This is a genomic window from Rathayibacter sp. AY1C7 (assembly GCF_002931865.1).
GTDB lineage: Bacteria > Actinomycetota > Actinomycetes > Actinomycetales > Microbacteriaceae > Rathayibacter.
On record NZ_PSWB01000018.1, the window covers coordinates 1 to 54,346 of the forward strand.

Sequence of the window (54,346 nt, forward strand, 5' to 3'; positions counted from 1 at the left end):
GCCGATGGTACTGCAGGGGGGACCCTGTGGGAGAGTAGGACACCGCCGGACACCATTCACGATGGCCACCCAGAAATGGGTGGCCATCGCTGTTTAACCACCACCTCGGATCCCCGCTGCTCACTGGAGCGCGGTGCGGGTTAGGGTGGTGCGACGGCTGCGGCCGTCCTCCCCGCCCTCGGGCGGGTCAACTCCACAGAGCATCACCACGACAGGCGAGGAACGCATGGACGACTCAGGATCCGACCGCAACGACCGGGACTCCGGACGTCGTGACGAGCGGCCGCCTCGCGCCGGCGGCCCCGGCCGCTCCTCGAACGATCGCGGCGGCTCGGGCGGTTCCCGCCCCCGCCGCGACGGTGATGCTCGTCCTCCCTATCGTGGCGGTGGCGACTCCCGTCCGCAGCGTGATGGTGACTCGCGTCCTCCGTACCGCGGTGGTGGCGATTCCCGTCCGCAGCGGGATGGTGACTCCCGTCCTCCGTACCGGGGTAGTGGTGAATCCCGTCCGCAGCGTGATGGGGACTCCCGTCCGCAGCGTGAGGGGGACTCCCGTCCTCCTTACCGTGGCGGTGGGGATTCGCGTCCGCAGCGTGATGGTGACTCGCGTCCTCCTTACCGCGGTGGTGGGGATTCGCGTCCGCAGCGTGATGGTGACTCTCGTCCTCCTTACCGTGGTGGTGGGGATTCCCGTCCACAGCGCGATGGTGAGTCTCGTTCTCCTTATCGCGGTGGCGACTCTCGTCCCCAGCGAGACGGTGACTCTCGTCCTCCTTACCGTGGTGGTGGGGATTCCCGTCCACAGGGCGATGGTGAGTCTCGTTCTCCTTATCGCGGTGGCGGCGACTCGCGTCCGCAGCGTGATGGTGACTCGCGTCCTCCGTACCGCGGTGGCGGCGACTCTCGTCCGCAGCGTGACAGTGGCTCTCGTCCTCCTTACCGCGGTGGTGGGGATTCCCGTCCGCAGCGTGATGGTGACTCCCGTCCTCCTTACCGTGGAGGTGGGGACTCCCGTCCGCAGCGGGACGGTGACTCGCGTCCTCCCTATCGCGGTGGCGACTCGCGTCCGCAGCGTGACGGTGACTCTCGGCCTCCCTATCGCGGTGGCGACTCGCGTCCCCAGCGTGACGGGGACTCCCGCCCTCCGTACCGTGGTGGTGGCGATTCGCGTCCGCAGCGTGATGGGGACTCCCGCCCTCCGTACCGTGGTGGTGGCGACTCTCGTCCGCAGCGTGACGGGGACTCGCGTCCGCCGTTCCGCGGTGGATCGCGCGATGGGGGAAGCAGGCCGTGGTCGGACGATCGTCGGGGCGGCGGGGACCGCCAGGGCGGCGGACGCGGACGCGAGGGCTTCGGCGGCGGACGCGGCGGCCCCCGCGAGGAGCCGGAGCTCACCGAGGAGGAGCGCGAGCGGCGCTCCCTCCAGTCGGTGCGTCCGCGCCACGACGACCCGGACCTTCCGGACGACGTGCAGGCCAAGGACCTCGACAAGGTCGCCCGCAACGAGCTGCGCACGCTCTCGAAGGACAACGCCGAATGGGTCGCCCGTCACCTGGTGATGGCCGGCCGCCTCCTCGAGGAGGACCCCGAGCTGGCGCACCGCCACGTGCTCTCGGCGGCCCGCCGCGCGGGACGCATCGCCGTTGTCCGCGAGTCGCTGGCCATCTCGGCGTACGCGACGGGCGACTTCGCCCTGGCGCTGCGCGAGCTGCGCACGTTCCGCAGGATCTCCGGCTCGGACGAGCAGGTGCCGCTGATGGTCGACTCCGAGCGCGGCGTCGGCCGACCCGACAAGGCGCTCGAGCTGGGACGGTCGATCGACCGCACCACGCTGAGCCCCGGCGCGCAGGTGTCGCTGGCGATCGCCATGTCCGGCGCCCGCCTCGACCTCGGGCAGGCGGAGCTCGCTCTCATGGAGCTCGAGATCCCGCAGCTGGACCCGGACCGCGCGTTCTCGTACAGCCCGGATCTCTTCGCCGCCTACTCGCTCGTCCTCGAGGAGGTCGGGCGCTCCGAGGAGGCGGCCGAGTGGCAGCGTCGCGCCGACATCGCGGCGCAGGCCGTCTTCGCGGCCGAGGGCGGCGGTGACGACGAGACGATCGAGGTGATCGAGGAGGAGCACGAGTCGGCCGACGCCGCGTCCGCTCCCGATCGCGCCGAGGAAGGGACCGCGGTCGACGACGCGGACGACTACCTGGACGACGAGGACGGCACGACCGCCGTCGACGACGCGGACGAGGACGAGGTCCACCGGACCGTCTCCGAGGAGATCGCCGACGACGACGCGGACGCGGACGACGCCGATGCGACCGCTGACGCCGAGGCCGACCTCGTCGACACGGACGAGCCGACCTTCGCGGACGAGTCCCTCGAGTCGGACGATCTCGCCGAGACGGACCCGGATGAAGCTCTCGACCCGGCCGAGCCGACCGCCGACGAGTCGGTCGAACGCGCCGACACCACCGAGGAGGACGCCGATGTTCCGCAGCAGCAGGACTGAGCCCACCCCGCTCGACGGCCGCGACTCCGTCCTGGCCGACCTCGACGGGGTCGTCTACAAGGGCGCCGACGCGATCCCCTTCGCGGTGGAGAGCCTCAACCGCGCGGCCGAGACGCTGCGGGTCGGCTACATCACCAACAACGCCTCCCGCACGGACGCCTCCGTCGCCGGGCACCTCTCCGAGCTGGGGCTGAGCGTCCGGCCCGAGGACGTCGTCACCTCCCCCCAGGCGGCGGTCGTTCTGCTCGCCGACCTGGTGCCGGCCGGCTCGACGATCCTCGTCGTCGGGGCGGAGGGCCTCACCTCCGAGGTCGAGCGCGCCGGGTTCACCGTGACGCGCAGCGCGGAGGACTCGCCGGCGGCGGTCATCCAGGGCTTCGCGCCCACGGTCGGCTGGGAGCAGCTGGCCGAGGCCTCGTTCGCGCTCCACACGGGGATCCCGTGGGTCGCGACGAACACCGACTGGACGATCCCCGTCGCGCGCGGCATCGCCCCGGGCAACGGGACCCTCGTCTCGGCCGTGCACACCGCGGTCGGCCGGCTCCCGGTCGTCGCGGGCAAGCCCGAGCGGGCCATCTTCGACGCGGCGACCGCGCGCTTCGGCTCGACGAACCCGCTGTTCCTCGGCGACCGGCTCGACACCGACATCGCCGGCGCGAACGGCGCCGACATGGAGAGCGCCCATGTGCTCACCGGGATCGACCGGGCCAAGCAGCTCCTCGCCGCGGAGCCCAAGCTCCGGCCGACGTACATCCTCGGCGACCTTCGCGAGCTGCACCTGCCCTACCCGGCGACGACGGTCTCGCGGAACGGCACGCACGCCGTCCGCGGCGCCAAGGTCCGCCTCGACGGCGACTCCGTGGTGATCGTGGACGCCGGCGACGACGCGACCGATCTGCTGCGGGCCGCCTGCTCGGTGATCTGGTCGTCCGGCCGCGCGATCTACGGCCTCGACGTGCCGGAGTCGCTCTACAGCTGAGCCTGCTCGGCGGGCTCCCGGCGTCCCTCGCGGCGCAGGAGCCCGTCGAGCCGGCCGGCCAGACCGACCGCGACGATCGCGATCAGCGCGGCGTACGAGAAGGTCGCGGCGAAGACCCCGGTCCCGGCCCCGATCAGCCCGGTGACCGCCGCCGCGAGAAGGCCCGTCAGCGCGAGGGAGACCGAGGCGCCGGTCGAGTCGGCGATCTGCAGGGCCGAGCTGTTGAAGCCCTCCCGGCCCGGAGCGGAGAGCGCGAGCGTCATCGTCCCCATCCGCGGGAACATCGTGCCCATGCCGCCGCCGGCCAGGAACCAGCCCACGCCCGCGACGATCGGGCTGAGGGCGAGCACCGTGACGAGCAGCACGACTCCGATGCCGGCGAGCACGAGCGACGAGCCGAGCCGCATCGCTCCGCCGTGGCTGAGGCGGGTGCCCGGGCGCCCCTGGATGTTCGAGCCGAGAGCCCAGGAGACGGCGCCCGCGGTGAGCATGGCGCCCGAGAGCCAGGGCGGCAGGCCGTACTGCTCCGAGAGCAGCAGCGGCAGGTGGACCTCGGTGCCGAAGAACGCCGCGGCGACGAGGGCGCGGAGGAGGATCACCGACGGCAGGACGCCCCGAGCGCGCAGCGTGCCGTCGGGCAGGAGCGCGCGAACCGCCACGACCACGACCACCACGGCGGCCGCGGCCAGGAGCCCAGCGAGATCGGGCGCGAGCTCGGCGCTCGTGCTCAGCACGACGACTCCGGCCGAGACGACCACGGCGCGGGCGATGCGGCCCACTGCCCGGCGATCGAAGGGGAGGCGCTCGCGCGGCTCGAGCGAGCGGAGCGTCGGCGCGATCGCAGCGCTCGCGAGGGCCACCAGGGCGACGACTCCGAAGAAGACCCAGTGCCAGCTCACGAGCTCGGCGACGACTCCGGCCACCAGCGGCCCCACCAGCGACGGCACGACCCAGGCCGCGGCGAAGGCGCCGAAGATCCTCGGATGCAGCTCGCTCGGGTAGACCCGCGCGACGACCACGTAGAGGGTGACGGTGATCCCTCCGCTGCCCAGCCCCTGCAGCAGGCGGGCCGCCACGAAGACCGGCATCGCCTGCGCGGCGCCCGCGGCCACGAGGCCCAGGGTGAAGAGCAGGATCGCGACCACGAGCGACGGCGTCGGGCCGCGGCGGTCGGCGGAGGATCCGGCCGCGACCATCCCGACCACGGCGGCGGCGAGCGTCGCCGCGAAGGCCAGGGGGTAGAGGGCGCGACCGTCGAGGTCGGCGCTGACGATCGGCATGATCGTCGTCACGGCGAGCGACTCGAACGCGCAGAGGAAGACGAGGCTCGTCGTTCCGATGGTCGTCAGGAGGAGGGGAGCCGAGGTGATGCCGCGGCGATCACGAGAACGCACCTGCTCAACAGTACGCCGAGCGCAGAGCCGGTCAGCGGTAGACGGCCCAGTCGTCCTTCGCGAGGACCGTCGGGGTGCCCTCGATCTCGACCAGCCAACCGCGGTCGTCGCGCTCCAGGTAGCGCCCCTGCACGATCTCGGGGGCCCAGCCGCCGTCGCGGGAGGAGATCCAGCGGACGAAGCGGACGGTGCCTCCGCGCCGGAACAGTGTGCCGTTGTGGTCGCTCATGCGGGGATCTTCTTCACGGAGAGGTCGTCGGGCGACGAGGTTTCGGGGAGGAGGTGGAGGCCGAGGCGGCCGTTCGAGGCGTTCGAGAGCTCGCGCAGCCAGTGCGGGTTCAGCTCGATCGCGGCGGTGCCGTCGTACTCGTAGCGGGTGGGGATGCCGGGGTGGAGCCACAGTTCGGACCGGCGGCCCTCGGCGTCCTCGATCGTCAGGAGGAAGCCTTCGCCGCGGCGGAACCGCGAGGTGATCACGGTCTGGAGGTGGGCCAGGGCGCGGTCCTCGAAGGAGTGCGAGCTGGCGGGTGCGCCGTAGAGCAGTCGTCCCATCGCGCGCACCTCCTCACCGTCGGCGGCGCACGGAAGGCGTGCCGCACCGTCGACACTAGGTATTGCTAAGTCGGTTGACTAACAGTTTCGGCGCCGACTGCGCTTTCGGGACACACGCTGTCCGGCCGCCGGAGAAGTGGTTCGATGGGGGCAGCGAGTTCCCGTCCGGGGCGCCTGCCGCTCGGAAGGTGCACCTCGATGGACGCTCGGCCAGACCTGTTCGCTCTGCTCGCGCGATTGCGCACGGCGGAGCGCGACTACGACGGCCGTGTGGAGCGGCGCCTGGGCATCGGCGCCACGGATCTCGCGGCCCTGCGGCTGATCGGAGTCGGGGAGCGGCGCGATGAGATCGTCCGCGCAGTCGACCTGTCCGCGGCCCTGTCGATCACGACGGCGGCCGTCTCCCTCCTCGTAGACCGCCTCGCCCGCGCCGGTTACGTGAACCGCACTCCCGACCCGTCCGACGGCCGCGGCCGCATCCTCTGCCTGACGGAGCGCGCGCAGAAGGCCATCGTCGGCACCGACGACCCGACCTACGAGCAGATCCGCGCGATGGTCGCGAAGGTGCCCGAATCGGAGGCCGCGACCGTCGCGGTGCTGCTCGACGGCCTCAGCCGCATCCTCGAGGGGCAGCCGCCGCCCGAGCTCGTCGACTGATCAGCGCTGCAGCGTGGCGCTCGGCGACTCGCCGAATCGCTCCGCGTAGGCCGCGCTGAAGCGGCCCGCGTTCCCGAAGCCCCAGTGCCGGGCGACGGCGGCGACCGTCGTCCCGAGGGGCGGACTCACGGCGAGCTCCTCCCGGGCGCGGTCGAGCCGCACCAGGCGCAGGTAGGCGATCGGGCGCATCCCGAGCACCCGCTGGAACGCGGACTGCAGGCCCCGGACGGTCAGGCCCGACGCCGCCGCCATCTCGGCCGGGCCGATCGGCTCGCTGCAGTGGGCGTGCACGTACTCGACGGCCGTGCGGACCCGCGCGTTCCGGGGTGCGAGGAGCTCGGGCGGGACCGGAGCGGACTCCGGAGGGTAGAGGTCCAGCAGCGCGGAGGCCGTGGCGCGGGTGAGCTCGTCCCAGAGCAGCGGCTCGACGCGCTCGCTGCGCAGCGCACGGGCGGAGTCGGCGACGGCGGTGCGCCAGCGGCGGATCGCCGCGGCGTCGGGGTGGTGCTCGGAGTCGAAGACGAGGGACCCGACGAGGCCCCGCTCGGCGGCGACCTGGTCGACCACTCCCCGGTCGAGGTGCACCAGGCGCTGGTCGAAGTCGACGTAGTCGAAGGCGAACGGCCGGCCGACGGGGAAGAGGACGGGACGGTTCTCCTCCATCGCGATCGAGGCGCGGCCGACGTCGATCCGGCCGGAGCCGCCCACGATCCACTGCACGACGACGTCGTCCGAGTCGCCCACGCCGCCCGCGAGGCGCCCGGACATCCGCGAGGTGCGGAGGGTCATCCCGCCGTCGCCGATGGCCGCATAGCGGTAGCTGAAGTCGGCCGCGGTGGTGGCGGCGCGCCACTCGTCGCCGTTGTAGAGCCGCGCGAGGCTGTGCCGCGCCTCGTCCGGATCCTCGCCGCGGGCCTCCAGCCGGACGCGAGGGTGGTGATCGTCCACAGGTCGTTCCGGTGCCTCAGCGCGTGAGGCGCTCGATGAGCTCGCGGTAGCGCGCGGCCGTGCGCTCGACGATCTCGGACGGGAGGGTCGGCGGGAGGCCCTGGCCGTCCCAGTTGTCGGAGAGCCAGTCGCGCACGATCTGCTTGTCGAACGAGCGGCCGCGGATGCCGGCGTCGTAGTCGTCGGCGTCCCAGTAGCGGGAGGAGTCGCTCGTGAGGACCTCGTCGCCGAGGGTGACGACTCCGGTCCCGCGGTCGACCCCGAACTCGAACTTCGTGTCGGCCAGCAGCACGCCGCGGGCCAGGGCGATGGTGGACGCCTCGCGGAAGACGGCGAGCGAGAGGGTGCGCAGCGCCTCCGCGGCCTCCTCCCCGACGATCTCGACCGTGCGCTCGAAGGTGATGTTCTCGTCGTGCTCGCCCTGCGGGGCCTTCCACGCGGGGGTGTAGATCGGCTCGGGGAGCGCGTCGCCGTCCTGGAGGCCCTCGGGGAGCGGGACGCCGCAGACGGAGCCCGTCTCCCGGTACTCCTTCCAGCCGCTGCCGGAGAGGTAGCCGCGCACGACGCACTCGATCGGGAACATGTCGAGCGTCTTCACCAGCATCGACCGGCCGCGGACCGCCTCGGGGATCGCGCCCGGGATCAGATGGTTGGGGACGTCGGAGAGCTGCGCGAACCACCAGAGGGAGAGCGTGGTCAGCAGCTCGCCCTTGCCGGGGATTCCGGGCTCGAGGACCGCGTCGTACGCGCTGACCCGGTCGCTGGCGACGACGAGCATGCGGTCGGCGCCGAGCACGGGGTCGGCGTCGTCGGGGGTGTAGAGGTCGCGCACCTTGCCGGAGTAGGCGTGCTGCCAGCCGGGCAGCGGCGCCGTGGTGTCGAAGGACAGGGAGTCGTCGCGGGTCACCGCACCATTCTCCCCGATCCGGGGGGCTCCGCGGCTCCTGAAGACCTCCTGTGTCCTGGCGGATCGGGGCTGTCAAGCACGCGCGGCCGCCGATCCCGCGCACCTAGCGTCGAGACATGACTTCGCAGAACGACCAGACTCCGCAGAACGACCAGTACACGTTCCAAGACCCGACCGCGATGTTCGCCGACATCGACACGGAGGCCCAGTACCAGGAGGGCTCCGGCCTCGACTCGAAGATGGACGACCCCGCCGACCGCGGCGAGTCGACCTACCGCGGCTCCGGCCGTCTGACCGGGCGCAAGGCGCTCGTCACCGGAGGCGACTCGGGCATCGGCGCGGCCGTCGCCATCGCCTACGCCCGCGAGGGCGCCGACGTCGCGATCGTCTACCTCCCCGAGGAGGAGTCCGACGCGAAGAAGGTCGTCGCGCTGATCGAGGAGGCCGGCCGCACCGCCGTCGCCATCCCCGGCGACATCACCGACCACGACTTCGCGGTGGGCGCCGTCGCGAAGGCCGTCGAGGGCCTGGGCGGACTCGACATCCTCGTCAACAACGCGGGCAAGCAGCAGCACGTCGAGGACTTCCTCGAGCTCTCGGACGAGCAGTTCGACGAGACCTTCAAGACCAACGTCTACGCGATGTTCTGGATGACGAAGGCGGCCGTGCCGCACCTCGCCCCGGGCTCCGCGATCATCAGCACCTCGTCGATCCAGGCTTACCAGCCGTCGCCGATGCTGGTCGACTACGCCAGCACGAAGGCCACGATCAACACGTTCTCGAAGGCGCTCGCGCAGCAGCTCGCGCCCAAGGGCATCCGCGTGAACGTCGTCGCCCCGGGCCCGATCTGGACGCCGCTGCAGACCGCGGGCGGCCAGCCGTCCGACAAGCTGCCCGAGGTCGGCTCGCAGACGCCGCTCGGACGCTGGGGCCAGCCGGCCGAGCTCGCTCCCGCCTACGTGTTCCTCGCCTCCCCGGAGTCGAGCTACGTCGTCGGCGAGACGCTGCACGTCAACGGCGGCATGCCCACGCCGTAACACTCGGCGCTCACGGCGGGCCCGGTCGCGGCGCGGAGGAACCTCTTCCGCGCCGTGGCGGGGCCCGCCGTTTTGGTTGTCGTAACAATCGACTGCTGTGCAGGTTCGTGCGCGAGAGTCGGTGCATGACCGATTCCCTGCCGATCCTCGACCTGTCCCGCCTCGACCAGGGGGAGGCGGAGGCCGCCGCCTTCCGCCGCGACCTCCGGGAGACCACGCACGACGTGGGCTTCTTCTACCTCGTCGGCCACGGCGTGCCCCAGGACCTCCTCGACGACGTCGTCGCCGTCTCCCGCCGCTTCTTCGACCTGCCGGAGGAGGAGAAGCTCGCGATCGAGAACACCCTCAGCCCGCAGTTCCGCGGCTACACCCGCTTCGGCGCCGAGCTCACCAACGGCGACGTCGACTACCGCGAGCAGGTCGACATCGGCATCGACCGACCGGCCGTTCCCGCCGGGCCCGGCGTCGCCGACTACGAGCGCCTCGAGGGGCCGAACCTCTGGCCCGAGGCGCTGCCGGAGTTCCGCGAGGTCTTCGAGCGCTGGCACGCGGAGCTCGCGGCGGTCGCGATCCGGCTGCTGCGCACCTGGGCCGTCGCGCTCGACGCCCCGGAGGACGTGTTCGACGAGGCGTTCGCCGAGCGGCCGTTCTCGCTGGTGAAGGTCGTCCGCTACCCGGGCACCTCCGACCCGGAGCCCAAGCAGGGCGTGGGCGCGCACCGCGACGGCGGCGTGCTGACGCTGCTGCTGGTCGAGCCCGGCAAGGGCGGCCTGCAGGTCGAGCACGACGGCTCGTGGATCGAGGCACCCGCGATGGAGGGCGCGTTCGTCGTCAACATCGGCGAGATGCTGGAGCTCGCCACGGGCGGCTACCTCAAGGCCACGCTGCACCGCGTGATCTCGCCGCTGATCGGGACGGACAGGATCTCGATCCCGTTCTTCTTCAATCCCGCGCTCTCGGCCACCATGCCCTCGCTCCCGCTGCCCGAGGAGCTCAAGTCCGGCCTCTCGGTCGACCCGACGAACGCGCCGATCCTCGAGACCTACGGCGAGAACGCGCTGCGCTACCGGCTCCGGGCGCACCCGAACGTGGCGGCCGCCCACCACGCGGACCTGCTCGCTCCCACCGTCTGACCCGGGAACGACGAAGGGCCCCCTCCCGCGCGAGCGCAGGAGGGGGCCCTTCGTCGTCAGTGCGTCAGCAGCGCGCGGCGGCCACGGGGACCGTCGCGGTGAAGGCGGGCTGGCCGGTCGCCGACCCGGTCACCGTCACCGTGCCGGCCGGCATCGAGGCCAGGCGGGTGGTGAAGGCGGCGGAGGCCGAGGAGCCGGGCGCGACCGCAGTGAACGACTTCGACCCGTAGGCCGAGGCGATCGTGACGTCCGCGGCAGCGGTGTCGGCGTTCTTCACGGTCACCGTGAGCACGACCTTGCCGGCGACGCAGCGCGTCGTGGCGGCGGGGGCGAGCTCGAGGGTGTCCAGCGGGACGGCGGCCGAGACCGACGTGCGCACCAGCTTGTCCGCGTACCCGGTGTAGGAGGCCGTGACACCGGTCACGCCCGCCGGGACCGAGACGCTCGCGGAGCCGCCGGAGAGCGGGACGGTCGAGGTCCACGAGCCGCCGGTGAAGGTGACCGAGCCGACGACGTCGCCCTTGTCGGCCGCTACGACCGTCGCCGTGACGGTGCGGCCGTCGGCGGTGAGGGTCGTGGTGGAGTCGACGGCGGTGACGCCGGTCCAGTTCTTCATGGCGGTGAGGACCGTCTGCGGGACGCTCACGAACGCGCCGTGCCGCGGGCTGGTCGGGAGGCCGGCGCGGCTCTTGGGCGAGACGTTCCAGTCGGCCGACTGCGAGAGGCGGTTCGTCTGCGAGCTGCCGGCGATCGCCGCTCCGGAGGTGAGGAAGGCCTTGTAGCCGCCGTCGCCGTAGTTGTCGACGAGGAAGGCGTAGCCGTCGCCCGTGCCGGTGGTGTCGTTCGGGTCGCCCGCGTTCAGCTTGATGATCTCGGGTCCCTCGCCGGCCTGGCCGGTCTCGAGCGAGGTCATCCGGGTGTCGGTGAGCTGCCAGGTGGTGTTCGGGTCGGCGCTCCAGTTCGAGGAGGTCGTCCCGGCGGTCAGGACCTTCGACTTCTCGAGGAAGATGTCCTTCCCGGCCTCCAGGATGCCGGCGGCGCCGCCCTCCTCGTTCTTGGTGAAGCGGTAGTAGTAGTCGCCGATCTTCGTGATCGTGGAGTCGATCCGCGCGTAGCCCGTGTCCTGCCAGGTGGCGGGGGGAGCGGTGAAGGTGCGGAAGTCGCGGGTGATCACCGAGAAGACACGGGAGTAGAGCTTGTCGCTGTTGGTCTTCGTCGCGTCGGAGTACAGGCGCGAGGAGAAGAACACGACGTAGGACTGCAGCGCGTCGTCCCAGTACGCCTCGGGCGCCCAGGTCATGCCGGCGGCCGGCTGGTTGACCGTGATGCCGGTGTCGGCGCCGTTGGTGCGGGTCCACTGCACCAGGTCGGTCGACTCCCAGACCTCGATCTTCAGGCTGCCCGTGGACTGGGCGTCGCCCCAGTTCGTGCCGCAGGAGATGCAGAGATCGGTGGCGACCATGTAGTACTTGTCGCCGTTGTGCGAGCGGAGGATGAACGGGTCGCGCAGGCCCTTCGTGTCGGTCGTCGAGGTGATGACCGCCTTGCCGCCGTTGACCGGCGAGAAGGTGAAGAAGTCGTTGCCCGAGGTCGCGGCCTGGTAGATCTTCTCGTCGCCGTCCGACTTGAAGTACGCCGAGGCGTAGCCCGCGTCGGGAGCGGTGCGGCCGAGCTCGGCGACGGTCAGGGTGAAGGCGCGCGTCTCGGTGACTCCGTTGAGCGTCGCCTTCGCGGTGAGGGTGACGGTCCTGTCGCCGGAGCCGTAGGCCGGCCGGGTGACGACGCCGCCGCCGCGGTACGGGTCGGCCGCGCCGACCGCCGGAGCGGCGTAGGACGTGTTCGTCGGGGTGACGAGCGCCGGGTCGGACGAGGTCCAGGTGATGTCGGTGCCGTTCTTGGCGCCCTTCACCGCGAGGGGGAGGTTCTCGGTCGTGCGCGTGGCGAGCTTCAGCGCGTCGAGGTCGTCGTTGATGCTCGGGGCGAGCACGACGACGTCGAAGGCGATCGTCGCGCCCTGAGCGGTGGTCGCCGTCAGAGTCACCGGGGTGTTCTGCGCGATCGAGCGCGAGACGACGCCGGTGGCCGAGACGACCGCGCTGTTCGAGGAGGTCCAGGTGAGCGGGACGCCGCTGCTGGAGGCGGGCAGCGTCAGGTTCGAGGAGACCTGGGTCAGCGACGGGTTGCCGGCCAGCAGGACGGGCTGGATGTCCGAGCGCAGCAGGGCGGAGGTCGCGGACGCCTTCGCCGCGGCGGTCGGCATGCTCGAGGCGACCTGCTCGGCGGTGAGGGAGGTGTCCCAGAACTTCACGTCGGTGACGTCGGCGGTCACGAGTGCGTCGCCGGAGTAGAGCGAGCGGCCGAGGTAGCCGAGAGTGGACCCGGTCGGCACGATGCTCGCCATCGACTTCGTGGTGTTCGCCGTCGAGATCTGCGTGCCGTCGCGGTAGAGGGTCAGCACGGTGCTCGACCCCGTGCCGGTGCCGACGAGCGTGAGCGTCGTGAACCCGGGGTTCAGCGTGCCGCCGAACGGCATGCGGGTCTCGCCGTTGCTGGTGGGCTCCTTGACGCGGATGCCCGCGAGGACCTGTCCGCTGGGCGAGCCGTCGGGGTTGCGCGGGTTCACGAAGACGTGGTTGCCGAGCTGCGTGGTGTTCCACGGGCCGACGCCGTCGCCGATGACCCAGCCGAACTGGTTGGCGGTGGTCTGCGTCTTCACCGTGTACTCGACGGCGAAGGCGTTGTCGGCTCCGGTGACCAGGCCCTGGGGGAGGCTCGCGTAGCCGTCGTTCTTGAACCGGGCGACCTGGTCGCCGCCGGCGTTCGCGAAGGACGCGTCGGTGAGGCCGGTCAGGGTGGCGTTGCGTCCGTTGCCCGAGATGTCGAGCAGGGCCGAGCCGGCGTGGGACATGTCGTAGTGCGCGGTGGGCGCCGGGACGTCGACGGCCTGCGCCGAGACGGGGACGAGAGCGCCGGTGAGGGCGACGCTCGTGCAGGCGAGAGCGGAGAGGAAGAGGGATCGCACGCGGCGCCGAGGCGCGGCGGCAGGGGGCTCCGGGGAGCGTCGTCTCATCGTCGAGACCTTTCCTTCAGGGGAGGGATGCGTCGAGCCGAGGGGACCGACGCGTCTGTTCACGTTAACATGTGGGCCGCCTCAGAGCCATGGGGGAATTGCTCGGGCGTCGGGAGCGAACCATGCGCCAGGGGCACGCCTCGGCGCAAGACCTGCACCCGCGAGCGCCCGGGGCGTAGCGTGAACGCACCGCATCCTGGCCCCCGGTGACGGAACCATGCCCATCCGCCTGCCCTGCGAGGACTTGACCATGACGACGCTCTTCCACACCGGAGGCTCCCTCTCCCTCGACGACGCGACCGCCGACGCCGTCGTCCGCTACTCGCTCGCGCTCGCGCAGCAGCACCGGATGAGCACGGTCAGCGTCGCCGACGACTCGGCCCCCTCCTCCGTCGTGACGCTCACCATCGGGCTCGGCGTCCCCCTGGTGGTCGCAGGGACCGGTAGCGCAGCGGCGGAGTCGAGTGCCGAGATCCTCGAGCGCCTCGACGCGCTCGACGGCGCGGGCGGTCCGGTGCCCGCCTCGGACGTCGACCCCCGCGCGACGTGGGAGCTCGAGAACGAGTACTGAGCTCCGAGCCGCGGCGCCGCCGGCGCGGATGCGCCCCGCTCCTGCTCCGCGGGCGCGGAGCGTCAGCGCCGGTAGTCGCGGATGATCTCCTGGGCGAGCGTCGTGATCGGGGTCGACGTCGCTCGCGCGCGGACCCGCAGCACCTCGAAGGCCTGCTCGACCGTGGTGCGGTGGGCGTAGGCGAGGATCCCCTTCGCCTGCTCGATCAGCACCCGGCTGTCGAGGGCGTGCTGCAGCTGCTCCTGGGTGACCGTGCTCTGCTGGAGCGCGCGCTGGTGCAGGATCCCGATCGTCGCGACGTCGGCGAACGCCTGCACGACCGCGATGTCGTCAGGATCGAGCCGCCCCGGCCGGGCCTGGAAGAGGTTGAGGGAGCCGATCGTCGTCCCCGCCGAGCGCATCGGCACGCAGTGCGCCGAGAGCACGTCGAGCTCGACCGCCAGCGTCCGGAACTCCGCCCACTCCTCGCCCACGGCGCGGGCGTCCTCGACGATCACCGGCCGCCCGGTCTCGAAGCACTGGATGCACGGGCCCGACCCGCTGTCGAGCTGGAGCAGCTCGATCAGCCGGGTGTCCTCGTCCGTGGAGGCGAGCACCTCGAGGGAGCCGGTGGAGTCGGCGAGGACGAGCCCCGCCGAGACGGCGTCGAAGAGGGTCGCGCTGCTCTCCACGAGGGTCTGGGTGAAGTCGACGACGTCGTAGTCGTCGACCAGTGTGTCGGAGAGGGCGACGAACGTCTGGATGACGCTGCGCTCGCGGGAGTTCGTCACCATGTGTCGTCCTGGGCGGTGAGAGGGCGGTCGGGGAACCCGTCGTGCCGGGCCACGATGCCGGAGGCGACATCGACGACGGAGCGCTGCTGGGCGAAGGCGTGGGCGCGCAGCAGCAGCTGCGCCTCCTCGGCCGTGCTGCCGTAGCGCGCGATGATCATGCCGGTCGCCTGGTGCACCACGCGTCGCGAGCGCGGATTCGTGCTCTCCTCGACCTCGTTGTCGCGCAGCACCGCGGCAAGCACCAGCAGCGCCGTCGCGGTGGTCGAGGCGCTGATCCGGCCGAGGAGGGAGTCGCTGAGCGACGTGGGGCGGCGGGAGTAGAGGTCGACCGCGCCGATCGAGAGCCCCGCGATCGAGAGCGGGAAGGCGAAGACCGCGCGCACCGCCGTGGGGCCGATCGCCTCGGTGAAGAGCGGCCAGCGCTCCTCCGCGCCGGTGTCCGGCACCGAGACGGGGCCGGCAGCGCGGATCGCCTCCCAGCACGGGCCCTCGCCGAGGTCGATCTGGATCTCGTCCAGCCGGCTCGCGGTGCTGTCGCTCGCGGCGACGGTCTCGCCGCCGAAGGGGCTGCCGAGCGTGGAGATCGCGACGCCGTCGATCGGATACCCGCGCAGATACGGGTCGCAGAGAGCGTCGGAGTCGGTCACCGCGCCCATTTCAGCCGTCGGCTCCGCTCGGAGCGACGCTCCGCCGGACCGGCGGGGACCACGACGCGGTGACGCGCGGGAGCCCGCCTGGCTGCGCTGCCCGGGCGCACGAGGCGACGGCCCGTGAAGCGGCTCGTCGGGCGCGGACGGTGCATGGTGCGGGGCGACGGGAGCCGGAGGACGGCGGCCTGCACGGCGACGGAGCGGCTCAGGCCGGGGTCGATCGAGCCGGGACGCTCGAGGGCGGCGATGAGGTCGTCGAGGACGGCGAAGGCGGGATCTGTCATCACGGCTCCTGGCCGGGTGTCCGCGGCCGTTGTCGTGCGCCGAGGCGCGGGAGGTGTCGATCGGGTGTCGCCGTGCGGGGTCCGCGCACGACGTCGACGAGGTCCTGCCCGACGGTACGGGGCGCGGATCGACCGGACGACGTGGTTGACCTCTCGGAGGTCCGCCGCTACTCGTACTCTGCGTTGAGCTCGTCGAAGTCGTTCGTGATGATCGACAGCGGGGTGTACGGCGTGATGAGGAGGAGCGCCGGGTTCGCGCGACCCTCGCCGTAGTTGACGGTCAGCCACTGCGGGGTCGGGGAGGCCAGGGCGGCCTCGACCTCGGCGCGGAACTCGTCGAGGCTCCTGTTGTTGACGGTGTAGGCGGTGCCGTTGTAGATCAGGTCGATGCGCTTCACAGCTGGTCGCCCTTCGCCGGGGGACGCACCGGTTCGGCGGGTTCCGAGATCACGTACAGCCCGCCCGCGGAGTTCGCGAGGTCGGTGAGCGCGGAGATCCAGGCGGGGTTGATGCGGGGCATCCGGCCGCCGAAGTACTTGTAGCGGAGCGCGTGGGAAGGGTGGATCCAGATCGCGCTGCGGCCGTCGCCCATGCTGTGGTCGTCGCGCCAGCTGAGCAGGAACGACTCGTTGCGGCGCAGCTTCGCGGTGATGACGATCTGCAGGTGCGCGAGCACGCGGTCCTCGAAGTCGATCTCGACGGTCCCGTCGTAGTGCAACTTCCCCATCGGCGTCTCCAGCCCCTGATCTCCGGCCGGCAGGCGCCCGCCGTTGCCATCACCCTTCCGCAGACCGGAGGGATCCGACAACCCGGCCTGCCATTCTCTGCTCGATCTGTCCAGGTCTTCCGTCAGCGGCGGTCCTCTGCCAACCGCCTCCCTCCACGCGGCCGGCGCTGCCGAGCATGGACGGCATGAAGCACATCCTCTTCGCCGACAAGACGATCCTCGTGGGGGACGAGGCGGCCGACGCGCTCGTCGAGTACGCCGTCGCCCTCGCCGCGAAAGGCGCGGCCGACACCGTCGAGTACACGGGGATCGGCGCCGACGGCGGGACGGTCGATGCCACCTTCCTCGTGAACGCCGCGGCCGCCCTCATCGTCGAGACCACGCCGAGCGACCTGCCCGAACCGGACAACGCGGCGGAGGTGGCACGGCTGCGCGCGCGGATCGACGCGCTCACCGGCGAGCATGCCGTGCAACCCGGCGACGGCGAGCTGACCAGTGGTGCCGGCTACGAGGACTCCTACGGGCAGTGAGTGGTTCCCCGTAGTGCGGACCCGGATGCGTCCGGCGTCCGCTACCACTGCGAGGCTCCGCAGTGAACCCCCTGATCGGCTGAGGGGAGGCGGACGTACCGTGGCCCTGCGGGTCGCCGACGACACGATCACCGGTCGACCGCTACGGGCACGGCCGCGGGTCGGCCGGGGAGGACGGACACCATGACCGGAGACCATCCCTTCTGGGTGCGCCTCGCGCGCAAGGAGCCGCAGTGCGCCATCGTGCGCGGCCGGGTCTTCGAGATCGGCGCCCCCGACGAGCGGGACGGGGCCTTCCTCCTCACGGTCTGGGAGAAGGGGCGGCCCGTCGGGCACGTCCTGAACGTGGACCCGCCCGCCTACAAGCCGTGCGGACCGGGGCACCCGGTCGAGCCGCAGCGGGTCGACGGGGTCGAGGAGCTGCTCGAGCTCCTGGTGCCCCAGCGCACCCGGCTCGCGGCGCACGGCTGACGCCACTCCCGTCCGCGGGGGCCGCCCGAGTCCTGTGCACCGGGAGCGGGGCGAGCGCTGAGCACCCGCCGGCGGACGCCCGGGACGGGGGAGTCGTGCGGCCGGGCGGCGGCTGGCATCCTGACCTCGGTGTGACGAGCGCGCCCGCGAGGGGGAGCCCGATGAGCACCACCGAGGACGTCGACGACGGGACCGCCGAGTTCGGGTACCGCCCCTCCCTCACCCGCGGGATCGGTCGCTTCGGCAGCTTCGCCGCGGGCGTGAGCTACATCTCGATCCTGACCGGCACGTTCCAGCTCTTCTCCTTCGGCTTCGCGCTCGGCGGTCCCGCCTACTGGTGGTCCTGGCCGATCGTGTTCACCGGGCAGCTCATGGTCGCGCTGTGCTTCGCCGAGCTCGCCGCCCGCTACCCGGTCGCCGGCTCCGTCTACAACTGGAGCAAGCGCCTCGCCGGGCCGACGGTGAGCTGGATGGCGGGCTGGCTGATGGCCACCGCGTCCGTGGTCACGCTCGCGGCCGTCGTGCTGGCGTACCAGGCGACGCTCCCGCAGATCTGGAGCGGGTTCCAGCTCGGCGGCTCCGCGGGGGTGAGCGCGGTGGTCTGGGGAGGACTGCTGATCGCGTTCACCACCGCGGTCAACGCGCGCGGCGTGCAGCTGATGGCCCGGATCAACAGCGTCGGCGTGCTGATCGAGCTCGTCGCGGCGGTGCTGCTGGTGGCGGTGCTCGCGGTGAACGTGGTGCATCCGCCGACCGTGCTGCTCGACACCAGCGGCTACGGCGGGAGCAAGCCGGGCGGGTACGCCGGCGCGTTCCTCATCGCCGCGATCGCGTCGGCGTACGTGATGTACGGGTTCGACACCGCGGGCTCGCTCGGCGAGGAGACGGTCGATCCGCGCCGGACCGCGCCGACGGCGATCCTGCGGGCGGTGACCGCCTCCTTCGTCCTCGGCGGCCTCATCCTGCTGCTGGGGATCCTCTCGGCGCCCGACCTCGCCGACCCGGCGCTCGGGCAGGCGTCGGGCGGGCTGCAGCGGATCGTGCTGCAGGTGCTCGGCGGCCCCCTCGGATCGGTCCTCCTGCTCTGCGTGGTCGTCGCGATCACGGTGTGCGCGCTGGCGGTGCACACGGCGGCCATCCGACTGATCTTCGCGATGGCCCGCGACAACGCCCTGCCCGGCAGCCGCGTGCTCGCCCGCGTCGACCCGCGGCGCGGGACACCGGTGGCGCCGGCGCTGGTCGTGGGGGTGCTCGCGGTGCTGATCCTGGTCGTGAACATCAGGACGCCGGCGATCTTCACGGCCGTGACGAGCGTGGCGGTCATCCTGATCTACCTCGCCTACCTGCTGGTGACGGTGCCGCTGCTGATCGCCCGGCTCCGCGGCCGGTGGCCCGCAGCCGCGCCCGGGCGCTTCTCGCTCGGCCGCGCGGGCCTGCCGGTGAACGTCGTCGCGGTGCTCTGGGGCGCGGCGATGACGGTCGACCTCGCGTGGCCGCGCGTCGAGGTCTACGGGGAGGAGCTGCGCTGGAGCGCGGTCGTCGTGATCGCCGCGGTCGTCGGGATCGGCCTGGCCTGGTTCCTCCTCCGCGGCCGGCACCGCCTCGGCACCCTGCCCGCGCACGCGCTCCCCTCGCCGCCGCCGCGGGGCTGAGTCGCACGAGAAGGCCCGTTCTCGAGGGGGCAGGACGATCCTATCCGGGCGACTCGGCGGCGGCACCGGGAGGAGGATGGGGGAGCGGGTGCTCGGCCGAGCGCCGCGGGAAGGAGCGCGCGTGCGGAACCGCCTGGCGACTCCGTCCCTGCTCGCGCACGCCGTGCTCATCCAGGCCGTCGCGTTCCTGCTCCGGCCGGCCGCCGTCTACCAGGCGATCCGGCTCGACGTGCCGGCCTGGGCGCTCGGGGCGCTCGGCGCCTCGTTCGCGCTGGTGCCGCTGCTGATCGCGCTGCCGGTGGGCGGGCTGGTCGACCGGGTCGGCGCCCGGGCCGTGATGGCCGTCGGCTCGCTCGTCGCGGTGGGAGCGGCCGCGGTGCTGCTCCTGGCGGGCGGGAGCGTCGCGGGGCTGCTCCTCGGCATCGCCCTGCTCGGCGCGGGGCACCTGGGCTGCGTGGTCGGGCAGCAGACCGTCGTCGCGGGCGGCACCGGAGGGACGCGGCTCGACAGCCGCTTCGGCTACTACACGTTCGCCGCGTCGCTCGGGCAGGCGATCGGGCCCGCGTTCATCCCGGTGCTCGCGGGCGGCTCGGTGCGGCCCGACCCGGCGCCGCTGTTCCTCGTGGGCGGGATCCTCGCGGTGCTGCTGCTGGTCTCGACGGCGGGGATCCGCAGCCCGTCCCCGCGCGGACCCGCGGCGGAGGGGGCTGCGGCTCCGGGCTCGACGCTCGGTCTCCTCCGGGTGCCGGGCCTCGCGCGCGCCCTGCTGACCAGCGCGACCGTCGTCGCCGCCGTCGACCTGACCGTCGTCTACCTCCCCGCCCTCGGCGCCGAGCGCGGGCTCCCGGCCGGCGTCGTCGGGGCCCTGCTCACCGTGCGCGCGCTCGCGTCGATGGCCTCGCGGCTCCTCCTCGGCGCGGCCACCGCCCGGCTCGGGCGCACCCGGGTGATGGTGGGCGGCATCCTGATCTCGGCGCTCTGCCTGGTGCTGGTCGCCCTGCCCGCGCCGACCGTGCTCCTCTTCGTCGCGGTCGCCGCCCTCGGCCTGGGCCTCGGGATCGGCCAGCCCATCACGATGTCCTGGCTGATCGAGCGCACCCCCGCCGACCGCCACGGCCGCGCCCTTGCGCTGCGCCTGGCCGGGAACCGCCTCGGGCTGATCGCCCTGCCCAGCCTGCTCGGCGTCCTCGCGGCGGCGGCCGGAGCGGGCGGTGTCCTCATCGGCACCGGTGCCGCGGTCGGCGCGACCCTCCTCCTGCTGCGCGGGGTGCGCCTGGACTGAGGTACCCGGGGCCGCAGCGGATCGGCGGCGCGAGCGGCGATGCCGGGCCTCGCAGTCGGAAGACCGGAGGGTCAGCTGCCCGGCTCCTCCACGCGGACGTCCGCGGCGGCCTTGTCGGCGCGCCAGCCGCGCCAGACCGGCTGGCGGAGGGTGCCGGAGGCGGTGCGCTCGCGGTAGCGGACCTCGCCGACCAGGACGGGCGACACCCAGTGCACGCCGCGCGACTCGAGCGGAGGGACGGAGACGGCGGGCTCCTCGGTGGCGTGCTCGGCCAGGCGGTCGACCAGTCCGCGGCGCTCGCGGTCGCTGAAGCCGGTGCCCACACGGCCGGAGTACGCGAGCCCGTCCTCGCCGGGGATCGCGGTCAGCAGCGCCCCGACCGACCCCTGCAGGCCGCCGTCGCCCTCGCGCCAGCCCACGATCACGACCTCCTGCAGCCGGTGGTGGGTGAGCTTGATCCAGTCGCGCGAGCGGCTGCCCTCCTGGTAGCGCGAGTCGCGGCGCTTGGCGACCACGCCCTCGAGGCCGAGGGTGCGGCTGGTGGCCATCGCCTCCTCCAGGTCGCCGTCGAACACGGACGGGACGTGCACGCGCTCGTTCTCGGCGACGAGCTCGACCAGTGCCGAGCGACGGGTGTCGTAGTCGCTCCCGGTCAGGTCGTCTCCTGCGCGCTCGAGCAGGTCGAAGACCATCAGGTGCACCGGAGTGGACCGGGCGGCCGCCTCGATCTCGCGCGGCTTCGTCAGCCCGCCGCGGGTCTGCAGGGCGCCGAAGTCGGGGCGCCCGCGAGCGTCGAGGGCGACGATCTCGCCGTCGAGCACGGCGTCGGCGGCGGCCTCGGCGAGCGGGGCGAGCAGGTCGGGGAACGCCGCGGTCAGGTCGTTGCCGTTGCGGCTCGTGAGGGTCGCGGTGCCGCCCTGCACCCGCACGAGAGCGCGGTAGCCGTCCCACTTCATCTCGATCGCGGCCCCGGGGTCCACGTCGCCGCGGCGTCCGGCCGTGGCGAGCATGGGGCGGTGGCGGCGCGGAGCGGAGTCCTCGGCCGGGCGGTCTGCGGAGGGTGCGGGGCGGGGAGCGGGCGACGCGGCGGACGCGGCCGCCCGGCCCCGTCGCTGCGTCCCGTGCCCGTGAGCGGGACCCGGCGCTATCAGGTGCAGGAGCCAGTTCTTCTCGGCGCCCTCCCTCGAGCCCGTGTGCAGCAGGGCGTAGCGGCGGGGCTCGCCGCCGAGCCCGCCGTCGGGGCGGCCGGTCAGCACCGCGATCACCTCCTTCCCCTCGCGCCACTTCTCGAGCGCGTAGGTGCCCTCGTCCCAGATGCGCACCTCGCCGCCGCCGTACTCGCCCGCCGGGATCGTTCCCTCGAAGGTCGCGTACTCGAGGGGGTGGTCCTCGGTCTGCACCGCGAGCCGGTTGGGGTCGCCCTCCAGCGGCGGGCCCTTCGGCACCGCCCAGCTGACCAGGACGCCGTCGTGCTCGAGCCGGAAGTCGTAGTGCAGGCGCCGCGCGTGGTGCTCCTGGATGACGAAGGAGTCGCCCGAGGAGGAGCCCGCGGACCCCGCCTCGGGCACCGGCTCCGGCGTTCTCGACGCGTCGCGCATGCTGCGGTAGGTCGCCAGGCGGTCGGAGGAGGCGTCCGTCGCGGCGAAGCCCGCCATCCGCTCCGGGGTCGGCTCGAGCCCGGCACCCCGGGCGGCGAGCAGCGGGCGGAGGAGGTCTCCGTCGCTCCGCAGCCGCTCCACCACCTCGTCGGGCGACAAATGGCGCAGGTTGTCGGCACCCAGCTCCTCCCACGTGCGGGGCGCGGCGGCGGCCGGCCGGAGGCGCCCCCGGAGGGAGTAGGGGGCGATGGTCGTCTTCGCCGCGCTGTTCTGGCTCCAGTCGACGAGGACTTTGCCCTCGCGCAGGGTCTTCTTCATGTCCGAGACGACGAGGTCGCGGTGGTCCGACTCGAGAGCGCGCGCCAGCTCGTGCGCGACCGCCGAGATCTGGTCGCTGGAGGCGGAGGCGTCCAGCGGGCAGTAGAGGTGGATCCCCTTGCTCCCGCTGGTCACCGGCAGCGGAGCCAGCCCCATCCCCTCCAGCAGGTCGCGGGCGAGGAACGCGACCTCGGCGCACTCGGCGAGGCCCGCCCCCTCGCCCGGGTCGAGGTCGAGCACGAGACGGTCGGGCGGACGGCGCTCGCCGTCGGAGCCCAACCGCCACTGCGGGACGTGCAGCTCGAGCGCCGCCTGCTGCGCCAGCCAGGTGAGCCCGGCGACGTCGTCGACCAGCGGGTACTCGACGTCGCGCGACGAGTGCGCGAGCCGGGTCCGGCTCAGCCAGTAGGGGGCGGAGGAGGGGAGGTTCTTCTCGAAGAAGACCTCGCCCGGATGCTCGGCGGTGCCCACTCCGTCGACCCAGCGCTTCCGGGTGACCGGGCGGCGCGCGAGATGGGGCAGCATCGCGGAGGCGACGGAGGCGTAGTAGGAGAGCACATCGGCCTTGGTGAAGCCCGTCTCCGGGTAGACGACCTTGTCGAGGTTCGTCAGCCGCAGCCTCCGCCCGCCGACCGAGACGATCTGCTGCGAGGCGGCCATCCCCCCATGGTGGAGGCAGGCGCGCGCGGAGGGAACCCCGGACCGTCGCGGGAACCCGCAGCGAGCCGCCTCCACGACTCGGGGTTCCCTCGGCGGCGGGGAGTAGCGTCGACGCACCACGTCCGAAGGAGCCCTCCGTGCCCGACACGATCGCCGACATCCCCCTCACCACGATCGACGGCACCACGTCGACCCTCGCCGACTACCCGCCCGTGCGGCTGATCGTCAACGTCGCCTCCCGCTGCGGCCTCGCCCCGCAGTACGAGAAGCTCGAGGCCCTGCAGAAGAGCTACGGGGAGCGCGGATTCACGGTCCTCGGCTTCCCGAGCAACCAGTTCCTCCAGGAGCTGAGCGACGAGGACAAGATCAAGGCGTACTGCTCGACGACCTGGGGGGTCACCTTCCCGATGTTCGAGAAGGTCCGCGTCAACGGCCGCTCGGCGCACCCGCTCTACGCGGAGCTCACCAAGGCGGAGGACGAGAACGGCAAGGCCGGCCGGGTGAAGTGGAACTTCGAGAAGTTCCTGATCACGGCCGACGGCACGGTCCACCGGTTCCGCCCGACGGTCGAGCCCGACGACCCTCGGATCGTCGACCTGATCGAGGCGTCGCTACCCGCCTGATCCCGCTCAGCGGCGGGCGCGGGGCGGAGCACCCCGCCCGTCGCGGATCAGCGGTCGCGGAGCCCCAGGGCCGAGCGGGCGTCCGCGGGCTCGACGCCCTCGGGGCAGACGATGTCCGAGACGTCGAACGGCGTCGCGCGCGAGAACGGGATCATCTCGATCCCGTCGACGTGGCGCAGCAGCACGAGGCCGCCCTCGCCCTCGCGCAGGCTCCGGCGCACCTGGCGCAGGAAGATGCCGGCCATGTCGAGCTCGACGACGAAGGAGCGGCCGCTCACGTCGATCCGGCAGCCGATGACCGGCTGGGAGCCGACGGAGACGGAGTCCGGCACGCGGCGCGGCTCGATCGGCTGCTCCTTGCGGAGGGTCCGCACCGGGGTGAGGGTGGGCAGGCCGGTCGCTCGCGCGGTGTCCGTCATGGTCGTCTCCGTCCGTCGACGTCCGCCGATGGTTCCGGGGACGTCTTCTCGACGGTACTTCGCGTCCCCCGCAGAGGGGACGGGGTTGACGGCCGTGCGATCAGGGGGCAGCGGGGCCCAGGAGCGGCAGGGCCCAGGAGCGGCAGGGCTCAGGAGCGGCAGGGCTCAGGAGCCCTGGCGCTGCTCCTCGGGCTCCGGCAGGACCGAGAGCTCGCCGTGCATGCTGGCGACGCTGAGCATCTGCTCGATCCACGCGCGGTTGAGCTTGGGCTGGTGCGCCTCGGTGAAGCGGAAGTGCAGCGGCACCGACGGGTGCAGCCAGACGGAGCTCCGGCCGTGTCCGGTGGAGGCGTCCTCCATCCACGAGAGCGAGAAGGCTTCGTTGCGGCGCAGCTTCGAGAGGACGGCGACCTTCAGGTGCGCGAGGACGCGCTCCTCGAATTCGATCTCGAGGTTCTGCGGTCCGTAGATGAGCGTGGCCACGGGCCCCCTTCGTTCATCGGGCCGGCCCTGGCGGACGGCTCCTCGGGGGACGGTATCCGCTCGGACCCCGGTGCGGGGAATCGGGCGGGAGACACGCCGGACCCCCATTGACAGTCCCGCGGACGGGACGTAACACTGCTGGGCGTGCTGGGCGCCACGTTAGCCGACGCATGTAGCGAGAGTCGATGCTCCGTCGCGGATCTCCCGTCGGCCGGGGCCGGCCCGGGAGCGAGCGCGGGCACCTCCGGCTGCCGGCCGCGCCGCTCAGGATCCCGTCACGGCCCGGCCGGCGCGTCCCACCCCTCCTGCGGAGTCGCGCAGGTGCCGCGGAAGACGTACTGCGACGGCAGCTTCCGCTGGTGCGAGGACCAGTCGATCGCCGGCCGCCGCTGCTCCGGAGGCAGGTAGCCGAGCCGGTACACCGCCATCAGCTCCAGCTCGTCGGGCACGGCGAGCAGCGACTCGATCCGCGCCCACGCTCCCGGCACCTCCATCGGGAACGACACGAACTGGATCCCCATCCCCAGCTCGACCGTGCTCAGCCAGACGTTCTCCATCGCGGCGCCCACGCTGAACACCGAGTAGAAGGAGGAGAGCTCGCCCGGCCGGTACTCGGAGCGGTCGAGCATCACCCCGAGCAGCAGCGGCGATCCCGCGACGAGCCGGCGGTTCTCCTCGCCGAGCGTCTGCGGGACGCGGAGGGAGTTCATCAGGAACTGCCCGCGCTTCGTGAAGACCTGCTTCGTGAAGGGGCGGAGCGGAGCCGGCAGCTTGTCGAACAGCATCCCGTCGCGCCGCTGCTCCATCTCCTCGCTGCTGAAGCGGAAGTAGGGCTTGTAGCGCTCGAAGAACGTGCCGTTCGACATCGCGGTGGTCATGCTCTCGCCGCTGATCGCGGCGATCCGGTCGATCGTCTCGCGCTCCTCGACGAGCACGAACCGCCACGGCTGGCTGTTGAGCTGCGAGGGCGCCCGGCCGGCCACCTCCATCAGGAGCCGCTGGTGCTCCTCGGAGACGGGGTCGGGCAGGAACGCGCCGTTGGTGGTCTTCCGGCGCCGGACGACATCGAGGAACTCCATGCCTCGATCCTGCCCCGATCGATCGCGCAGAGGGGGGAGCGGCGGCGGCCCGGGGCGCGCGCGGTAACATCGAGGGTCCTGTGCAGGCTCGAGGGAAGCGGTGGAACGGTGAAGACGAGGGTCATCTTCTACCTTCTCGGAGGTGTGTTCGTGCTCGGCGCGGGCATCAACTCGGTCGTGGGCAGCGGCTTCTCGGTGCCGAACCTGCTGACGATGCTCTGCGGCGCGCTGATCCTCGCGATCGCCGGCTGGCAGGCGCTGCGCTCCTACCGCTCCGACCCCGACCGCGACGTCGAGCCCCCGCGCTAGAAGCCGGGGCGCGTCAGCGCAGGGCTGACCCGGCCCTGAGACGCTGGAGCACGCCTCGGCGCCGCGCCGGCCGCCGCGTCCGCCCGAGAGCGGCGAGCACGAACGGAGCCGCCGCCAGCGCGATCACCGGGTGCCGGCGTCCGTGCGTCCCGGCGAAGGGGATCACCGCCAGCGGGACGGCGGCGGGAGCCAGCGCGGACGCGGCGCGGGTGTCCGACCGCCGCAGCGTCGCCCAGGCCAGAGCGGTGAGCGTCGACGTGCAGATGTAGAGCGCGTGATGGATCCAGTGCCAGCGGCCCGTGCGGAGAGCGCCGGTGGCGACGGCGGTGCCGAGGGCGCAGTTGGCGGAGTAGCTGACAGCGGCGGCGCGCAGCCAGAGCGGACCGGAAGCGCTCGCCCTCCGCCGCGTCCTCACACCTCGCCCCGCGCGAGCAGCAGCCGGTAGGGCGCCGCGCGCTCGACCCGCCACCCCTCGGGCGCCACAGCCCGCAGCTCGGCGGCGGTGAAGCTGCGCCGCACCGACAGCGACCCGTCGTAGTGGAGGAACGAGCCGGCCGCGATCGGTCGCGTGGCCAGCAGGTAGGCCGTGTAGGCCAGCCGCGAGCGCTCGATGTCGTTGTGGAGGGCGCGCGGGGCCAGGCGCTCGCTGTCGGCGAGCAGGTCGGCGAGTGATTCCGGCGACAGGTGGTGCAGCACGTGGTTGGAGGTCACCAGGTCGAAGTGCTCGCCCTCGGCGACCAGGTCGGCGCTGCTCGCGCGGCGGAACTCGACTCCGGACGGCACGGGCGTCGACGTGGCGAACGCGGAGGCGCGCTCGTCCGGATCGACGGCGGTGATCGCCAGGCGGAGGCCGTCCTCGCGGGCCCAGCCGGCGAGGGAGCGGGCGACGTCGCCGCCTCCGGAGCCGATGTCGAGCAGGCGGAACGGCTCGTCGGGCCGCAGCAGCGGACGCAGGCGCGAGCGGTAGAGGCCGCGCCACCCCGAGACCAGCCGGTTCACGGTGCCGAAGCGGGCGTAGGTGGCGTCGAGCAGGGTGCGGTCGCAGTCCGGGTCGTCCATCAGCTCCTGCTCGGAGACCTCGCGGTGGCGCAGGTCCGGCGCGAGAGGGGCTCGCGGAGTCACTCCCCGCCCCGCTTGGTGAGCAGCGCGAGCTCGACGGTGAGGCCGGGCCCGAACGCCATCGCGCCGACCCGCTCGCCGTCGGCCGCCTCGCCGTGCAGCAGGCGCCGCAGGATGAAGAGGACGGTCGCGCTCGACATGTTGCCGTTGGTGCGCAGAACCTCGCGCGACGGGGCCAGCTGCTCGTCGCTGAGGGCGAGCGAGGCCTGCACCTTGTCGAGGATGCTGCGGCCGCCGGGGTGGATCGCCCAGCGCTGCACGTCGCTCCGCTCGACCTCGGCGCCGGCCAGCAGCGGGGCGACGGCCGCCTCGATGTTCGCTCCGATGATCGAGGGCACGTAGGTGCTCAGCCGCATCGAGAAGCCGTGGTCGCCGATCGTCCACGCCATCTCGGTCTCGCCCTCGTCGGTGAGCGTCGTGGCGAGCGCGTCGAGCTCGAGCACCGGGGTGCCGGGCGCGGCCTCGCGGGCGGTGACGACGGCCGCCGCACCGCCGTCGGCGAAGACGGAGGTCGCGACGATCTGCTCCGGGTCGTTGGAGCTGGTGAGGTGGATGGTGCACAGCTCGACCGCGACGACGAGGACGACCGCCTCCGGGTCGGCCTCGCAGAACTGGCGGGCGGCGCGCAGGCCGGGGAAGGCGCCGTAGCAGCCCATGAAGCCGAGGTGGAAGCGCTGCGTCGAGGGCGCGAGGCCGAGGCGGCGGACCAGCTGGTAGTCGGGCCCCGGGGCGTAGAAGCCGGTGCAGGAGACCGTCACCACGTGGGTGACGTCCTCGGGGGTCATCGACGCGGACGCGAGGGCGCGGCGGGCCGCCTCCGTGAAGAGCTCGGGAGCGCGCTCGGTGTAGACGGCGTTGCGCGCGGCCGTCCCCGGGTCGAGCACCAGGCCGCTCCCCGCGTCGTAGAAGACGCTCGCACCCTCCCGCTCGACCCGGTCGAGCTCGTCGACCACCGTGCTGCGGGTGTCGATCCCGGACGCGTCGAAGGCCGCGCCGATCAGGCGGGACCCGAGCCGGGTCATCGCGGGCTGGGACGCGAAGAGGTCGCGCACCTCGGACTGACGCAGGACCGTGGTCGGCACCGCCGTCTCGATGCTGCGGATGTGGACACTCACCCGCAGGAACCTATCGCGGAATCCTGCGGGTGAGCGGTGCCCTGGAGCGTGATCAGAGGATCGGCTTCCCGCCGGTGACGGCGATCGTCGACCCGCTGATGTAGCTCGCCTCGTCGGAGGCGAGGAGGACGTAGGCGGGGGCCACCTCGGCCGGCTGCCCGGGGCGGCCCAGCGGGACCTGCTCGCCGAACTCGGCGACGGCCTCCTCCGGCATGGTCGAGGGGATCAGCGGCGTCCAGATCGGGCCGGGCGCGACCGAGTTGGCGCGGATGCCCTTCTCGCCGAGCGCCTGCGCGAACGAGGCGGTGAGGCTGAGGATCGCCGACTTCGTGGCGGCGTAGGGAAGCAGCTGGTACGACGGCTGGTCGGACTGCACCGAGCTCGTCGCGATGATCGATGCGCCCTCCTTCAGGTGGGGCAGCGCCGACTTCACGAGGTGGAAGTAGGCGCTGATGTTCGTCGCGATCGTGCGGTCCCACTCCTCGTCCGGGATGTCGGTGACGCTCTCGCGGCTCATCTGGAAGGCGGCGTTGCTGACGAGCACCTCGAGGTGGCCGAAGCGCTCGACGGTCTCGGTGACGACGGCGCGGCAGTGCGCCGGGTCCTGCAGGTCGCCGGGGAGGAGCAGCGCCTCGCGGCCGGCCTCCCGGACCCACTCGGCGGTGTCCTCGGCGTCGTCGTGCTCGTCGAGGTACGAGATCGCGACGTCGGCGCCCTCGCGCGCGAACGCGATCGCGACGGCCTTGCCGATGCCGCTGTCGCCGCCCGTGATGAGGGCGACCTTGCCGCTGAGGCGGCCGGTGCCGCGGTAGGTGGTCTCGCCGTGGTCGGCCTTCGGCGTCAGCTCGGCCTCGGTGCCGGGCGGTGTCTGCTCGGGGGATTCCGGAGTCATGACTCTCCCTCTCGTGTCGTCGGTCGGTCCCTCCATGCAAGCGGGTGGGAGGGAGGGGGCGCAGGGGGTTGACGCCCGGACCGCTCCGTCGTGTCGTCAAGCCCGCGACACCGAGGGCTCCCTGGGTCTTGACTGAGCGTGTCGCCCTTCTTCGGGGCGCTCGGCCAGGAGGTTCGACATGAGCACGACAGACAGGGATCCGGCTGACGGCGGACTGCCGCGACGGGCAGAGGGCTCGGCGGCGGGCGGCACGGCGCGCATCGACTCCGCGGGGGATACGGGAGCGGCTGCGGCGACGGACCGCTCCGCGACTCCGGCCCGTTCCGCCTCCTCGGACCGCTCCGCTTCGACGGACCGCTCCGACTCCGCGCATTCGGCTCCCGAGCACCGCGCGCCCGTCGACCCCGACTCCGCCGAGGCGAAGCAGGCCCGTGCGGCCGCGCGCAAGGACATCCACCAGCGCGAGCGCGACCGCTTCGGCGGCTTCAAGATCGGCTGCGCCTTCTTCGGCTGGCTCGCCGCCACCGGACTCGCCGTCCTCCTGACCGCCCTCGTCACCGCGATCGGGGCCGCCGTCATCGGCACCCAGGACGTCACCGGCGACCTCGCGGCCGACCCCGCCGCGTTCGGCTGGGCGGGCGCGATCGCACTGCTGGTCATCCTCCTCGTCGCCTACTACTGCGGCGGCTACGTGGCAGGCCGCATGGCCCGCTTCAGCGGAGCGAAGCAGGGCGTCGGAGTGTGGGCCTGGGCGGTCGTCGTCGCGATCGTCGTGGGCATCGTCTCGGCGATCACCGGCGGCAGCCAGGCGCTCTCCGCGGTGAGCGGCTTCCCGACGATCCCCCTGGACGCCGGCGACGCCACGGCCGCGGCGGTCGTGACGGCGCTCGCCGCCCTGGTCGTCGCGCTGGTCGGCGCCGTGCTCGGCGGTCTCGCCGGCATGCGCTTCCACCGCCGCGTCGACCGCGAGGGCCTCTCCGGCCTCTCCGTCTGACGCTCCCGTCCCTCCTCTCTCCGCGAGACGCCGCTCCGGTACGCCACGCACGCAGTGCAGCGCACCGGAGGGGCAGCTCGCGGAGGGGAGGTAGGGTCCTTCGCGTGACGGGGGAGCGAGGGACGCGGCTGGCGGGCGAGCTGCGGGAGTGGGACGCGGGCGCGCTCGCGGACCTGCGGGACGAGTACCTGGCGTTCCTCGAGCAGCGCGGCGAGTCGGCGCTCGAGCGCGACGGCGGCCCCGAGCACGTCACGGCGAGCTGCTTCGTGCTCTCGCCGAATCTGGCGCAGGTGCTGCTCTGCTTCCACCGCAAGGGCCGGTTCTGGGTGCAGCTCGGCGGTCATGTCGAGCCCGGCGACGACTCCACGGCCGACGCGGCCCTCCGCGAGGCGCGGGAGGAGAGCGGAGCGGCACGGCTGCAGCCGCTCGGCGTCCTGCCCCTCGACCTCGACCGGCACGCGCTCGGCGACGGCTTCGGCCGCTGCTCCCGCCACTGGGACGTGGGCTACGGTGCGATCGCCGACCCGGACGCTCCCGTGAGCGTCAGCGACGAGAGCGACGACGTGGCCTGGTGGCCGGTCGACGCGCTGCCCGCCGAGGTGCCGCCGGGGTTCGCCGAGCGGCTGGCCGGGGCGCTCGCCGCGGCGCGTCTCCTCCGCGGTGCGGGATCGCTCGGCGGCTGATCGAGGCCCGCCTCCACCCACTCCGCGTCCCGGCAGCGCGCCTGCGACGAGTCCTCCCCGTGACTCCGGCGCCGTGCGGCACGATGGGGCGATGAGCAGCACCGCTGACCCCGTCGTCGTCCTCGCCGGTGCGAGCGGATTCCTCGGGACGGACCTCGCCCGCCGCTTCACCGCCGACGGCTGGACGGTGCGGAGGATCGGCCGCTCCGGGCCGGACGCGCGCTGGGGCGACACCGCCGGCATCACCCGGGTCCTCGACGGTGCGCGCCTCCTGGTGAACCTGGCCGGCAAGAGCGTCGACTGCCGGTACACCGCGGCGAACCGCGCCGAGATCCTCCGCTCGCGCGTGGCGACCACCGCGGAGCTGCACCGCGCGGTCGAGGCGGCCGCGACTCCTCCGCCGGTCTGGATGAACGCGAGCACGGCCACGATCTACCGGCACGAGGAGGAGCGGGCGAACACCGAGGACGAGGGCGTGCTCGGCGAGGGCTTCTCGGTCGACGTGGCGCGGGCGTGGGAGTCGGAGTTCTTCGCCGGGGAGACGCCCGGCGTGCGGCGCGTGGCGCTGCGGATGTCCATCGTGCTCGGAGACGGTCCGGCGACGGCGATCCTGTTGCGGCTGGCGCGGCTCGGCCTCGGCGGTCCGCAGTTCGACGGGCCGTGGCCCTCGACGCGCGCGCGCCGCGAGGCCGGTGTGCACCACGAGCACCGGCGCACCCGCGGCCGTCAGCACTTCAGCTGGATCCACGTGGAGGACGTCCACCGGTCGATCCGCTTCCTCGAGGAGTCGACCCTCGACGGGCCGGTGAACCTCGCGTCGCCGAATCCGAGCGACAACACCGAGCTCTCCCGGCTGCTCCGCGCCGCCGTGGGCCGCCGGATCGGCGTGCCGGCTCCGCGCTTCGTCCTCGAACCCGCGACGCTCCTGCTCCGCACCGAGTCCGAGCTCCTGCTCAAGTCCCGCTGGGTCGTGCCCGCCCGCCTCGAGGACGCCGGCTTCACCTTCGCGCACCCCCACCTCGCCGAGGCCCTCCGCACCCTGGCCTGACCCGCCCCCCGCGAGGCGACCGACCTCCGCCGCGAGCCCGTGTCGCGGAGGTCCGAGTCCGAGTGCGGATCCACCCCACCCCGGCCACCCTCGAGGCGTCGACCGGAACGCGTGCCGAGCGTGTCGGACGCGCCGATCGCTCCCCGAGACCCGGCCACTCTCCCAGCCGACTGCGCCACGCCGCGCGGGGAGCGGCGTGGCCGACATCACGCTGAGGTCGCGCTACTGCGCGACCTTCGCCGCGATGTCGCTCCGATACAGCCCGCCGTCGAGGTGGATCAGGTCGAGCGCGCGGTACGCCCGCTCCCGCGCCTCGGCGAAGTCGGCGCCGCGTGCGACGACGTTGAGCACGCGGCCGCCGGTGGCGACGAAGCTCCCGTCGACCAGCTGGGTCGCCGCGTGGGCGATGGTGACGCCGGGGACGTCCGCCGCCGCGTCGAGTCCGGTGATGGTCCGTCCGGTGACGGCGTTCTCGGGGTAGCCCTCGCTCGCGAGGACGACGGTGACGGCGACCTCGTCCGTGAACGCGGGCCACGGGACGGAGGCGAGCGCGCCGGTGGCCGCCGCGTGCAGCAGCGCGGACAGCGGGGAGGCGAGGCGGGGGAGGACGACCTGGGTCTCGGGGTCTCCGAAGCGGGCGTTGAACTCGATCACGCGCAGGCCCGCGTCGGTCACGATGAGGCCGCAGTAGAGGAGTCCGACGAAGGGGGTGCGCTCGCGCTCGAGCTGGCGGATGGTCGGGATGGCGACCGTGTCGATCACCTCGTCGACGAAGGCGCGCTCGCTCTCCCAGCGGTCGGCGAGCCAGGGGAGCGGGGAGTAGGCGCCCATGCCGCCGGTGTTCGGCCCCTCGTCGCCGTCGCTCAGGCGCTTGAAGTCCTGCGCGGGGGAGAGGGGGACGACGTCGTGGCCGTCGGAGAGGAGGAAGAGGGAGACCTCCTGGCCGGCGAGGAACTCCTCGATGAGGACGTCGCCGGACTGCAGCCAGAACTCGGCGTGCGCGATCGCGGCGCTGCGCGACTCCGTCACCAGGACGCCCTTGCCCGCGGCGAGGCCGTCGGCCTTGACGACCGAGGGGAGTCCGTACTCGTCGATGGCGCGGGTGGCGTCGACCAGAGTGGAGACGCGGGTCGCGCGGCCGGTGGGCACGCGGGCCATGTCCATCACGCGCTTCGCGAAGGTCTTCGAGCCCTCGAGTGCGGCGGCGGCCCGGTCGGGGCCGAAGGTGGGGATGCGGCGCTTGCGGAGCGCGTCGGCGACTCCGGCGACCAGGGGCGCCTCGGGGCCGATGACGACGAGCTCGATGCCCTGCTCCACCGCGAAGTCGCTGACCAGCCGGGGGCTGTTCGTGTCGAAGTGGATGACCTCGACGTCGCGCGCGATGCCGGCGTTACCGGGCGCCGCGATGATCTCGTGGTGCTCCTCCTCCGCGAGGAGAGCCGTGATGATGGCGTGCTCACGGGCACCCGAACCGAGGACGAGGATCTTCACCCTGACAGGATAGGGCGCCCCGCGCCGGGGCTGGTCCCTGTGACGTCCTCCTCCGCAGGGCGGCGCTGCGGACGCCGACACGCCGGGCGGAGCCCCGCGGAGGCCTCCGGGAGCGAGCGGCGGCGGCAGGATGGGTGGATGGCCAAGGGCAGGATCGACGAGGCGAGCGGGCAGTCCGCGGTGCGGGCGGCGCTCGCCGGAGGAGCGGACCGGAACACGACGGCGACGGCGGTGCGGTTCCTCCTGCAGATCATCGAGACGAACGTCCCCGGGCGCAGCGTCGAGGTGCGCGTTCCGCCGTTCGGCGCGGCCCAGTGCGTCGAGGGCCCGGGCCACACCCGCGGGACTCCGCCGAACGTGATCGAGATGGACGCGGCGACCTGGCTGCCGCTCGCGACCGGCTCGCTGCCGTGGAGCGAGGGTCTCGCGAGCGGGCGGATCCACGCCTCCGGAGTGCGCGCGGACCTCACGCCGTTCCTCCCCATCCTGCGCGTCGGCTGAGCGTCGGCGAGTTAACTTCTCGTAAACGCGGCGGCGAGCCGTCGTCAGAACGTTTGACCTGGGCTCCGCCGTCGGGTTGTCTGGGAATAACCCCCTCACGCGGCACGAATCCTCTCCGGATCCACCGCTCGATGCTTGGAGTCCCCTTCACGATGCGCAGTACTTCCCCGGGCCGACGCGGCCTCACCCGACTCCTCTCCGCGACCGCCGTCGGCGCCGTCGCCGGAGCGGCCCTCCTCGGCGCCACGCCCGCCGCGGCGGCCGAGGGCGATGTCGCCATCGACATCCTCTCGATCAACGACTTCCACGGGCGGCTCGCCGCCGACCGCGCCGTCGCCGGAGCCGCCGTGCTCGCCGGTGCCGTCGACTCCTACCGCGCCGCCAACCCGAACACGCTGTTCGTCTCGGCCGGCGACAACATCGGCGCCTCGACCTTCGTGTCGAAGGTGCAGGGCGACATCCCCACGCTCGACTCGCTCAACGCGATGGGCCTCGACGTCAGCACCCTGGGCAACCACGAGTTCGACCAGGGCCGCGCCGACGTCGACGGCCGCGTCGTGGACGCCTCGGCGTTCCCCTACGTGAACGCGAACCTCTACGACACCGCGACCGGCGAGCGCGCCTACTCCCCGTACGTGATCACCGAGCAGGACGGCGTCTCCATCGCCTTCATCGGCGCGATCACCGAGGACCTCGGCAAGCTCGTCAGCCCCGCCACGATCTCGACGCTCTCCATCGAGCCGATCGCCGAGAACGTCAACGAGGTCGCCGCGCAGCTCCAGGACGGCGACGCCGCCAACGACGAGGCCGACGTGGTCGTCCTGCTCCTGCACGAGGGAGCCGACGCCGACGCGGCCGAGCTGAACACTCCGGAGGCGGACCCCAAGTTCGGCGCGATCGTCAACGCGGTCGCCCCGAACGTCGACGCGATCGTCTCGGGCCACAGCCACCAGGAGTACGACGCGGGCATCGACGCGGGCCGGGCCTTCCCGACCGTCGTGTCGCAGACCGGCAGCTACGCCGAGAACATCGGCCGCATGTCCCTGACCGTCGACCCGGCGACCAAGCAGCTCACCTCGCTCACCAGCGAGGTCGTGCCGCTGACGAAGGTCGTCGACGACCCGACCTCCGACGACCCGGCCAAGACGATCGTCGTCGGCGCCTTCGAGCCCGACCCCGAGGTCGAGACCATCGTCGCCGACGCCCAGGCCGTCGCCGTCCGCGAGGGCAGCGTGAAGGTCGGCACCATCACCGAGGACATATCGCGCGCCTACCGCCCGGACGGCACCACGACCAACCGCGGCTCGGAGTCGACCCTCGGCAACCTCGTCTCGGACGCCCAGCTCTGGGCCACCCGTGAGCTCGGCACGCAGATCGCCTTCTCGAACGCGGGCGGCCTGCGCGACGACCTCTCCTACACCGCGACTCCGGACCAGCCCGGCGACGCGGACGGCGTGGTCACCTACGCCGAGGCCTCCGACGCCCAGCCCTTCGCGAACACCCTGGTGACCCTGCAGCTGACCGGCGAGCAGATCTCCGACCTGCTCGAGGAGCAGTGGGTGGGCAGCTCCAGCCACCCGCAGCTGAACCTCTCCACCTCGAAGGACCTCACCTACGTCTTCGACGCCACGGCGCCCGAGGGCTCGCGCATCTCGCAGGTGTTCTTCCAGAACGAGCCGATCGACCCGGCCGCGACCTTCACCGTCGTGACCAGCAGCTTCCTCGCGAGCGGCGGCGACGGCTTCAGCACCTTCACCGAGGGCACCGGCACGGCCGACTCCGGCCGCATCGACCTGGACGCCTTCGTCGGCTACATCCAGGACCTCGGCACCGTCAGCCCCGACCCCGTGCAGCGCACGATCGGCCTGACCGACAACGTCCCGGACTCGGGCGAGTACGCGGTCGGCGACACGATGACCGTCGACCTCTCCTCGCTCCTGTTCAGCACCGGAGCCGCGGCCGACACCACCGTGACCGCGAGCGTCGACGGCACCGTCGTCGGCACCGCGACGATCGACCCGACCCGGGCCGTCACCGACGACTCGACCGGTCGCGCCTCGTTCTCGGTCCCGATCGACGAGAGTCTGGCGGGCGGCGCGCACACCGCGACGTTCGTGCTCGACACCACCGGCACCGAGATCAGCGTCGGCTTCGCCGTCGCGGCCGGCGCCGGAGCGGGCACCCCGACTCCCGGACCGACCACGGAGCCGACGCCCGCGCCGACCACGCCGCCCACCACGGGCCCCGCGCCGACGCCGACCACTGCTCCGGTCGCCGGCTCGCACCACCTCGCCGAGACCGGAGTGGACGCGACCCCCGCGTTCGCCGCCGGGATCGCCGCTCTGCTGCTCGGTCTGGGCATGACGGTCGCGCGCCTGCGCCGCCGCACCGCCGCGAAGTAGCCGCACCGCGCGCACGACGGGCCCTCGACTCCGGTCGGGGGCCCGTCGTCGTGTGCGGGCGAGCCGATGGTCGACCCCTGGGAGCCGTGGCGGGGGGCGCTCCCCGAGGAGCGGCAGCAGCCCCCCGGAGACGCGAGAACGCCGCCTCCCGGTCGGGAGACGGCGTCGGAACGCGATGAGGTGCTGTCGCGGAGCGGCGGGGCTCAGTGCTGCGCGGGGACCTGACGGTAGCCGTCGCGGCTGGCGACGAGCACCGTCGACACCGTGCCCCATGCGGCGAGGCCACTGAGGACGACGAGGATTGCGATGCTCATGAGTGTTCTGCCTTTCGTTGCGGCGGCTTCTGATCCATCCGCCGGGATGCTGTGTACAACGTCCAGTGTCCGGCCCCGTGTTCCGTAGGACAATCGAACTGTTCTTGCCCTGACGTGTAGTTTCTCTATATGGACGTGCGACGGCTGGAACTGCTCCGCGAGCTCTCGATGCGCCGCTCGATCACGGCCGTGGCGGAGGCGACGCACCGCACGCCCTCCGCGGTCTCGCAGCAGCTCAAGGTGCTCGAGCGCGAGGCCGGCGTGCCGCTGATCGAGCGCTCCGGCCGCGGCGTGGTGCTCACGGCGGCGGGACGCGAGCTCGCCCGGAGCGCCACCGAGATCGCGATCGCGCTCGAGCGGGCCGACGCCGTCTGGCAGACGTTCAAGAACAACCCGATCGGCGAGGTCACCATCGCGACCTTCCCCACTGCGGGCCAGATGCTCCTCCCGAACGCGCTGGTCGCGCTCCGCAGCGTCGAGGGACTCGTCGTGCAGTGCGAGGACGCGGACCCCGGCACCGACGAGTTCGCCGACCTGACCGCCGACTTCGACATCGTGCTCGCCCACTCGCCTACCGGCAGAAGCGCCTGGGCCGGCCGCGGACTCGCGATGGCGGAGCTGATGGTCGAGCCCCTCGACATCGGCCTGCCGGTCGGGCACCGCCTGGCGGACCGGGCGACGGTCTCGGCGGCGGACCTGGTCGGCGAGACCTGGATCGGCGTCCCGGACGGGTTCCCGTTCGAGCGCGTGATGCAGGACATCGAGACCGCGTCCGGCGAGGCGGTGCGGGTGGAGCAGCGCTTCGCGTCGACCCGCGTGACCGAGGCGTTCGTCGCGGCGGGCCTGGGCATCGCGGTGCTCCCGCGCTACACGGCGGGCGGCGCGGGAGTGGTGGTGAAGCCGCTCCGCGGAGTGAACTCCGTGCGGCACATCGTCGCGCTGATGCGGCCGGACCGGGCGGAGCGGCTCTCGGTCCGCACCGTCGTCCGCGAGCTGCGCGCGCAGGCGGGCCGGCTCGTGCACGCGCTCTGAGCGATCACGGTGCCTCGCCCTCGCCCGCGCGGGGGAGAATGGAGGCATGAGCGATCCCGCCCGCCCCGAGGTCACCCGCGAAGAGGTCGACGTCCGCCGCTCCCCGCGCGTCTGGCGCATCCTGACCCTCGGCGTCGGGCTCGGAGCGATCGCGGCCTTCGTGCTGACCTTCGCGCTGCCCGAGACGCAGGGCTTCTCCCGTGGGCAGGTCTTCGGCTTCAGCCTGCTGCTCTTCGTGACGCTGTTCGGCGCTCTCGCGGGGCTCGTCGTGGTGCTGCTCGACCGGGTCGTCGGCCGGAAGGTCGTCCGGACCACCGCCGAGCGGATCGTCGAGCGCGAGGACGCGGCCGAGGAGCCCGTGGCCGAGGAGGCCCTGCCCGACGTGCGCACGACGTCCGACGAGGACGACCCGCGGACGGGGTCCGACCGGGTCTAGCCGGCGGAGGCGGGCCGCCCTGCGGCCGCTGCACTCCGCCCTGCGCTGAAGGTCCCGCCCGCGGCTCGCGCTCGCGGACGGGACCGCGGCGTCAGCGTCCCCGGCGCGACGAGGAGCGGCGGCTGCTGCTCGCGCTGGACGTCGGGCGCTTGGCGGCGGCGCGCTTGGCCTTCTGCGACTTCGAGATCTTCTTGGCCACGAAGGTGAGCAGGAACGGCAGGATTCGGTAGATCACGGGGGACTCCTCGGGTGCATGCGCGCGGGGCCGCGCACCCTCCGATCATGGAGCGGCGCACGGATCCGCGGCACCCGTTGCGCCGCGCCCGGCGCTGTGCAGAGCTCAGCTCAGCTGCGTGCGCTCCACCCAGTCGAGGTACTCCGGGGTGACGGTGCCCGTGACGTACTCGCCGGTGAAGCAGCTGGTCTCGAGGTCGGTGACGTCCGAGCCCTCGAGGATCGCCGCCTTCATGTCGGCGACCTCCTGGTAGATCAGCTGGTCGGCGCCGATCGCCTCCGAGATCTCGGGGATGCGGCGGTTGTGGGCCACGAGCTCCTGGCGCGAGGGCATGTTGATCCCGTACACGTGCGGGTAGCGCACGGGAGGCGCGGCGGATGCGAAGGTGACCGTGTTCGCACCGGCCGCGCGGGCCATGTCGACGATCTCCTTGGAGGTGGTGCCGCGGACGATCGAGTCGTCGACGATCAGGACGTTCTTGCCCTTGAACTCGCTCGACATCGCGTTGAGCTTCTGCCGCACCGACTTCTTGCGGACCGCCTGCCCGGGCATGATGAACGTCCGGCCGACGTAGCGGTTCTTGTAGAAGCCCTCGCGGTACTCGATCCCGAGCTTCTGCGCGACCTGCATCGCGGCGGGGCGGGAGGAGTCGGGGATCGGCATGACGACGTCGATCGCTCCGCCCGGGGTGTACTGCGCGATGGTGTCGGCGAGGCGGTCGCCCAGGCGCAGGCGCGCCTCGTAGACCGAGATGCCCGACATCACGGAGTCGGGGCGGGCGAGGTAGACGTACTCGAACGAGCACGGGATGAGTCGCGGGTCCTTCGCGCACTGGCGGCTGGCCATCCGGCCGTCGGGGGTGATGAAGACCGCCTCGCCGGGAGCGACGTCGCGGACGATCTCGAAGCCCTGCGCCTCGAGCACGAGCGACTCGGAGGCGACGACCCAGTCGTCCGGCGCCCCGGTGTTGCTGCGGCGGCCGACGATGAGCGGGCGGATCCCGAAGGGGTCGCGGAACGCCAGCAGCCCGACGCCGGCGATCAGCGCGATGGTGGCGTAGGAGCCCTCGACGCGCTCGTGCACGCGGGCGACGGCGTCGAACACCTCGTCGGCGTCGAGGTCGCGGCCCGACATCGAGGCCTGCAGCTCGTTCGCCAGCACGTTGACCAGCAGCTCCGTGTCGGAGGTGGTGTTGAGGTGGCGGCGGTCGATGCGGAAGAGCTCCTCGGTGAGCTCGCGCGTGTTCGTGAGGTTGCCGTTGTGGACGAGGATGATGCCGTACGGCGCGTTCACGTAGAACGGCTGGGCCTCCTCCTCGCGCTCGGCGTTGCCCTTCGTCGCGTAGCGCACGTGGCCGAGGCCCATGGATCCGAGCAGCGAGCGCATGTCGCGGGTGCGGAACGCCTCGCGGACCTGTCCCGCGGCCTTCTTGATGTGCAGGGTGCTGCCGTCGGCGGTCGCGATGCCGGTCGAGTCCTGGCCGCGGTGCTGCAGGAGGGAGAGGCTGTCGTAGATGGACTGGTTGACCGGTCCGGAGGACACGATCCCAACGATTCCGCACATGCCGGAGGGGCTCCCAAGGGGATAGCAGGGGGGTTTGACGGTCCATCCTGGCACGCGGGGGACTCATCCCCTAATGGTTCGCCGTGGGCGGATCCGTGGTCGTGGGGGTACTCAGGGCGGCGTCGACCGGCGGATCGGCCGGGCCGTCGTCGCCATCCGACCGGAGCGCGCGCGACCAGGCGACCTCGCGGCCGAGCTGCCCCGACTCGGTGAACAGCCGCACCTGATGGGTGCCGGCCAGGGCGGCCGCGAGCTCGTCGCGATCGGCGGGCTCGAATCCGAGCGACCGCCAGAAGGGGCCGGATCTGCGGGAGAAGAGCCAGGCGCGTCGGGCACCGCTCCGAGCGGCGTCGGCGAGAGCGTGGCGGGCGAGGCGGCTCCCCGCGCCGGACGCTCGGCGGTCCGAGGCCACCGCCACGCTGCGGATCAGAGCGTGGCGTCCGTCGGTACTCGGCTCCCAGCCGGTGCTGCCGACGACGCGACCGCTCCGGTCGCGCTCGAGCCAGAGGCGCACGGAGGGGGAGTCGATCCCGGCGAGCGTGAGGTCGGCGGCCGCGAGGAAGGCGCGCGCCGCGTCGACGTCCGCCGGTCCCGCACGCTGCAGCTCCACCCGTCCGATGCTGCCGCAGAGGGGCCCTCAGAGGAGTGCGCGGCTGCGGAGAGGCGGAGATCCCGGGCCGGGATCCGGATCCGCGCCGCGGCGGGGGAGGGCAGTCGGTAGGGTCGTCGCGTGAGTGATGAGACGAGCAGCTACGCCCGCGCAGGAGTCGACACGGCGGCGGGGGACCTCGCCGTCGAGCTGATGAAGTCGGCGGTGTCGGCGACGCACGACAGCCGGGTCCTCGGCGGGGTCGGCGGCTTCGCGGGCCTCTACGACGTCTCCTTCCTCCGCGACTTCCGAGCCCCCCTCCTCGCGACCTCGACCGACGGCGTCGGCACCAAGGTCGCGCTCGCCCAGGCGATCGACAAGCACGACACCATCGGGCAGGACCTCGTCGGCATGGTCGTCGACGACATCGTCGTGGTCGGCGCCCGCCCCTTCTTCATGACCGACTACATCGCGTGCGGCAAGGTCGTCCCGGCCCGCATCGCCGACATCGTCGCCGGCATCGCGCGCGCCTGCTCCGAGACGGGCACCGCGCTCGTCGGCGGCGAGACGGCCGAGCACCCGGGCCTGCTCGGACCCGACGACTACGACGTGGCGGGCGCGGCGGTCGGCGCGATCGAGGCCGACCAGGTGCGCGGCGCCGACCGCGTGCGCGACGGCGACGTCGTGGTGGCGATGGCCTCCTCCGGACTGCACTCGAACGGCTACTCGCTCGTGCGCCACATCCTCGCCGAGCGCGGCATCGGCTTCACCGACCGCTCCGAGGAGCTGGGCGGCGTGGTCGGCGAGGTGCTGCTGGAGCCGACCCGCCTCTACACCCGGCCCCTCCTCGACCTGCTCGACGACGCCGAGCTCGGCCCGGCCGTCCACTCCATCAGCCACGTCACCGGCGGCGGGATCGCGGCGAACCTCGCACGGGTGCTGCCGCGCGGCTCCTGGGTCGAGGTCGAGCGGGCGAGCTGGAGCCCGTCCGACGTGTTCCGCGCGCTCGCCGGGATGTCCGGCGCGACGCTCGAGAGCACCGAGGGCACCTGGAACCTCGGCATCGGCATGTTCGCGGTGGTCGCGGCGGAGGCGGCCGACGGCGTGATCGCGCGCCTCGAGCGCTCGGGCGTCCCGTCGTGGGTCGCGGGCCGCGTCTCGACCGCCGCGCGCGGGTTCGAGGGCTTCGAGCAGGGCGCGAAGGGCGTCGACGGCGGAGCGGTCCGCCTGGTCGGGTCCTACGCGGTCTGATCCCCGGAGGCGCCGCGGATCAGCGCGGTACGGCGTGCGCGCGCTCCCAGGAGTGCTCGTGCCGGGTCAGCAGCCACGAGCCCGCAGCGCAGAGCGCGCAGGCGGCCGCGGTGGCGAGCAGGGCGGTCGCCCAGGTCGGGGCGTCGCGGCTGACGAGCAGGTTCGCGGAGGCGACCAGCACGCCGAGACCGGCGCCCGCGCTGGTGCCGAGCACGAACGGGCCGTCGCGGCGGCTCGCGACGCGCACCGCGACCATGCCGGCGACCGCTCCCGCGCCTCCGACGACTCCGATGCCCGCGCCGGAGGCCGCTCCCATGAGCAGGCCGAAGCTCACCAGCCCGGGCGGTCCGTCGGCGGCGAGGACGCCGGGCAGGTAGAGGACCAGGGCGACGGCGGCGCCGACCGCGCCGCCCACCAGGATCGCGCCGACCAGCAGGGCGGCGGTGACGTAGCCGACCCGCGCGACAGGCCGCGCGGATCCTCCGGGTTCGAACATTCGCGGCTCCATCGACGCGGCCCGCGGGGCAGCGGGCGGTCCTCGGACAGTACGCCCGAACGCCCCTCGGCGGAACCGTCGTCGGGGATCGGCGGGGCTAGCGCCGGAGGGTCTCGCTCGGGAGCTCGCCGAACCGCGTCGCGTAGTGCTGGGCGAAGCGGCCACCGCTGATGAACCCCCAGCGGGCGGCGACGTCGCCGACCACCAGTGAGCCGGCCGACCCGGATACGAGCTCCTCGTGCGCGCGCTCGAGGCGGACGTCGCGCAGGTAGTGCCGCGGGGTCTCGCCGAAGGCGCGCTGGAACGCCAGCTGCACGCCGCGGACCGTGAGCCCCGCTGCGTCGGCGATGTCGGCCACTCCGAGGGGCAGATCGGCGTTGGCCTGCACGAACTCCACGGCCCGGCGGAGGCGCCGCGCGCTGACCGAGGGCGGCACGGCCGGCAGCGGGGCGATGCGGTGGGCGAAGGTCTGCAGGGCGGCGAGCGCGGCGATGCGGGCGACGCCGTCGCGCTGCAGCACGGTGGGCGTGTGCGCGGAGGCGAGGGTGTCGCGCAGGAGCCGGATCGCCGCCCACCAGGCGGTCGTGTCGCGCGCCACAGGGGCGAACCGCAGCGGGCCGGGCTCTGTGCCGTGCAGCTCCGCGGCGATCGCCTCGAGGTGGGCGGCCTCGAAGTGCACGAGCGCGTCGCGGTACTCGAGGGCCTCGAAGCCGAAGGGCCGGCCGCTCGGGAACATGGCCGGGCGTCCGACGACGAGGCGGTGCTCGTCGCGCCCCAGGTCGAGGGAGGCGCGCCCCGCGGTCAGCCAGAGGGCGACGTAGACGTCGCTCGGGGCCACCGTGCCGCGCACCCGGCCGAGGAAGGAGGCGGAGTGGAGGCTCACGGGCCCGGGCCCGGTCGTCGTGTAGCGGAACGCGAACGGCACGACCGAGCGCTCGGCCCGGAAGCCGGAGCCGTTGTACGAGCCGGCGTAGAAGTCGCGCGCCTCGTCGAGGTCGTTCCCGCGACGCTCCGACTGCCACACGGGCAGCCGTGCGGGCGGGGAAGTGCTCATCCGGTCAGTGTCCCAGGGGGCACCGACATTCTGCACTCAGTGGCGGAAAGCGGGAGAACGTGCTCAGCCGAGCGACCCGCGCTCCAGGTCGGGTTCCTCACCCGCCGGATCGCCGTCCGCACGCGAAACGGGGCCGCCCCGAGGGAGCGGCCCCGATTCACGGGAGGAGTCACGCACGCTTCTGGTGCGGCTCCTCGACGAGGTCCGTGTCGTCGCCGTCGTCCTCGGCGTCGATCCACTTCGAGTAGTCCGGCTCGTCCGGGTGGCTGAGCTCGCGCTCGAGCGCGCTGTAATCGACCGCCGGGCTGAACGACTTCAGCTCACGGGCGATCTTGGTGTTCTTCGCCTTCTGACGGCCGCGCCCCATGGGTGACCCCCTCACGATGACAGGCCAGACGGGCAGTGAGCCGGCTGGGGAAAAGAGCAGACAGGGAAAGTTGAAATCTACGCGGTAGTTTAGCAGACGGGGGACACGCCACCCCGGGCCTCGATCTGCCGGACGGCCGCCCATCCTCGACCGCGTCAGGAGCACCGTGGACAGCGTCGCCCCACCGCGTCCCGTCGTGGTGATCGGCGCGGGCCAGGCGGGTCTGTCCGTGGCCTACTACCTGCGCCGTCTCGGCCTCGTCCCCGGGCGCGACCTGATCGTCCTCGACCGCGGTCCGGAGCCCGGCGGGGCCTGGCAGTTCCGCTGGGAGGCCCTGCGGCTCGGCTCCGCGCACCGCGTGCACGATCTCCCGGGCATGGAGCGGATGGGGCTCTCGTTCCGCACGGCCGATCACCGGCGACCGGCACGGGACGTGGTCCGCGAGTACTACGGGCGCTACGAGGAGGAGCTCGGTCTCGAGATCCGCCGTCCGGAGTCGGTGCGGCGCGTCACGAGTGCGACGCCGCACGACACGGGGTCGCCGCTCGTCGTCGAGTCCGACCGCGCGGTCGAGCGCGCGAGCCTGCTCGTCAACGCGACCGGCACCTGGGGATCGCCCTTCGTCCCGCACTACCCCGGGCGCGACCGCTTCCGCGGCGTGCAGATTGACCCGACCGAGTACGTCCGCGCCGAGGACTTCGCCGGGAAGCAGGTGCTCGTGGTCGGCGGCGGCACCTCGGCGATCGGCTTCCTGCTGGAGCTCGAGCGGGTGGCGCGCTCACTGACGTGGGCGACGCGGCGACCGGTGGTCTACCACGACGGCGAGCAGCTGGCGATGGAGTCGGCGGTGGAGGCGGTGGCCGAGCAGGACCGCGCCGCCCGCGCCGGGCTGCCCCTCCCGAGCATCGTCGGCGGCACGGGCGTGCAGCGCACCCGCCGGGTGGTCGCCGGGATCGAGCGCGGGCTCCTGCACGAGCGGGGGATGTTCTCGTCGATCGAGGAGGAGGGCGTGCGCTGGCCGGACGGCTCCTTCACGCGCGCCGACGCGATCATCTGGGCGACGGGCTTCCGGCCGGAGCTGCGCCACCTCGCTCCGCTCGGGCTGCGCGAGCGCGAGGGCGGCATCGCGGTCGCCGACGGAGCCTCGCTGACGGATCAGCGCGTCTTCTTCGCCGGCTACGGCCCGACGGCCTCGACCATCGGGGCGAACCGCTCGGGCCGGCGCATCGCGCGCGCGGTCGTGGCGCGCCTGCCCTGAGCGCGCCTGCCCTGAGCCGGCCTGATCTGAGCCGGTCCGCCCTGAGCGGCGCGGCGCCTCAGATCCTGCCGTCCCAGTCCACCGGCACCACGGAGCCGCGGTAGCGGATCCCGTCCACGCGGATCGGCCCGGCGAGCGCGGGCGAGAGCGGCGCGACGACCAGGGTGTCGCCTCCGGGAGCGAGCCCCAGCGCCGCCGACAGCACGGCGACGGAGGCGGCCGCCGACCAGGCCTGCGGTCGGCAGGCCGCCGGGTACGGCACCGGCGCGTGCACCTCGGCGGCGGGGTCGCCCGAGTGCAGCTCGGGCATCCGGTAGCCGAAGCCCTCGGCCGCGGCGATCAGTCCGCGCGAGAGGGTCGTCGCCGCCGCCCCGAAGCCCTCCCGGGCGAGCCCGGTGACGGCGATCGCGGTGTCGTGGGCCCAGACGGAGCCGCCGTGGTACGACAGCGGCCAGTAGCCGCCCGAGCCGGTGTCCAGGGTGCGCAGGCCGAAGCCCGAGTCGAGCCCGGGGGAGACCAGCAGCTCGGCGACCCGGGCGGCGTGCTCGGGGGAGAGGATGCCGGTGCCGAGGAGGTGGCCGAGGTTGCTGGTGATCGTGTCGACCGGGCGCCCGGCCGCGTCGAGCGCGATCGCCGGGTAGCCGCCGTCGGCGTCGTCGATCCAGAACGCCTCCGCGAAGCGCGCCTTCAGCGTCGACGCCGCCTCGCGCCACTCCGAGCCGTCACGGCCGAGGTGCTCGAGCAGCGCCGCTCCGCCGACCATGGCCTCGTGGGCGTAGGCCTGCACCTCGCAGAGCGCGATCGGACCCTCCGCGAGCGTGCCGTCGCGCCACTGGATCGAGCGGCCTGTTCCACGCCGTCTACGAGCACGGCATGACGGGCGTGGCGCGGTCGGAGGACGAGCGGCTGCGAGCCGTCGACGGATCCGCTCGTGCGGTCGTGGACGCCGTCACCGCGGTCTTCGACAGGCACCGGGCCTTCCTCCGTGCGGTGATGGTCGCCTCGTCGAGCGATCGCGCACTGCTCGAGCGGGGCGCCCAGGAGTCCCGCCGCTTCGCGGACCGGGTGGCGCAGGTGCTCCCGACCGCCGACCCCGAGGCGGGGCGATCGGCCGCTCGGGCGCTCTACGAGGCGAACTCCTTCCGCACGCTGCACGGCGATGCGTTCTGGAGCCCCGGAGGAGAGCATCGAGACGCGTTCATCGATCGGACGACCCGGCTCGTGGACACGATCCTCGACTGACGCGCTCCCACCGCCGGACCTGGGCAGGCCGTTCGCCGGACCTCGCCGTGCCCCGACGCCCCTCCTGGGCTGCTCGACCGGCAGAGGCCGCTCACGCTGATCGAGCAGCGCGCGCAGCGCGCGTATCGAGATCCGCTTGTGTTCAGCGGATCTCGATACGCCCCTGCGGGGCTGCTCGACCAGCATGCGGGAGTGCCGCCGCTACTTCGCGAGGAACTCCAGGACGACGCGGTTCCACTCCTCCGGGTGGCTCACGGTGACTCCGTGCGGGGCGCCGTGGACGACGTGCAGCTCGGAGCCGGGGATCGCCGCGTGCGTGCGGGCGCCGGAGCCCTCGAACGGGACGGTGCCGTCGCCGTCGCCGTGGATGACGAGCGCGGGCACGGAGACGTTCGGCAGGTCCTCGCGGAAGTCGGTGGTCGCGAACGCCGTCATGCAGGCGAGGGCCGCGTGCTTGGCCGACTGCTTCGCCAGAGCGATCGCCTCCTGGCGCTGCTCCTCCGTCACCTTCAGCACGCCGTCGACCGAGAAGAAGTCGGTGGTGAACTGGTCGTAGAAGTCGTCCTCGCTCTTCGTGAGGCCCGCGGTCATCTGCGCGGCCTGCGCCTTCTCGAGCGGGCCGTCCGGGTTGTCGTCCGTCTTCATCAGGTACGGCGGGACGGCCGAGGCGAAGACGACGCTGTGCAGGCGCTCGGCGCCGTACTTCGTGAAGTAGCGGGCGACCTCGCCGCCGCCCATCGAGAAGCCGACCAGGGTGACGTCCTGCAGGTCGAGCTCGGTGAGGAGGGTGTGCAGGTCCTCGGTGAGCGTGTCGTAGCTGTAGCCGGTGAGCGGCTTGTCGCTGCGTCCGAAGCCGCGGCGGTCGTAGGTGACGACGCGGTAGCCGGCCTCGGCGAACGCGGGGACCTGCTCCTTCCACGACTCGCCCGAGAGGGGCCAGCCGTGGATGAGGACCACGGGGCGGCCCGATCCGCCGGTGTCGTCGACGTGCAGGTCCGTGTCCTTGAAGAGTCCGTGGTGGGCGGTGATCTCGGCCATGGCGAGTGCTCCTTCCGGCGCCGACGATCGGCGTCACTCGATGTTCGAGGACGTCCCTGCGAGTGGATGGCCGGGGCGGGGAGGGTTGACAGCTCCCGTCAGTCCGCAACGACGGCCGCGGCGAGCCCCTGCAGCGCCGCGTGCAGCCCAGCGCTCAGGGGCAGCCCGGCGTCGAGCACGGCGTTCGCGGCGGCGACCAGCACCGGTGCCGCGGGGGAGGAGACCACGGTGAGGCCGACGGGCGGATCCGTGTCGCCCGAGGGCCGCACGACCAGGACGAGCCGGGAGCTGGGAGCGCTCGTGCTGATCGACGCTCCCGATCGGGCGGGCAGTACCGCGAGGGTGCCGCGGCCGACGAACTCGCGCTCCTCCCGACTGGCGACGGTGAACGCGCCCTCGAGCGGGAGCAGGAGCACCACCGACCCCGGGTCGGCGCGGGGGCTCGGGCGGAAGTCGATCGTGCCGGCCGTGTGCCAGATCCGGCGAAGGAGCACGCCCTCGGCGGCCGCTTCCTGCCCAGTGACGGCGAGGGCGGGGTCGGGCCCGGCCTCGGCGTGGCGGGCCCGCAGCCAGTGCCGGGCGGAGTCGCCGCGGAGGGGCATCGGGTGGATCAGCGGATCGGACACGGCGGCTCCCGAGGAACGCGGACCTGAATCGGCCGAGACAGTGAGGAACCATCATCCTAGGAGCGGCGGGAGGCGTCGTCCCCGGAGTGGCGCGTCCTCACACGCCGATGCCGCCCCGGCCGCGCTGAGCGCGACGCCGGAGCGGCATCCGAAGGGTGGTGCGGACTACTGGAATCCGCCGCCGCGGTCCTCCGGGTCCTCGATCGGGTCGGAGTCGGGAGTGTCGATCGAGTAGGTCACGTGGACCGCCTCGCCGACCTCCTTGGCGGAGACGGCGTTGTACACGAGGTGCGTCTCCTGGCCGTCGACGGCGGCGTAGACGTCGACCTCCTTCTCGTAGCCCCCCTCGGTGCTGACGCGGTTCTCGGTCTGGCCGTCGAACGGCCCGCCCTGGAAGAAGGCGAGGTAGCTCTCGCCCTCGGCGAGTGCGCGGATGTCGTTGCTCATGCCCCCAGGTCTACCACTCGGCGCCTCCCCGCCGCTCGGCCTTGCGCTCGGCGGGCGGAGGAGGGCCGGGGGCGGCAACGACCGAGCCGCGAGGCGGTGGCACTGCTCGACGGGATCTCTCCGCACGCGCCGTCAGGGCACGAGCCGCTGTGTGATCGAGGCCGTCGGCCCGCTCAGCGCGATCTCGGCGAGCGCGCCGTTGACCAGGGGCATCTGCGGCGGCTGGTGCCCGATGTCGACGTCGAGGATCACCGGCACGCCGAGATCGCCGAGAGCCCGCCGCACCGCGTCCTCCTGGCTCAGCTCGGGCAGGGACGCGCCCTCGGTCCGGCCGATCAGGACGCCGGTCGCCTGCTCGAACCAGCCCGCGAGCCGGAGAGAGGTGAGCATCCGGAGCACCGAGACGGAGTCGGACCCGGCCGCCTCCAGGTAGACGACAGTCCCCTCCGGCGCGTAGCGGCGAGCGAAGCCCGGCACGTCGCCGTAGGGCGTGCCCGCGAGCAGGGACACCGTCTCGAGGCATCCGCCGATCAAGCGGCCGGACATCGCCGCGTCCGCTGCCCCGTCGAGCGAGCGCCAGCGGGTCGGCTCCTCGTAGGCCCGATCGCGGTCGAGCGGCTCGTCCGCCCACGCACCCCACGGACGGCTCCGGCGTCGCGGCGCGGCGTGCTGCGTGAACGCGGCTCCGGGCTCGAGGCCGGCGACCTCCGTCCAGCGGTGGAACCCGACCGGCAGCTCCCACGGCTCGTCCATCAGATTGGCGCCGTGGATCGTCGCGAGCCCGGTCGTCGTCGTCAGGGGCAGGAGCAGCGTCGAGACGTCCGACCAGCCGACGAACCAGGGCCGGGCCTCCGCGAGGGCGTGCCAGTCGAGCCTCTCCAGCAGCTCGACGGCGAGCTCGCCGCCCCATGGAGGAAGGACCGCGTCCCCGCTCCGGAAGGCGTCGTGCAGGTCGGCCGCCCGATCCGCGGCGGACGCCGGAGCGAGTCCGCCGAGGAGGGCGTGCGGCCGGACCCGGACGTCGTATCCCGCCGAGCCGAGTCGGCGCGCGGCGTCCTGCAGCCGGTCGTGCAGGTGCGCGGGGACTCCCATCGAGGGCGCGGGCACCTCCACCCGGCCTCCGACGCGAAGGGGCGCGGGGTACGTGATGCTCGCCATCCGACGACGCTAACGCCCCTCGCGGCGACCGGCTTCGGATGCCCGGTCCGGCGAGTACCTCCGCGCCCTTCCTGCCCCGACTCGCCGGCTGGCCACCGAGCGCGATCGTGAGGAGGGTCGGCGCGAGTGCCGCCCACCCACCCACTCGTGCGCAGCGCCGCCCGCCGGGAAGAAAGATGGGGCCGGGAGGCGCACCGGAACGTGACGTCGCGGTCTCGCGCAGGCGTCTCGGGCCCGCGGCTGCCGGCGGCGATCAGCGCCACGCGGCGCCCCTCAGCTCGTGAGGCGGCCGATCTCGTCGTCGGAGAGGAGGCGGTCGGAGTAGAGCACGATGCGAGCCGCGGGGTCGGGGCTGTGCGCGTCGGGGCCCGCCCACCTCCGGTCGAGCCCGAGTCGAGCGACCGTGCGGTGCGATCGCTCGTTCCGTTCCGCGACGACCGCGGTCACGGGGAGCTCCGGCCGGAGCCGCCGCGCCCGAGCGATCCCTGCGGAGGCGACCTCCTGGGCGTACCCCCTGCCCCAGTGGTCCGGATGGACGGTGAACGCGACGTGCCAGGCCGTGTCGGTGAGGAGGGTGCATCCGCCGATCCCGATCGCACCGTCCGCGCCGCCCTCGGGACTCCGCAGCCGGACGACCCAGCTGCTGAGGTCGTCCCGTGCCCACTGCGCCGTCCGGTTGGCGAGCACCGCCCGGGTCTGCTCGACGGAGTCGTGCCGGAGGAGGGGGTCGCCCGCCGCGATCCGCTCGTCGGAGTACAGCCGCCACAGCTCGTCCAGATCGCTCTCGGCGAGACGGAACAGCCGGAGCCGCTCGGTCGTCTCGTCGGGGCGATCACCGGCGCCGATGCTGCTGCCGCTCGCTCGAGGAGGGAGCCGGGACCATCGGGGCGGTCGCCGAGGAGTGAGGCGAGCGCGGTGACCGCGCCAGGACGTCCACCCGCTCAGCCCGCGATCAGGCCGGTGAGGCGGTCGGCGGCGGCTCCGACGGTCGAGACCGCGCTGACCGTGACGAGGCAGGCGATTCCCCAGAACCAGTTGCGACCGGGTGCCCCGGCGCTGCGCCGCTCGAAGGCGAGCCACCAGGCGCCGACCACCGAGACGCACGCCGCGACCACCGAGCCGAGCGCCATGCGGACGTACTCCTCCGGTCCGGGGGAGGACCAGGCCGTGGTCGCGAGGACGATGAGCAGCGGGACCACGATCATGCCCAGCGCGCCGAGCAGCACCGCGTGGAGGTGACTGCGGGGAGGGGCCCCGGCCGTCGTCGTCGCGGTCCGCGTCCGTGTCGTGTCCATGCCGCGTCCCCCGTCGCCGCGGTCCGGTCCGTGCTGCCCCGACGCTATCCGCTCGCCGTCCCGCCGTCACCCCGCACCTTCGAGCGGGCCGCGTGCCCGGGTGGCGTCAGCACCGCGCCGCCCCGGCCGAACGCCGAGAACGTAGGATGTCCGGGATGACGATCGGACGCCGCCTCTTCCTCTCGGGAGCCGCCACGGGAGTCGGGCTCCTGGCCCTCGCGGGCTGCACGCCGTCGCGTCCGACGCCGACCCGCTCGGTCACGAAGGCCCCCGTGCCCACGCCGAGCACCACCGCCGTCCCCGCGCCGGCCGCCTTCGTGCGCTCCGCCTGGGCCGAGGATCCGTACGCGCTCGGCTCCGTCTCCTACCTGCCCGTCGGCGCGACGCCGCAGCACCGCACCGACCTGGGCACCGCGGTCCTCGACCGCGTCTTCCTCGCGGGCGAGGCCACCGACACGGAGGCACCCGGCACGCTCCAGGGCGCCTGGAGCTCCGGGGTCCGCGCGGCCGCCGAGATCAGCGCCGTCGCCGATGAGGGCGAGCGGATCGCGATCGTCGGCGCCGGCCTCGCCGGAGCGGTCGCCGCGCGGCGCCTGTCCGACGCGGGCTTCGACGTCACCGTGGTCGAGGCGCGCGAGCGCACCGGCGGCCGCATCGCCACCGCGACTCCGGACGGCTGGCCGATCGCAGTCGAGACCGGAGCCTGGGCCCTCACCGGCGCGGGAGCCGCCCTGCGCGAGAGCATCGCGGACGCGGGCGTCGTCACGACCGCGGTCGACCTCGCCGACGTCCGCTCGAGCGACGCCGGCGGCGCGGCCCTCGACACCGGCACCACGGGCGCCGACGCCCTGACCCGTGCTCTCGAGTGGGGAGCGGAGCAGCCGGAGGACCTGGCGCTCGCCGAGTCGTTCGCCGGCTCCGGAGCGCCCGACCCCGCCGAGGCCGAGCCGGGCTCCGGCGACGGCGACGCCGCCCGCGTGGCGGCGCACCTCGCCGGGACGACCGCACTGCGCACCGGCGCCGCTCCCGAGGAGCTCTCCTCCTGGTACGGACTGGGCGACGCCTCCGCCGCCACGACCGCGGAGGAGCTGAGTGACGACTCGGGCGACGCGCTGCTGACCGACGGGCTCGCGCCGCTGGTCGACACGCTGCTCGCCGACGTCGAGGTCTCGCTGCGCGCCGTGGTGAGCGGCATCGGCTACACGGACACCGGCGTCAGCATCCGCCTGGGCACCGGCGAGTCGTTCACAGCCGACCGGGTGCTGGTCACCGTGCCGATCGGGGTGCTCCAGACGGACGCGATCGCCTTCGACCCGCCGCTCCCGTTCGCGCAGCGCGCGGCCGTCGCGGCCCTCGGCTCCGGCGTCGTCGAGACGCTGTGGCTGCGCTTCGACGAGGCGTTCTGGGAGGCCGACGCCCCCGCGCGCTGGTCGCTCGTCGGCTCCGAGGCGGGCATCACCGAGTGGCTCAACCTCCAGCCGTCGACCGGCGAGGCGGTGCTCGTCGGGCTGGTCGGAGCGGATCAGGCCCTCTCGCTGCAGGATCTCAGCGACGACGAGCTGGTCACCCTCGCGCAGACGGCGCTCGAGCCGTTCGCTGTCGTCCCCGGCTGACGAGCTCGCGGAGCCGCGCCAGCGGGCCCCGCCACTCCGACGCGTGCGCCGCCCCGAGCGGCCGCACCCGGCTGAGCGCGAGGACGAACGCGGCGATGCCGGAGATCAGGCTCAGCACGATCACGTCGTAGAGCACGAACATCACGGGTCCGTCGACCTGGCCGGGGTCGAGGAAGAAGTACGGGTACCAGCCGATGAGGGCCCCGCGGACCAGGGTGATGACGCCCCAGACGATCGGGAAGCCGAGCACGGTCAGTGCCCCGCGCCAGGCGACCGGGCGGCGGCCGGGTCCGAGGATCCAGTCGAGGATCGCGAGCGTCGGGATCACGAAGTGCAGGAGCGCGCTCGACCAGGGCACGTCGACCCGCACGCCGCGGTTGTTGGCCTCCACCGCGATCAGCCCGAAGACGATCCCCGACACGACCATGTAGGTGAGCACGAGCGCCCGCACGGTGCTGAGCCAGCGCGGCTCCCGCTCGCGCGCGAGGGCGACCAGGCCGGACAGGCCCAGCACCACGACCCCGGCCATGTTCGACTGCGTCGTGAAGTAGGCGAAGAAGTTGTCGATCTGGAACGCGCGGAAGCCCAGCGTGTAGAAGAAGTCGCCGACGAGTCCGACCGCGCCCAGCCCGGCGAGGGCCAGGCGGAGGATCGCGAACGCCTTCCGCACACCCGCTCCGATCCGTCGCCGCTGGGCCCGGAGGGCCGGACTTCCGGACGATTCTACGGTCGCCGCGCTCGGAGCTCCCCGAGCGCGCGGCTCCGCCGGACGGGGGAGGCGGGCCTCGCGGAGGCGACCTAGCGTCGAGGGATGGTGCGCGCACAGGACGGGAAGGGTTCGGGTCGGATGTCGTCGGAGGAGGCGTCCCGGCGCTGGAACGCGGTCACGGGTCCGCTGTTCCTCGCGGCGGGAGCGGTCTTCGCGGTCCTCGGGAATCCGGTCTGGCCGGTGTTCCTCGTCCTGGGGATCACGTTCCTCGGGCTGACCGCCGGCCCCGGGAGGCCGACGCGCCGGAGCGGAGCCCAGGAGCCGGACCGCGATCGGTGACGCGCGCTTCGCGACGCGGACACTCGCCGGCCGCGTTGCCGGGATAGCGTGCGTGTCATGCCCTTCACGCCGAGCCACGCCGTCGTCGCGCTCGCGTTCTCGAACGGCCGGATCCCCGCCGCGGCCGTCGCCATCGGCGCGATGGTCCCGGACATCGGCATGTACCTCCCGATCGCCGTCGCCCGCGAGTCCACCCACTCCCTCCTCGGCGTCGTCACCGTCGACCTGCTGCTCGGAATGCTCGGCCTCGCGCTGTGGAGCGCGGTCGTCGCTCCGGCCTGGCGCGACCTCGCGCCCGCGCTGGTCCGCTCGCGGCTGCGTCCCCGGCGCTCGCCGCCCCGCGGGGCCGCCGAGTGGATCCGCGTGCTCGTCTTCGCGGCCGCCGGCATCGCCATCGGAGCCGCCAGCCACGTGATGTGGGACGGCTTCACCCACCGGGGCGGCCTCTTCGTCTCGGCGATCCCGCTGCTGCAGCAGGAGCTCGGGCCCTTCCCCGGCTTCCGATGGGCGCAGTACGCGAGCGGCGTGCTCGGGCTGCTCGGGCTCGGGATCGGCGCGGTGGTCTGGTACGTCGGCCACCGTCCCCGGAAGCTCCGCTCCGACGGCCGGCAGCCGGTGCGCATCGCGGCCGCGGCCGTGGTGCTCGCGGCCGCGGTGGTTCCCGCCGGGATCGTGCTGGCGGGGGCGGGCATCGATCCGCTCGACGCCGCCTCCCGGGCGCACGTGGTGCGGGCGGTGATCCTGCTCGTGGGCGGCGGCGCTGCGGCCGCGGTCGCCGTCGCGGCGGTCTGGTGGCTCACCGGCCGAGGGGTGCGCGGGGCCGTCGTCTGAGACGACGGAGGACGAGCCTGTCGTCTCAAGGGAGCACGGGCATCCGTCGCGAGGAGGATGCGCCGGTGCATAGCCCACCGATAGCGTCGGACACGGCCCGTTGGGGCGGGCCGCCTTCGGGGGAAGGCACTAAGGGGAAATCGGGGGCTCGCGGCACACGCCGCGGGCCCTCTACCCGTTTCCGGGCCCCCGCCGGCTCGGAGCTCCCGCCGCCTCAGCGCCGCTTCGAGCGCGGCCGGTTCTGCGCGGCCGGGCGCTGCGGGATGCGCGGGGCGCCCTCGCCGGCGGCTCCCTGGGGGAGCGAGGACGCGGGCGGGATCGGGCGGCGGGTCACCGGGCGCACCGGCTCGCCGCGGCGCGTCTGGCCGGGGATCGGCCGCGAGCGGCGTCCGTAGATCAGCTCGGACGAGTCCAGCAGCCACGGCACCAGCGCCACCGTCACTCCGTGCACCAGCAGGAGCTTCTGGCGGATCCGCCGCGACTTGTGGTTGTGGAGGAACGCCTCCCACCAGTGCCCGACGATGTACTGCGGCATGTAGACCGTCGTGATCTCGGAGCCGTGCTCGAGGCGGTGGGCCTTGATGTACTTGATCAGCGGGTAC

Annotated in this window: 61 protein-coding genes (1 of these 61 cut by a window edge); 25 read left to right on the plus strand and 36 right to left on the minus strand. The window is 73.2% G+C overall.

The genetic code is table 11. The features are described from left to right. Positions 1–235: 235 nt before the first annotated feature. Entirely contained in the window at positions 236–1,444 is a 1,209-nt protein-coding gene (locus C5C69_RS16715) for a hypothetical protein (RefSeq protein ID WP_146083624.1), read from the minus strand. Between C5C69_RS16715 and C5C69_RS10570 the strand changes: the two genes are divergently transcribed. Next, a complete protein-coding gene (locus C5C69_RS10570) occupies positions 1,430–2,500 on the plus strand; it encodes a hypothetical protein (RefSeq protein WP_258067520.1) in 1,071 nt (356 codons plus the stop codon). The genes C5C69_RS16715 and C5C69_RS10570 overlap by 15 nt on opposite strands. Next, positions 2,478–3,479 carry an HAD-IIA family hydrolase gene (locus C5C69_RS10575; RefSeq protein WP_104226795.1) on the plus strand — a complete coding sequence of 334 codons (1,002 nt, stop codon included), beginning with the start codon at positions 2,478–2,480 and terminating at the stop codon, positions 3,477–3,479. Before C5C69_RS10570 ends, C5C69_RS10575 begins: the two co-directional genes overlap by 23 nt. On the opposite strand, the gene C5C69_RS10580 is transcribed toward C5C69_RS10575, so the two are convergent. From C5C69_RS10580 to C5C69_RS10590, 3 genes are read right to left on the minus strand one after another with little or no spacing between them, the layout of a single operon-like run. Further along, the gene (locus C5C69_RS10580; RefSeq protein WP_104257873.1) at positions 3,470–4,873 is read right to left on the minus strand and encodes an MFS transporter; all 1,404 of its coding nucleotides are present in this window, start codon (positions 4,871–4,873) and stop codon (positions 3,470–3,472) included. The genes C5C69_RS10575 and C5C69_RS10580 overlap by 10 nt on opposite strands. 31 nt (positions 4,874–4,904) lie before the next feature. Continuing rightward, a complete protein-coding gene (locus C5C69_RS10585) occupies positions 4,905–5,102 on the minus strand; it encodes a hypothetical protein (RefSeq protein WP_068256013.1) in 198 nt (65 codons plus the stop codon). Beyond that, positions 5,099–5,425: a hypothetical protein gene (locus tag C5C69_RS10590; protein ID WP_104223794.1), complete on the minus strand. Its 327-nt coding sequence runs from the start codon at positions 5,423–5,425 to the stop codon at positions 5,099–5,101. Before C5C69_RS10590 ends, C5C69_RS10585 begins: the two co-directional genes overlap by 4 nt. Before the next feature lie 198 nt (positions 5,426–5,623). Between C5C69_RS10590 and C5C69_RS10595 the strand changes: the two genes are divergently transcribed. Continuing rightward, positions 5,624–6,082, plus strand: a complete 459-nt coding sequence (locus C5C69_RS10595; protein ID WP_181027163.1) for a MarR family winged helix-turn-helix transcriptional regulator — start codon at positions 5,624–5,626, stop codon at positions 6,080–6,082. On the opposite strand, the gene C5C69_RS10600 is transcribed toward C5C69_RS10595, so the two are convergent. Together C5C69_RS10600 and C5C69_RS10605 are read right to left on the minus strand one after the other, a co-directional pair. After that, complete coding sequence (locus C5C69_RS10600) at positions 6,083–7,030, minus strand: helix-turn-helix domain-containing protein (protein ID WP_104257874.1); 948 nt, start codon at positions 7,028–7,030, stop codon at positions 6,083–6,085. A 16-nt stretch (positions 7,031–7,046) separates the two neighbouring features. Next, on the minus strand, positions 7,047–7,937 hold the full coding sequence (locus tag C5C69_RS10605) for a phosphoribosylaminoimidazolesuccinocarboxamide synthase (protein ID WP_258059453.1): 891 nt from the start codon (positions 7,935–7,937) through the stop codon (positions 7,047–7,049). A 116-nt stretch (positions 7,938–8,053) separates the two neighbouring features. On the opposite strand from C5C69_RS10605, the gene C5C69_RS10610 reads away from it, so the two are divergent. Together C5C69_RS10610 and C5C69_RS10615 are read left to right on the plus strand one after the other, a co-directional pair. Next, positions 8,054–8,974, plus strand: a complete 921-nt coding sequence (locus C5C69_RS10610; RefSeq protein WP_104223791.1) for a glucose 1-dehydrogenase — start codon at positions 8,054–8,056, stop codon at positions 8,972–8,974. Positions 8,975–9,099: 125 nt separating this feature from the next. Beyond that, positions 9,100–10,107, plus strand: coding sequence for an isopenicillin N synthase family oxygenase (locus tag C5C69_RS10615; RefSeq protein ID WP_104223790.1), 1,008 nt, complete (start codon positions 9,100–9,102; stop codon positions 10,105–10,107). A gap of 64 nt (positions 10,108–10,171) precedes the next feature. Here C5C69_RS10615 and C5C69_RS10620 read toward each other — a convergent pair whose 3' ends face one another. Further along, positions 10,172–13,129 (minus strand): immunoglobulin-like domain-containing protein, encoded by a 2,958-nt coding sequence (locus C5C69_RS10620; protein WP_258065307.1) that lies wholly within the window; start codon positions 13,127–13,129, stop codon positions 10,172–10,174. A gap of 298 nt (positions 13,130–13,427) precedes the next feature. On the opposite strand from C5C69_RS10620, the gene C5C69_RS10625 reads away from it, so the two are divergent. After that, complete coding sequence (locus C5C69_RS10625) at positions 13,428–13,748, plus strand: hypothetical protein (protein ID WP_104247369.1); 321 nt, start codon at positions 13,428–13,430, stop codon at positions 13,746–13,748. A 62-nt stretch (positions 13,749–13,810) separates the two neighbouring features. Here C5C69_RS10625 and C5C69_RS10630 read toward each other — a convergent pair whose 3' ends face one another. The 5 genes from C5C69_RS10630 to C5C69_RS10650 form a co-directional block, all read right to left on the minus strand. Further along, positions 13,811–14,521: a GAF and ANTAR domain-containing protein gene (locus C5C69_RS10630; protein WP_104239019.1), complete on the minus strand. Its 711-nt coding sequence runs from the start codon at positions 14,519–14,521 to the stop codon at positions 13,811–13,813. After that, complete coding sequence (locus C5C69_RS10635) at positions 14,515–15,177, minus strand: GAF and ANTAR domain-containing protein (RefSeq protein ID WP_104223787.1); 663 nt, start codon at positions 15,175–15,177, stop codon at positions 14,515–14,517. Before C5C69_RS10635 ends, C5C69_RS10630 begins: the two co-directional genes overlap by 7 nt. Next, positions 15,165–15,455, minus strand: coding sequence for a hypothetical protein (locus C5C69_RS10640; protein ID WP_104233816.1), 291 nt, complete (start codon positions 15,453–15,455; stop codon positions 15,165–15,167). Before C5C69_RS10640 ends, C5C69_RS10635 begins: the two co-directional genes overlap by 13 nt. 167 nt (positions 15,456–15,622) lie before the next feature. Next, complete coding sequence (locus C5C69_RS10645; protein WP_104247371.1) at positions 15,623–15,853, minus strand: hypothetical protein; 231 nt, start codon at positions 15,851–15,853, stop codon at positions 15,623–15,625. Further along, complete coding sequence (locus tag C5C69_RS10650) at positions 15,850–16,182, minus strand: ATP-dependent DNA ligase (protein ID WP_104223784.1); 333 nt, start codon at positions 16,180–16,182, stop codon at positions 15,850–15,852. Before C5C69_RS10650 ends, C5C69_RS10645 begins: the two co-directional genes overlap by 4 nt. A gap of 185 nt (positions 16,183–16,367) precedes the next feature. On the opposite strand from C5C69_RS10650, the gene C5C69_RS10655 reads away from it, so the two are divergent. The 4 genes from C5C69_RS10655 to C5C69_RS10670 all read left to right on the plus strand — a co-directional run bounded on the left by C5C69_RS10655 (position 16,368) and on the right by C5C69_RS10670 (position 20,117). Continuing rightward, complete coding sequence (locus C5C69_RS10655) at positions 16,368–16,712, plus strand: hypothetical protein (protein ID WP_146078484.1); 345 nt, start codon at positions 16,368–16,370, stop codon at positions 16,710–16,712. A gap of 183 nt (positions 16,713–16,895) precedes the next feature. Then, entirely contained in the window at positions 16,896–17,183 is a 288-nt protein-coding gene (locus C5C69_RS10660; RefSeq protein ID WP_104223782.1) for a hypothetical protein, read from the plus strand. A gap of 161 nt (positions 17,184–17,344) precedes the next feature. Further along, complete coding sequence (locus C5C69_RS10665; RefSeq protein WP_104257876.1) at positions 17,345–18,835, plus strand: APC family permease; 1,491 nt, start codon at positions 17,345–17,347, stop codon at positions 18,833–18,835. A gap of 121 nt (positions 18,836–18,956) precedes the next feature. Beyond that, positions 18,957–20,117 (plus strand): MFS transporter, encoded by a 1,161-nt coding sequence (locus C5C69_RS10670; RefSeq protein ID WP_159940156.1) that lies wholly within the window; start codon positions 18,957–18,959, stop codon positions 20,115–20,117. A gap of 71 nt (positions 20,118–20,188) precedes the next feature. On the opposite strand, the gene C5C69_RS10675 is transcribed toward C5C69_RS10670, so the two are convergent. Beyond that, positions 20,189–22,693, minus strand: a complete 2,505-nt coding sequence (locus C5C69_RS10675) for an ATP-dependent DNA ligase (RefSeq protein WP_104257877.1) — start codon at positions 22,691–22,693, stop codon at positions 20,189–20,191. Between the two features lie 137 nt (positions 22,694–22,830). Here C5C69_RS10675 and C5C69_RS10680 point away from each other — a divergent pair, with 137 nt between their 5' ends. Continuing rightward, the gene (locus C5C69_RS10680) at positions 22,831–23,316 is read left to right on the plus strand and encodes a glutathione peroxidase (protein ID WP_244229546.1); all 486 of its coding nucleotides are present in this window, start codon (positions 22,831–22,833) and stop codon (positions 23,314–23,316) included. Positions 23,317–23,363: 47 nt separating this feature from the next. On the opposite strand, the gene C5C69_RS10685 is transcribed toward C5C69_RS10680, so the two are convergent. The 3 genes from C5C69_RS10685 to C5C69_RS10695 form a co-directional block, all read right to left on the minus strand. Further along, positions 23,364–23,735: a hypothetical protein gene (locus C5C69_RS10685; RefSeq protein ID WP_104223778.1), complete on the minus strand. Its 372-nt coding sequence runs from the start codon at positions 23,733–23,735 to the stop codon at positions 23,364–23,366. Between the two features lie 165 nt (positions 23,736–23,900). Continuing rightward, positions 23,901–24,218 (minus strand): hypothetical protein, encoded by a 318-nt coding sequence (locus C5C69_RS10690; RefSeq protein ID WP_244229547.1) that lies wholly within the window; start codon positions 24,216–24,218, stop codon positions 23,901–23,903. A gap of 275 nt (positions 24,219–24,493) precedes the next feature. Continuing rightward, the gene (locus C5C69_RS10695) at positions 24,494–25,297 is read right to left on the minus strand and encodes a nitroreductase family protein (RefSeq protein WP_104257878.1); all 804 of its coding nucleotides are present in this window, start codon (positions 25,295–25,297) and stop codon (positions 24,494–24,496) included. Between the two features lie 108 nt (positions 25,298–25,405). Here C5C69_RS10695 and C5C69_RS10700 point away from each other — a divergent pair, with 108 nt between their 5' ends. Further along, positions 25,406–25,606 (plus strand): hypothetical protein, encoded by a 201-nt coding sequence (locus tag C5C69_RS10700; protein ID WP_104223776.1) that lies wholly within the window; start codon positions 25,406–25,408, stop codon positions 25,604–25,606. Between the two features lie 13 nt (positions 25,607–25,619). Here C5C69_RS10700 and C5C69_RS10705 read toward each other — a convergent pair whose 3' ends face one another. The 4 genes from C5C69_RS10705 to C5C69_RS10720 are packed head-to-tail and all read right to left on the minus strand — an operon-like array spanning position 25,620 to position 28,732. Then, positions 25,620–26,021, minus strand: coding sequence for a hypothetical protein (locus C5C69_RS10705; RefSeq protein WP_104239008.1), 402 nt, complete (start codon positions 26,019–26,021; stop codon positions 25,620–25,622). Next, entirely contained in the window at positions 26,018–26,728 is a 711-nt protein-coding gene (locus tag C5C69_RS10710) for a class I SAM-dependent methyltransferase (RefSeq protein WP_258065336.1), read from the minus strand. The genes C5C69_RS10705 and C5C69_RS10710 overlap by 4 nt, the downstream gene beginning before the upstream one ends. After that, complete coding sequence (locus C5C69_RS10715) at positions 26,725–27,840, minus strand: type III polyketide synthase (RefSeq protein WP_104257879.1); 1,116 nt, start codon at positions 27,838–27,840, stop codon at positions 26,725–26,727. Before C5C69_RS10715 ends, C5C69_RS10710 begins: the two co-directional genes overlap by 4 nt. Before the next feature lie 52 nt (positions 27,841–27,892). Further along, on the minus strand, positions 27,893–28,732 hold the full coding sequence (locus tag C5C69_RS10720; protein WP_104257880.1) for an SDR family oxidoreductase: 840 nt from the start codon (positions 28,730–28,732) through the stop codon (positions 27,893–27,895). A 178-nt stretch (positions 28,733–28,910) separates the two neighbouring features. Between C5C69_RS10720 and C5C69_RS10725 the strand changes: the two genes are divergently transcribed. The 3 genes from C5C69_RS10725 (at position 28,911) to C5C69_RS10735 (ending at position 31,457) form a co-directional block, all read left to right on the plus strand. Beyond that, complete coding sequence (locus C5C69_RS10725) at positions 28,911–29,726, plus strand: hypothetical protein (RefSeq protein WP_104257881.1); 816 nt, start codon at positions 28,911–28,913, stop codon at positions 29,724–29,726. A gap of 104 nt (positions 29,727–29,830) precedes the next feature. After that, positions 29,831–30,409, plus strand: a complete 579-nt coding sequence (locus C5C69_RS10730; RefSeq protein WP_258064128.1) for an NUDIX hydrolase — start codon at positions 29,831–29,833, stop codon at positions 30,407–30,409. A 91-nt stretch (positions 30,410–30,500) separates the two neighbouring features. Continuing rightward, positions 30,501–31,457 carry an epimerase gene (locus C5C69_RS10735; protein WP_104257882.1) on the plus strand — a complete coding sequence of 319 codons (957 nt, stop codon included), beginning with the start codon at positions 30,501–30,503 and terminating at the stop codon, positions 31,455–31,457. A gap of 222 nt (positions 31,458–31,679) precedes the next feature. On the opposite strand, the gene purD is transcribed toward C5C69_RS10735, so the two are convergent. Next, entirely contained in the window at positions 31,680–32,948 is a 1,269-nt protein-coding gene (gene purD, locus C5C69_RS10740) for a phosphoribosylamine--glycine ligase (RefSeq protein WP_104223771.1), read from the minus strand. 138 nt (positions 32,949–33,086) lie between these two features. On the opposite strand from purD, the gene C5C69_RS10745 reads away from it, so the two are divergent. The 4 genes from C5C69_RS10745 to C5C69_RS10760 all read left to right on the plus strand — a co-directional run bounded on the left by C5C69_RS10745 (position 33,087) and on the right by C5C69_RS10760 (position 37,633). Beyond that, positions 33,087–33,449, plus strand: a complete 363-nt coding sequence (locus C5C69_RS10745; RefSeq protein WP_104223770.1) for a sterol carrier family protein — start codon at positions 33,087–33,089, stop codon at positions 33,447–33,449. 152 nt (positions 33,450–33,601) lie between these two features. Continuing rightward, positions 33,602–35,851: a bifunctional UDP-sugar hydrolase/5'-nucleotidase gene (locus C5C69_RS10750; RefSeq protein WP_181127051.1), complete on the plus strand. Its 2,250-nt coding sequence runs from the start codon at positions 33,602–33,604 to the stop codon at positions 35,849–35,851. Between the two features lie 443 nt (positions 35,852–36,294). Further along, positions 36,295–37,197, plus strand: a complete 903-nt coding sequence (locus C5C69_RS10755; RefSeq protein ID WP_104257884.1) for a LysR family transcriptional regulator — start codon at positions 36,295–36,297, stop codon at positions 37,195–37,197. Between the two features lie 46 nt (positions 37,198–37,243). Further along, on the plus strand, positions 37,244–37,633 hold the full coding sequence (locus C5C69_RS10760; RefSeq protein WP_104233832.1) for a hypothetical protein: 390 nt from the start codon (positions 37,244–37,246) through the stop codon (positions 37,631–37,633). Positions 37,634–37,724: 91 nt separating this feature from the next. Here C5C69_RS10760 and C5C69_RS16990 read toward each other — a convergent pair whose 3' ends face one another. From C5C69_RS16990 to C5C69_RS10770, 3 genes are all read right to left on the minus strand, one after another. After that, complete coding sequence (locus tag C5C69_RS16990) at positions 37,725–37,868, minus strand: hypothetical protein (protein WP_181028791.1); 144 nt, start codon at positions 37,866–37,868, stop codon at positions 37,725–37,727. Positions 37,869–37,973: 105 nt separating this feature from the next. Next, a complete protein-coding gene (gene purF / locus C5C69_RS10765; RefSeq protein WP_104223766.1) occupies positions 37,974–39,431 on the minus strand; it encodes an amidophosphoribosyltransferase in 1,458 nt (485 codons plus the stop codon). Positions 39,432–39,501: 70 nt separating this feature from the next. Next, on the minus strand, positions 39,502–40,041 hold the full coding sequence (locus C5C69_RS10770) for a GNAT family N-acetyltransferase (RefSeq protein ID WP_104257885.1): 540 nt from the start codon (positions 40,039–40,041) through the stop codon (positions 39,502–39,504). Between the two features lie 120 nt (positions 40,042–40,161). Here C5C69_RS10770 and purM point away from each other — a divergent pair, with 120 nt between their 5' ends. Beyond that, the gene (gene purM / locus C5C69_RS10775; RefSeq protein WP_104257886.1) at positions 40,162–41,271 is read left to right on the plus strand and encodes a phosphoribosylformylglycinamidine cyclo-ligase; all 1,110 of its coding nucleotides are present in this window, start codon (positions 40,162–40,164) and stop codon (positions 41,269–41,271) included. A gap of 19 nt (positions 41,272–41,290) precedes the next feature. Here the strand turns inward: purM and C5C69_RS10780 are convergent, their stop codons facing one another. From C5C69_RS10780 to C5C69_RS10790, 3 genes are all read right to left on the minus strand, one after another. Continuing rightward, positions 41,291–41,767: a hypothetical protein gene (locus C5C69_RS10780; protein WP_104257887.1), complete on the minus strand. Its 477-nt coding sequence runs from the start codon at positions 41,765–41,767 to the stop codon at positions 41,291–41,293. Positions 41,768–41,864: 97 nt separating this feature from the next. Next, positions 41,865–42,821, minus strand: a complete 957-nt coding sequence (locus tag C5C69_RS10785; RefSeq protein WP_104257888.1) for an AraC family transcriptional regulator — start codon at positions 42,819–42,821, stop codon at positions 41,865–41,867. A 169-nt stretch (positions 42,822–42,990) separates the two neighbouring features. Continuing rightward, entirely contained in the window at positions 42,991–43,188 is a 198-nt protein-coding gene (locus C5C69_RS10790; RefSeq protein ID WP_097167615.1) for a DUF3073 domain-containing protein, read from the minus strand. A 166-nt stretch (positions 43,189–43,354) separates the two neighbouring features. Between C5C69_RS10790 and C5C69_RS10795 the strand changes: the two genes are divergently transcribed. Continuing rightward, positions 43,355–44,446, plus strand: coding sequence for an FAD-dependent oxidoreductase (locus C5C69_RS10795; protein WP_104257889.1), 1,092 nt, complete (start codon positions 43,355–43,357; stop codon positions 44,444–44,446). A gap of 58 nt (positions 44,447–44,504) precedes the next feature. On the opposite strand, the gene C5C69_RS10800 is transcribed toward C5C69_RS10795, so the two are convergent. Beyond that, the gene (locus tag C5C69_RS10800) at positions 44,505–45,371 is read right to left on the minus strand and encodes an amylo-alpha-1,6-glucosidase (protein WP_374953120.1); all 867 of its coding nucleotides are present in this window, start codon (positions 45,369–45,371) and stop codon (positions 44,505–44,507) included. On the opposite strand from C5C69_RS10800, the gene C5C69_RS10805 reads away from it, so the two are divergent. Then, complete coding sequence (locus tag C5C69_RS10805; RefSeq protein ID WP_104257890.1) at positions 45,320–45,688, plus strand: hypothetical protein; 369 nt, start codon at positions 45,320–45,322, stop codon at positions 45,686–45,688. The two genes, C5C69_RS10800 and C5C69_RS10805, sit on opposite strands and share 52 nt — an antisense overlap. A 201-nt stretch (positions 45,689–45,889) precedes the next feature. On the opposite strand, the gene C5C69_RS10810 is transcribed toward C5C69_RS10805, so the two are convergent. From C5C69_RS10810 to C5C69_RS17265, 6 genes are all read right to left on the minus strand, one after another. Beyond that, positions 45,890–46,726 (minus strand): alpha/beta fold hydrolase, encoded by an 837-nt coding sequence (locus C5C69_RS10810; protein ID WP_104257891.1) that lies wholly within the window; start codon positions 46,724–46,726, stop codon positions 45,890–45,892. A gap of 98 nt (positions 46,727–46,824) precedes the next feature. Next, complete coding sequence (locus C5C69_RS10815) at positions 46,825–47,352, minus strand: hypothetical protein (protein WP_104257892.1); 528 nt, start codon at positions 47,350–47,352, stop codon at positions 46,825–46,827. A gap of 165 nt (positions 47,353–47,517) precedes the next feature. Further along, on the minus strand, positions 47,518–47,799 hold the full coding sequence (locus C5C69_RS10820; protein WP_104223758.1) for an oligoribonuclease: 282 nt from the start codon (positions 47,797–47,799) through the stop codon (positions 47,518–47,520). A 132-nt stretch (positions 47,800–47,931) separates the two neighbouring features. Next, entirely contained in the window at positions 47,932–48,957 is a 1,026-nt protein-coding gene (locus C5C69_RS10825) for a S66 peptidase family protein (protein WP_104257893.1), read from the minus strand. Between the two features lie 273 nt (positions 48,958–49,230). Then, positions 49,231–49,992: a GNAT family N-acetyltransferase gene (locus tag C5C69_RS10830; protein ID WP_258067522.1), complete on the minus strand. Its 762-nt coding sequence runs from the start codon at positions 49,990–49,992 to the stop codon at positions 49,231–49,233. Beyond that, the gene (locus tag C5C69_RS17265) at positions 49,899–50,252 is read right to left on the minus strand and encodes a hypothetical protein (protein ID WP_258065279.1); all 354 of its coding nucleotides are present in this window, start codon (positions 50,250–50,252) and stop codon (positions 49,899–49,901) included. Before C5C69_RS17265 ends, C5C69_RS10830 begins: the two co-directional genes overlap by 94 nt. Before the next feature lie 155 nt (positions 50,253–50,407). On the opposite strand from C5C69_RS17265, the gene C5C69_RS10835 reads away from it, so the two are divergent. After that, a complete protein-coding gene (locus C5C69_RS10835; RefSeq protein WP_181127053.1) occupies positions 50,408–51,865 on the plus strand; it encodes an NAD(P)/FAD-dependent oxidoreductase in 1,458 nt (485 codons plus the stop codon). Here C5C69_RS10835 and C5C69_RS10840 read toward each other — a convergent pair. After that, entirely contained in the window at positions 51,816–52,535 is a 720-nt protein-coding gene (locus C5C69_RS10840) for a Pr6Pr family membrane protein (protein ID WP_104257896.1), read from the minus strand. The two genes, C5C69_RS10835 and C5C69_RS10840, sit on opposite strands and share 50 nt — an antisense overlap. A gap of 141 nt (positions 52,536–52,676) precedes the next feature. On the opposite strand from C5C69_RS10840, the gene C5C69_RS10845 reads away from it, so the two are divergent. After that, positions 52,677–52,913 (plus strand): hypothetical protein, encoded by a 237-nt coding sequence (locus tag C5C69_RS10845; protein ID WP_146082395.1) that lies wholly within the window; start codon positions 52,677–52,679, stop codon positions 52,911–52,913. A 57-nt stretch (positions 52,914–52,970) separates the two neighbouring features. Next, complete coding sequence (locus C5C69_RS10850; protein ID WP_104257897.1) at positions 52,971–53,744, plus strand: DUF4184 family protein; 774 nt, start codon at positions 52,971–52,973, stop codon at positions 53,742–53,744. 214 nt (positions 53,745–53,958) lie between these two features. Here C5C69_RS10850 and C5C69_RS10855 read toward each other — a convergent pair whose 3' ends face one another. After that, on the minus strand, positions 53,959–54,346 hold the 3' portion of the coding sequence (locus C5C69_RS10855) for an APC family permease (protein ID WP_374953577.1). Its footprint extends 1,751 nt past the window's final position; the window shows 388 of its 2,139 coding nt (coding positions 1,752–2,139); its start codon lies beyond the right edge, outside the window; the stop codon is at positions 53,959–53,961.

Excerpts from the sequence above, each read along its gene's own strand:
- purF (WP_104223766.1), bottom strand. The coding sequence starts at position 39,431 with ATGTGCGGAATCGTTGGGATCGTGTCCTCCGGACCGGTCAACCAGTCC.
- C5C69_RS10610 (WP_104223791.1), top strand. The coding sequence starts at position 8,054 with ATGACTTCGCAGAACGACCAGACTCCGCAGAACGACCAGTACACGTTC.
- C5C69_RS10720 (WP_104257880.1), bottom strand. The coding sequence starts at position 28,732 with ATGACTCCGGAATCCCCCGAGCAGACACCGCCCGGCACCGAGGCCGAG.
- C5C69_RS10675 (WP_104257877.1), bottom strand. The coding sequence starts at position 22,693 with ATGGCCGCCTCGCAGCAGATCGTCTCGGTCGGCGGGCGGAGGCTGCGG.
- C5C69_RS10575 (WP_104226795.1), top strand. The coding sequence starts at position 2,478 with ATGTTCCGCAGCAGCAGGACTGAGCCCACCCCGCTCGACGGCCGCGAC.
- C5C69_RS10845 (WP_146082395.1), top strand. The coding sequence starts at position 52,677 with ATGGTGCGCGCACAGGACGGGAAGGGTTCGGGTCGGATGTCGTCGGAG.
- C5C69_RS10625 (WP_104247369.1), top strand. The coding sequence starts at position 13,428 with ATGACGACGCTCTTCCACACCGGAGGCTCCCTCTCCCTCGACGACGCG.
- C5C69_RS10750 (WP_181127051.1), top strand. The coding sequence starts at position 33,602 with ATGCGCAGTACTTCCCCGGGCCGACGCGGCCTCACCCGACTCCTCTCC.
- C5C69_RS10590 (WP_104223794.1), bottom strand. The coding sequence starts at position 5,425 with ATGGGACGACTGCTCTACGGCGCACCCGCCAGCTCGCACTCCTTCGAG.
- C5C69_RS10820 (WP_104223758.1), bottom strand. The coding sequence starts at position 47,799 with ATGAGCAACGACATCCGCGCACTCGCCGAGGGCGAGAGCTACCTCGCC.
- C5C69_RS10810 (WP_104257891.1), bottom strand. The coding sequence starts at position 46,726 with ATGGCCGAGATCACCGCCCACCACGGACTCTTCAAGGACACGGACCTG.
- C5C69_RS10780 (WP_104257887.1), bottom strand. The coding sequence starts at position 41,767 with ATGTTCGAACCCGGAGGATCCGCGCGGCCTGTCGCGCGGGTCGGCTAC.
- C5C69_RS10835 (WP_181127053.1), top strand. The coding sequence starts at position 50,408 with ATGACGATCGGACGCCGCCTCTTCCTCTCGGGAGCCGCCACGGGAGTC.
- C5C69_RS10585 (WP_068256013.1), bottom strand. The coding sequence starts at position 5,102 with ATGAGCGACCACAACGGCACACTGTTCCGGCGCGGAGGCACCGTCCGC.
- C5C69_RS10790 (WP_097167615.1), bottom strand. The coding sequence starts at position 43,188 with ATGGGGCGCGGCCGTCAGAAGGCGAAGAACACCAAGATCGCCCGTGAG.
- C5C69_RS10825 (WP_104257893.1), bottom strand. The coding sequence starts at position 48,957 with ATGGCGAGCATCACGTACCCCGCGCCCCTTCGCGTCGGAGGCCGGGTG.
- C5C69_RS10755 (WP_104257884.1), top strand. The coding sequence starts at position 36,295 with ATGGACGTGCGACGGCTGGAACTGCTCCGCGAGCTCTCGATGCGCCGC.
- C5C69_RS10725 (WP_104257881.1), top strand. The coding sequence starts at position 28,911 with ATGAGCACGACAGACAGGGATCCGGCTGACGGCGGACTGCCGCGACGG.
- C5C69_RS10735 (WP_104257882.1), top strand. The coding sequence starts at position 30,501 with ATGAGCAGCACCGCTGACCCCGTCGTCGTCCTCGCCGGTGCGAGCGGA.
- C5C69_RS10850 (WP_104257897.1), top strand. The coding sequence starts at position 52,971 with ATGCCCTTCACGCCGAGCCACGCCGTCGTCGCGCTCGCGTTCTCGAAC.
- C5C69_RS10655 (WP_146078484.1), top strand. The coding sequence starts at position 16,368 with ATGAAGCACATCCTCTTCGCCGACAAGACGATCCTCGTGGGGGACGAG.
- C5C69_RS10660 (WP_104223782.1), top strand. The coding sequence starts at position 16,896 with ATGACCGGAGACCATCCCTTCTGGGTGCGCCTCGCGCGCAAGGAGCCG.
- C5C69_RS10785 (WP_104257888.1), bottom strand. The coding sequence starts at position 42,821 with ATGAGCACTTCCCCGCCCGCACGGCTGCCCGTGTGGCAGTCGGAGCGT.
- C5C69_RS17265 (WP_258065279.1), bottom strand. The coding sequence starts at position 50,252 with ATGGACACGACACGGACGCGGACCGCGACGACGACGGCCGGGGCCCCT.
- C5C69_RS10640 (WP_104233816.1), bottom strand. The coding sequence starts at position 15,455 with ATGACAGATCCCGCCTTCGCCGTCCTCGACGACCTCATCGCCGCCCTC.
- C5C69_RS10805 (WP_104257890.1), top strand. The coding sequence starts at position 45,320 with ATGACGGGCGTGGCGCGGTCGGAGGACGAGCGGCTGCGAGCCGTCGAC.
- C5C69_RS10595 (WP_181027163.1), top strand. The coding sequence starts at position 5,624 with ATGGACGCTCGGCCAGACCTGTTCGCTCTGCTCGCGCGATTGCGCACG.
- C5C69_RS10650 (WP_104223784.1), bottom strand. The coding sequence starts at position 16,182 with ATGGGGAAGTTGCACTACGACGGGACCGTCGAGATCGACTTCGAGGAC.
- C5C69_RS10695 (WP_104257878.1), bottom strand. The coding sequence starts at position 25,297 with ATGGAGTTCCTCGATGTCGTCCGGCGCCGGAAGACCACCAACGGCGCG.
- C5C69_RS10745 (WP_104223770.1), top strand. The coding sequence starts at position 33,087 with ATGGCCAAGGGCAGGATCGACGAGGCGAGCGGGCAGTCCGCGGTGCGG.
- C5C69_RS10665 (WP_104257876.1), top strand. The coding sequence starts at position 17,345 with ATGAGCACCACCGAGGACGTCGACGACGGGACCGCCGAGTTCGGGTAC.
- C5C69_RS10760 (WP_104233832.1), top strand. The coding sequence starts at position 37,244 with ATGAGCGATCCCGCCCGCCCCGAGGTCACCCGCGAAGAGGTCGACGTC.
- C5C69_RS10630 (WP_104239019.1), bottom strand. The coding sequence starts at position 14,521 with ATGGTGACGAACTCCCGCGAGCGCAGCGTCATCCAGACGTTCGTCGCC.
- C5C69_RS10685 (WP_104223778.1), bottom strand. The coding sequence starts at position 23,735 with ATGACGGACACCGCGCGAGCGACCGGCCTGCCCACCCTCACCCCGGTG.
- C5C69_RS10615 (WP_104223790.1), top strand. The coding sequence starts at position 9,100 with ATGACCGATTCCCTGCCGATCCTCGACCTGTCCCGCCTCGACCAGGGG.
- C5C69_RS10635 (WP_104223787.1), bottom strand. The coding sequence starts at position 15,177 with ATGGGCGCGGTGACCGACTCCGACGCTCTCTGCGACCCGTATCTGCGC.